This is a genomic window from Thermoleptolyngbya sp. PKUAC-SCTB121, from assembly GCF_016919485.1.
Lineage (GTDB): Bacteria > Cyanobacteriota > Cyanobacteriia > Elainellales > Elainellaceae > Thermoleptolyngbya > Thermoleptolyngbya sichuanensis.
The window spans coordinates 1725616-1783286 of sequence record NZ_CP070366.1; the positions used below are offsets into that span (position 1 = coordinate 1725616).

At 57.7% G+C, this 57671-nt stretch carries 50 protein-coding genes (2 of these 50 only partly in view); 31 read left to right on the forward strand and 19 right to left on the reverse strand.

Annotation, left to right across the window (positions count from 1 at the left end; translation table 11 throughout):
• Together JTM80_RS07245 and JTM80_RS07250 are read right to left on the reverse strand one after the other, a co-directional pair.
• Positions 1–301 carry the 5' portion of a pentapeptide repeat-containing protein gene (locus JTM80_RS07245; protein ID WP_225906843.1) on the reverse strand. 1052 nt of this gene lie to the left of the window's left edge, so 301 of the gene's 1353 nt are visible here — the first part of the coding sequence; its start codon is at positions 299–301; its stop codon lies off the left edge, out of view.
• Between the two features lie 134 nt (positions 302–435).
• Entirely contained in the window at positions 436–633 is a 198-nt protein-coding gene (locus JTM80_RS07250) for a hypothetical protein (protein ID WP_172358684.1), read from the reverse strand.
• A 414-nt stretch (positions 634–1047) separates the two neighbouring features.
• Between JTM80_RS07250 and JTM80_RS07255 the strand changes: the two genes are divergently transcribed.
• From JTM80_RS07255 to JTM80_RS07270, 4 genes are all read left to right on the forward strand, one after another.
• The gene (locus tag JTM80_RS07255) at positions 1048–3465 is read left to right on the forward strand and encodes a CapA family protein (protein ID WP_205370869.1); all 2418 of its coding nucleotides are present in this window, start codon (positions 1048–1050) and stop codon (positions 3463–3465) included.
• A 144-nt stretch (positions 3466–3609) separates the two neighbouring features.
• On the forward strand, positions 3610–5052 hold the full coding sequence (locus JTM80_RS07260) for a carotenoid oxygenase family protein (protein WP_205370871.1): 1443 nt from the start codon (positions 3610–3612) through the stop codon (positions 5050–5052).
• Between the two features lie 124 nt (positions 5053–5176).
• Complete coding sequence (locus JTM80_RS07265; RefSeq protein ID WP_172358683.1) at positions 5177–5752, forward strand: DUF3038 domain-containing protein; 576 nt, start codon at positions 5177–5179, stop codon at positions 5750–5752.
• A gap of 60 nt (positions 5753–5812) precedes the next feature.
• Positions 5813–7282 carry a DUF4335 domain-containing protein gene (locus JTM80_RS07270; protein ID WP_205370872.1) on the forward strand — a complete coding sequence of 490 codons (1470 nt, stop codon included), beginning with the start codon at positions 5813–5815 and terminating at the stop codon, positions 7280–7282.
• 92 nt (positions 7283–7374) lie between these two features.
• Here the strand turns inward: JTM80_RS07270 and JTM80_RS07275 are convergent, their stop codons facing one another.
• Positions 7375–7662 (reverse strand): YggT family protein, encoded by a 288-nt coding sequence (locus JTM80_RS07275; protein ID WP_205370874.1) that lies wholly within the window; start codon positions 7660–7662, stop codon positions 7375–7377.
• Between the two features lie 297 nt (positions 7663–7959).
• Between JTM80_RS07275 and psbX the strand changes: the two genes are divergently transcribed.
• From psbX to JTM80_RS07300, 5 genes are all read left to right on the forward strand, one after another.
• Complete coding sequence (psbX, locus tag JTM80_RS07280) at positions 7960–8079, forward strand: photosystem II reaction center protein PsbX (RefSeq protein ID WP_015188284.1); 120 nt, start codon at positions 7960–7962, stop codon at positions 8077–8079.
• Positions 8080–8420: 341 nt separating this feature from the next.
• Positions 8421–9383 (forward strand): Ycf66 family protein, encoded by a 963-nt coding sequence (locus tag JTM80_RS07285; RefSeq protein WP_225906789.1) that lies wholly within the window; start codon positions 8421–8423, stop codon positions 9381–9383.
• A gap of 160 nt (positions 9384–9543) precedes the next feature.
• A complete protein-coding gene (locus JTM80_RS22655) occupies positions 9544–10107 on the forward strand; it encodes a biopolymer transporter Tol (RefSeq protein ID WP_228721677.1) in 564 nt (187 codons plus the stop codon).
• A 131-nt stretch (positions 10108–10238) separates the two neighbouring features.
• Positions 10239–11288 carry a PD40 domain-containing protein gene (locus JTM80_RS22980; RefSeq protein WP_205370876.1) on the forward strand — a complete coding sequence of 350 codons (1050 nt, stop codon included), beginning with the start codon at positions 10239–10241 and terminating at the stop codon, positions 11286–11288.
• A gap of 237 nt (positions 11289–11525) precedes the next feature.
• Positions 11526–12974, forward strand: a complete 1449-nt coding sequence (locus JTM80_RS07300) for a trypsin-like peptidase domain-containing protein (RefSeq protein ID WP_172358679.1) — start codon at positions 11526–11528, stop codon at positions 12972–12974.
• Between the two features lie 16 nt (positions 12975–12990).
• Here JTM80_RS07300 and JTM80_RS07305 read toward each other — a convergent pair whose 3' ends face one another.
• The gene (locus JTM80_RS07305; RefSeq protein ID WP_068508548.1) at positions 12991–13179 is read right to left on the reverse strand and encodes a chlorophyll a/b-binding protein; all 189 of its coding nucleotides are present in this window, start codon (positions 13177–13179) and stop codon (positions 12991–12993) included.
• Between the two features lie 326 nt (positions 13180–13505).
• Positions 13506–14600, reverse strand: a complete 1095-nt coding sequence (locus JTM80_RS07310) for a succinate dehydrogenase/fumarate reductase iron-sulfur subunit (RefSeq protein ID WP_172358678.1) — start codon at positions 14598–14600, stop codon at positions 13506–13508.
• Between the two features lie 1617 nt (positions 14601–16217).
• Between JTM80_RS07310 and JTM80_RS07315 the strand changes: the two genes are divergently transcribed.
• The 6 genes from JTM80_RS07315 (at position 16218) to JTM80_RS07340 (ending at position 21501) form a co-directional block, all read left to right on the forward strand.
• Positions 16218–16616, forward strand: a complete 399-nt coding sequence (locus tag JTM80_RS07315; protein ID WP_172358677.1) for an AbrB family transcriptional regulator — start codon at positions 16218–16220, stop codon at positions 16614–16616.
• A gap of 8 nt (positions 16617–16624) precedes the next feature.
• Complete coding sequence (locus JTM80_RS07320) at positions 16625–17491, forward strand: CPBP family intramembrane glutamic endopeptidase (RefSeq protein WP_172358676.1); 867 nt, start codon at positions 16625–16627, stop codon at positions 17489–17491.
• A gap of 276 nt (positions 17492–17767) precedes the next feature.
• Positions 17768–19183: an ammonium transporter gene (locus JTM80_RS07325; protein WP_172358675.1), complete on the forward strand. Its 1416-nt coding sequence runs from the start codon at positions 17768–17770 to the stop codon at positions 19181–19183.
• Between the two features lie 22 nt (positions 19184–19205).
• Positions 19206–19634 carry a hypothetical protein gene (locus JTM80_RS07330; protein ID WP_172358674.1) on the forward strand — a complete coding sequence of 143 codons (429 nt, stop codon included), beginning with the start codon at positions 19206–19208 and terminating at the stop codon, positions 19632–19634.
• 172 nt (positions 19635–19806) lie between these two features.
• Positions 19807–20898: a L,D-transpeptidase gene (locus JTM80_RS07335; protein WP_225906790.1), complete on the forward strand. Its 1092-nt coding sequence runs from the start codon at positions 19807–19809 to the stop codon at positions 20896–20898.
• Positions 20899–21024: 126 nt separating this feature from the next.
• Positions 21025–21501 (forward strand): ribonuclease III domain-containing protein, encoded by a 477-nt coding sequence (locus tag JTM80_RS07340; protein WP_172358673.1) that lies wholly within the window; start codon positions 21025–21027, stop codon positions 21499–21501.
• On the opposite strand, the gene JTM80_RS07345 is transcribed toward JTM80_RS07340, so the two are convergent.
• The 3 genes from JTM80_RS07345 to JTM80_RS07355 all read right to left on the reverse strand — a co-directional run bounded on the left by JTM80_RS07345 (position 21458) and on the right by JTM80_RS07355 (position 25153).
• Positions 21458–23899, reverse strand: a complete 2442-nt coding sequence (locus JTM80_RS07345; RefSeq protein ID WP_172358672.1) for a cation-translocating P-type ATPase — start codon at positions 23897–23899, stop codon at positions 21458–21460. The two genes, JTM80_RS07340 and JTM80_RS07345, sit on opposite strands and share 44 nt — an antisense overlap.
• A 221-nt stretch (positions 23900–24120) precedes the next feature.
• Positions 24121–24303 (reverse strand): hypothetical protein, encoded by a 183-nt coding sequence (locus JTM80_RS07350; protein ID WP_172358671.1) that lies wholly within the window; start codon positions 24301–24303, stop codon positions 24121–24123.
• Between the two features lie 166 nt (positions 24304–24469).
• The gene (locus tag JTM80_RS07355) at positions 24470–25153 is read right to left on the reverse strand and encodes a hypothetical protein (protein ID WP_205370879.1); all 684 of its coding nucleotides are present in this window, start codon (positions 25151–25153) and stop codon (positions 24470–24472) included.
• Between the two features lie 384 nt (positions 25154–25537).
• On the opposite strand from JTM80_RS07355, the gene JTM80_RS07360 reads away from it, so the two are divergent.
• Positions 25538–26242, forward strand: coding sequence for a Crp/Fnr family transcriptional regulator (locus JTM80_RS07360; protein ID WP_172358670.1), 705 nt, complete (start codon positions 25538–25540; stop codon positions 26240–26242).
• Between the two features lie 188 nt (positions 26243–26430).
• Positions 26431–27348: a branched-chain amino acid transaminase gene (locus JTM80_RS07365; protein ID WP_172358669.1), complete on the forward strand. Its 918-nt coding sequence runs from the start codon at positions 26431–26433 to the stop codon at positions 27346–27348.
• Between the two features lie 30 nt (positions 27349–27378).
• Here the strand turns inward: JTM80_RS07365 and JTM80_RS07370 are convergent, their stop codons facing one another.
• Positions 27379–27801 carry a Fur family transcriptional regulator gene (locus JTM80_RS07370; protein ID WP_172358668.1) on the reverse strand — a complete coding sequence of 141 codons (423 nt, stop codon included), beginning with the start codon at positions 27799–27801 and terminating at the stop codon, positions 27379–27381.
• Between the two features lie 286 nt (positions 27802–28087).
• Here JTM80_RS07370 and purS point away from each other — a divergent pair, with 286 nt between their 5' ends.
• Together purS and purQ are read left to right on the forward strand one after the other, a co-directional pair.
• A complete protein-coding gene (gene purS / locus JTM80_RS07375; protein WP_172358667.1) occupies positions 28088–28348 on the forward strand; it encodes a phosphoribosylformylglycinamidine synthase subunit PurS in 261 nt (86 codons plus the stop codon).
• A gap of 6 nt (positions 28349–28354) precedes the next feature.
• On the forward strand, positions 28355–29053 hold the full coding sequence (purQ, locus tag JTM80_RS07380; protein ID WP_172358666.1) for a phosphoribosylformylglycinamidine synthase subunit PurQ: 699 nt from the start codon (positions 28355–28357) through the stop codon (positions 29051–29053).
• A 19-nt stretch (positions 29054–29072) separates the two neighbouring features.
• Here purQ and JTM80_RS07385 read toward each other — a convergent pair whose 3' ends face one another.
• The 6 genes from JTM80_RS07385 to JTM80_RS07410 form a co-directional block, all read right to left on the reverse strand.
• On the reverse strand, positions 29073–29852 hold the full coding sequence (locus tag JTM80_RS07385) for an ABC transporter permease (protein ID WP_172358665.1): 780 nt from the start codon (positions 29850–29852) through the stop codon (positions 29073–29075).
• Positions 29853–29948: 96 nt separating this feature from the next.
• The gene (locus JTM80_RS07390; RefSeq protein WP_172358664.1) at positions 29949–30986 is read right to left on the reverse strand and encodes a DUF5357 family protein; all 1038 of its coding nucleotides are present in this window, start codon (positions 30984–30986) and stop codon (positions 29949–29951) included.
• A gap of 421 nt (positions 30987–31407) precedes the next feature.
• Positions 31408–32160, reverse strand: coding sequence for a hypothetical protein (locus tag JTM80_RS07395; protein WP_205370880.1), 753 nt, complete (start codon positions 32158–32160; stop codon positions 31408–31410).
• 75 nt (positions 32161–32235) lie between these two features.
• On the reverse strand, positions 32236–32559 hold the full coding sequence (grxD, locus tag JTM80_RS07400) for a Grx4 family monothiol glutaredoxin (RefSeq protein WP_172358663.1): 324 nt from the start codon (positions 32557–32559) through the stop codon (positions 32236–32238).
• A gap of 167 nt (positions 32560–32726) precedes the next feature.
• A complete protein-coding gene (locus tag JTM80_RS07405) occupies positions 32727–32984 on the reverse strand; it encodes a BolA family protein (RefSeq protein ID WP_172358662.1) in 258 nt (85 codons plus the stop codon).
• Between the two features lie 146 nt (positions 32985–33130).
• Complete coding sequence (locus tag JTM80_RS07410) at positions 33131–33748, reverse strand: hypothetical protein (protein WP_172358661.1); 618 nt, start codon at positions 33746–33748, stop codon at positions 33131–33133.
• A 415-nt stretch (positions 33749–34163) separates the two neighbouring features.
• On the opposite strand from JTM80_RS07410, the gene JTM80_RS07415 reads away from it, so the two are divergent.
• The 6 genes from JTM80_RS07415 to accC all read left to right on the forward strand — a co-directional run bounded on the left by JTM80_RS07415 (position 34164) and on the right by accC (position 41109).
• A complete protein-coding gene (locus JTM80_RS07415; RefSeq protein WP_205371307.1) occupies positions 34164–36275 on the forward strand; it encodes a S8 family serine peptidase in 2112 nt (703 codons plus the stop codon).
• 210 nt (positions 36276–36485) lie between these two features.
• A complete protein-coding gene (locus JTM80_RS07420; protein WP_172358660.1) occupies positions 36486–37010 on the forward strand; it encodes a phycobiliprotein lyase in 525 nt (174 codons plus the stop codon).
• A gap of 49 nt (positions 37011–37059) precedes the next feature.
• Positions 37060–37743, forward strand: a complete 684-nt coding sequence (bchM, locus tag JTM80_RS07425) for a magnesium protoporphyrin IX methyltransferase (protein WP_205370881.1) — start codon at positions 37060–37062, stop codon at positions 37741–37743.
• Positions 37744–37850: 107 nt separating this feature from the next.
• Positions 37851–38285: a hypothetical protein gene (locus tag JTM80_RS07430; protein WP_172358658.1), complete on the forward strand. Its 435-nt coding sequence runs from the start codon at positions 37851–37853 to the stop codon at positions 38283–38285.
• A 366-nt stretch (positions 38286–38651) separates the two neighbouring features.
• Entirely contained in the window at positions 38652–39368 is a 717-nt protein-coding gene (locus JTM80_RS07435) for a heme oxygenase (biliverdin-producing) (RefSeq protein WP_172358657.1), read from the forward strand.
• Between the two features lie 394 nt (positions 39369–39762).
• Positions 39763–41109 carry an acetyl-CoA carboxylase biotin carboxylase subunit gene (gene accC / locus JTM80_RS07440; RefSeq protein WP_205370882.1) on the forward strand — a complete coding sequence of 449 codons (1347 nt, stop codon included), beginning with the start codon at positions 39763–39765 and terminating at the stop codon, positions 41107–41109.
• Positions 41110–41192: 83 nt separating this feature from the next.
• On the opposite strand, the gene JTM80_RS07445 is transcribed toward accC, so the two are convergent.
• On the reverse strand, positions 41193–42080 hold the full coding sequence (locus JTM80_RS07445) for a shikimate dehydrogenase (RefSeq protein ID WP_172359133.1): 888 nt from the start codon (positions 42078–42080) through the stop codon (positions 41193–41195).
• A 185-nt stretch (positions 42081–42265) separates the two neighbouring features.
• Here JTM80_RS07445 and JTM80_RS07450 point away from each other — a divergent pair, with 185 nt between their 5' ends.
• The 3 genes from JTM80_RS07450 to uvrC all read left to right on the forward strand — a co-directional run bounded on the left by JTM80_RS07450 (position 42266) and on the right by uvrC (position 47935).
• Positions 42266–44419 carry a CHASE2 domain-containing protein gene (locus JTM80_RS07450; RefSeq protein ID WP_172358654.1) on the forward strand — a complete coding sequence of 718 codons (2154 nt, stop codon included), beginning with the start codon at positions 42266–42268 and terminating at the stop codon, positions 44417–44419.
• Positions 44416–45738 (forward strand): ATP-dependent RecD-like DNA helicase, encoded by a 1323-nt coding sequence (locus tag JTM80_RS07455; protein ID WP_205370883.1) that lies wholly within the window; start codon positions 44416–44418, stop codon positions 45736–45738. Before JTM80_RS07450 ends, JTM80_RS07455 begins: the two co-directional genes overlap by 4 nt.
• A 286-nt stretch (positions 45739–46024) precedes the next feature.
• Positions 46025–47935, forward strand: coding sequence for an excinuclease ABC subunit UvrC (gene uvrC / locus JTM80_RS07460; RefSeq protein ID WP_205370884.1), 1911 nt, complete (start codon positions 46025–46027; stop codon positions 47933–47935).
• A gap of 7 nt (positions 47936–47942) precedes the next feature.
• Here uvrC and JTM80_RS07465 read toward each other — a convergent pair whose 3' ends face one another.
• From JTM80_RS07465 to JTM80_RS07475, 3 genes are all read right to left on the reverse strand, one after another.
• Positions 47943–48203 (reverse strand): FmdB family zinc ribbon protein, encoded by a 261-nt coding sequence (locus tag JTM80_RS07465; protein WP_172358651.1) that lies wholly within the window; start codon positions 48201–48203, stop codon positions 47943–47945.
• 130 nt (positions 48204–48333) lie between these two features.
• Positions 48334–49539: a formamidase gene (gene fmdA / locus JTM80_RS07470; protein ID WP_172358650.1), complete on the reverse strand. Its 1206-nt coding sequence runs from the start codon at positions 49537–49539 to the stop codon at positions 48334–48336.
• A 593-nt stretch (positions 49540–50132) separates the two neighbouring features.
• Entirely contained in the window at positions 50133–50837 is a 705-nt protein-coding gene (locus JTM80_RS07475; RefSeq protein WP_205370885.1) for a hypothetical protein, read from the reverse strand.
• 1097 nt (positions 50838–51934) lie between these two features.
• Between JTM80_RS07475 and JTM80_RS07480 the strand changes: the two genes are divergently transcribed.
• From JTM80_RS07480 to JTM80_RS07490, 3 genes are all read left to right on the forward strand, one after another.
• On the forward strand, positions 51935–54124 hold the full coding sequence (locus JTM80_RS07480; RefSeq protein WP_205370887.1) for a carbohydrate porin: 2190 nt from the start codon (positions 51935–51937) through the stop codon (positions 54122–54124).
• A gap of 258 nt (positions 54125–54382) precedes the next feature.
• A complete protein-coding gene (locus tag JTM80_RS07485; protein ID WP_205370888.1) occupies positions 54383–56809 on the forward strand; it encodes a tetratricopeptide repeat protein in 2427 nt (808 codons plus the stop codon).
• A gap of 531 nt (positions 56810–57340) precedes the next feature.
• Positions 57341–57671, forward strand: the beginning of a protein-coding gene (locus JTM80_RS07490; protein WP_205370890.1) for a glycosyl hydrolase family 8. The gene runs 971 nt beyond the window's last position; the window shows 331 of its 1302 coding nt (coding positions 1–331); it begins with the start codon at positions 57341–57343; the stop codon falls past the right edge of the window.

Sequence of the window (57671 nt, forward strand, 5' to 3'; positions counted from 1 at the left end):
CCACTAGCGTTACGGCGATTGCCACAGCCAGCGCGATCAGCACAGGCTTTTGCTGTCCGGCGGGCAGCGCTTCTAGCTCCTCAGCCCGCATGGGGGCATATTGATTGCCCCGGTCAACCGTGATTAGCCCGCGCTCTCTGGGACTGGCCAGCCGTGTAACCGTGCGGGGGAGCTTGGCCACCTCGTCTTCGTCGTTGCTGGCAGCAGAAGCAAGAGAAACCGTCAAATCAGGCGCAGCATCGGACGATAGAGGACGCTCTGGCAGGCGCGGCGATGAGTTGGAGTCGGGCATCGGGGACATCGGAGGCATCAGGGCGATCGCAGCTAAAACTTACCGCAGATTCTAGACGCAAACACCAAGACATGGCGTATCGCTCGCGCTAAAACCGCTCTGAAGCCAGCGCCAAGAGTCTGCCAGAACTGGATGGGCGATCGCTACAGCCCCGGCGGTGCAACAGATTCCGGCGCTTCCCGCTGCACTCGCCCCTGCTGCACGGCACTATGGAGCAGTTGTAGCGCTTTCAGGTCTACTTCGCTCTGCAACTGGCTATTCAGCAATTGGCGAATCAAGCCTTCGGATTCGACGCTCAAGCAGCCAGTCTGGAGCGCGGAGCGGACGAGCCGATCAATCATAGAACCACGATTAGCCATGACGAGTTCTTGGTAGCTGAGTAGGGGGACTTGGGCGGATACCCTGAGCGCAACCTGAGGTGCAATTTGACATGAAACTTGAAATGAGTTCAAGTTCAAATGTACTAGGGCGTAACTAGTGCGCTTCACCAAAATCTTCTAGAAACGGGAAAATCTATTCTTAAGTATCTTAATGTTAAGGACTTCAGTATTTCTTGGCTTGACGGCGATCGCTCCTAGCCCGTGATGCTAAACGCAGACTATGGGTGATATTGATCACAGACAAAATTCGTTAAGTTTCCGCTTCTTTCGATACACTGTGGGTACTCTTGTTCGATGAAACAAGCGATCTGCTAAACCGGGCTTCGGTCGGCGCGGCGGGCGGTTATTTGGTTGAACCCTCAAAGATGTTTTGAAATGGCTATGGACTTGGATACCTTATCTCAACCGTCTGTATTGCAACTGGCGCGAGCCGGAGATTTTCGGGCGATCGCCTACTGGTTGAACACCTACCTTGTGCCACAAAATATCTACGCCCGGGTTGCGCTGGATCGGCCCGGCTGGCTGCTGGTGATGGTGGAGTTTTTCCGCGAGCCAGAGCGCGATCGCCTCAATCGCTTCATTTGCAGCCGCCTCGTTCGGCTCAACTCCAACTTGATCGAAGGCGTGCGCGTGCTGGGGCGCGTCATGGGGTCTGCCGATATCCGCTGGGATCAGTCCTTTCGGCTGGCCGCTGCGCCCGCGCCAAATCCTGCCCCCCCTCTGGCAAGTGCGCCGCGCCGCAGGACTCAGCGACAACCGATGGGGCGATCGCCATACCGCACATCTTCTTCGCGCCGCCGAACCCTTGCCCCCGTGCAGCCTACCCCTGTGCAGCCTACCCCCGTGCAGCTTGCCCCTGAGCAGGTTGCCGAACGTCTGGTGGCACGGCCCGCTCGCCCGCGTCGTCCGGCAACCGTTCCCCCAAACGCGCTGGTGGTTCATCCCAGTCGCGCAGTCCGCCCGCACCGCCGCAAGGCTGCTCAGCGTCGACCGCTCCGTCCCGTCGAAGCAACGCTGCCACGGGTGGCGCTGCCCGTTGTTCATCTTCCAACCGTGCAAATTCCAGCCGTTCACATTCCAACGGTTCACATTCCGCCCATTTCGGTAGAAATGCCCCGCATAGACTGGCCGACGGTGACGCTGATCCTGCCCGACTGGCAGGCGTGGGGTCTGGCCACCGTGCAAACCTTCGATGCGGCAATGGATGCCACGGTGCAGGCGTTTAATACCACAGTCGATCGGCTGGTGGACATGGCAGAACGGGTCAGCCCGTCTCAGGTCGGCCGCATGGCAACCACAGCCGCCGCCATCTTTTTAGTGGGCTGTGGTGTAGAACTGATGCGCCGACTCGATCCGGTGTCCCTGCTGACGGGCACGCCCACGATTGCCACGTCCACCGGTCGGATTCCCGTGCTGCGGCCCGCGTCTGACCTCTCTACCGTGCCCGACCCCACCACAGTAACGCTGGCCTTTAGCAGCGAGTCGCCTTTCCGCGTGCCCTCGCTGTATGGCCCCGTGCCAGACGCGGCTCCTACGCCCTATCCCTATCCCGATGTGCTGCTGACGCGGCTCGATCCGCCTATGTTAGAAGACGTTGCGGCGGAACCGTTGCCCTTGCCCAATGCGGGGCTGACGATGGTGAACGTGGCAGCGGTGAATGCGGCGGCGGGAAATCGCGTTGCGGGAACCGGGTCGGCAGATACGCCTGCTGCTCAGATCAGGCAGGCGATTCAAACCCTGGAGCAGCAGGGGCTACGTCCGGTCGGTGCGGGGCGAAACCGCCGCGAAGCCCGCCAGCCCGAAATTGTGGAGGTGCGGGGCAAGCGTATTGCCTACCTGGGCTACAGCGATTCAGACTTGCAGGCGGCGAGCTTCTGGCGGGCGGGCACCAATCCGGCGCTGGAGGAGCAAATTGCCGAAGATATTGACGCGATTCGCAGCCAGGTCGATTGGGTGGTCGTGAACTATCACTGGGGCGAGGCGTTGGCCAGCTTTCCGAGCGATCGCCAGGTGCGGCTCTGTCGGTTTGCAATTGACCACGGTGCCGATCTCGTTGTGGGCTATCATCCCACCGTGCTGCAAGGGGCAGAAATTTACAAAGGACGGGCGATCGCCTACTCCCTGGGGGATTTTATTTTTCAGACAGAAAATCCCGACCAATCTACGAGTACTGAGCCAGCCGACTATAACACCGCCATGCTGAAGGTGTCGCTGCGGGAAGAACAGATGCGACTGGAGTTTTTGCCTGTGCAGGTGAAGCAAAACAAAGCGGCGATCGCCCCCGCAGACAAAGGCCAGGAGATCTTGCGCTATCTGGAGCAAGCCTCGGCTCTATTTGACCAGCCGCTCAAGACACCAATTATTCTGGATCGTCAGGCTCCCCTCCCGGCATCTCCTGACGCTTCGCCCTCCGACGCGCCCGCCAAGTCCTTTACCGACACGCCCGCCGATCCGGGTAACACGCCTAGCGATAGCTTTATCGACTATTCCACCGAGGAACCCCTCTCGCCCACCATCTTGCCCAGCGGAGCCGAGGCATCTCCAACCCGCAAAGCTCCTGAACCTGCCAAGGCGATTTCCGGCCCCATCGTTCAGCCAGACGTGACTCCGCCCATGACTCCGGCCCCCCCTGCTGAAGGGGCGATCGCCCCAGTCGAAGCGCCTGTTCCTGCGGCGGATGCCAACCTGAGCGAACCCGCCCCAGACGCAGCACCAGCCGCGATTGGGGATGATCCAGATGACGCGCCTGCGGACTCAGCGGACTTGGTGGAGGAACCCTGGGTTGAATACTAAAAATAATAAAGGGGAATCTCCGTAGAGGATGATCAAGGGAGGGCATCATCAAGGGCAGTAGCGGGCGATCGCCCGTTGGGCAGCCTGCCAGTCGCCCCGTATCCCACGAGTACGCTACGCTATCGCTAGCAGCCTTCAGCGATTATGCGTTCCGTTTCTCCCAGTCTCCACTCCCCAACCTCCTCACCCGCTTGGGCCGCAGCGGTTCTGCACACGGCCCAGGAATTCTTGCCCACGCCTCTGCCCGTTCTGGAGGGGCGGGTTCCTGGCGGACTGCGAGGCACGCTCTATCGCAACGGGCCAGGGCGGTTGGAGCGCGGCGGGCAGCGCATGGGGCACTGGTTCGACGGCGATGGTGCGATTCTGGCAGTGCGGTTTGCCAAGGGCGCGGCTACGGCCACCTATCGCTATGTGCAAACGGCGGGCTATCGGGCAGAGGAAGCGGCGGGACGGCTGCTGTTTGGGAATTATGGCATGACCCCGCCAGGGCCGCTGTGGACTCGATTTGGCAAGCTGCCCAAAAACGTGGCGAATACCTCCGTCTTGGCGCTGGGCGATCGCCTCTTGGCGCTGTGGGAAGCCGGACTGCCCCACGCGCTCGACCTGGAAACCCTGGAAACCCTCGGCGCGGAGAACCTCCACGGACTGGACGGGCTGCCCTTTTCGGCCCATCCCAAGCGCGACGGCCGCACGGGAGAAATTTTTAACTTTGGCGTGTCCTTTGGGCGCAGCGCCGTGCTAAATCTCTATCGCTGTGCAGCAGATGGCACGGTGAGGCAGCGGGCGGCGATTCCGCTAGAGGGCATTCCGCTGGTGCATGACTTTGTGCTGGCGGGACGATACCTCGTGTTTTTGGTGAATCCGGTGCGGATTCGGGCGCTGCCGCTGTTGCTGAATCTACAAAGCGCCAGCGATGCCTTTGCCTGGAAGCCGGAGATGGGGACACAGATTTGGATTTTTGACCGGGAACGCTTGAGCCTGATCAGCCGGGGCGAGGCGGAACCCTGGTTTCAGTGGCACTTGGGCAACGGCGCAGAAACGGCAGCGGGAGACATCCTGCTGAATCTGGTGCGCTATCCCGATTTTTCAACGAATCAGTTCCTCAAGGAAGTCGCCACAGGCTGCACCACCACCCGCACCACGGGCACCCTATGGGAACTGCGCATCGATCCACAGTCCGCCAAAGTATTGGGCATGAGCGCCGTGGTGGAGCGGGGCTGCGAGTTTCCCACCGTTGCGCCGAGAGACGTGGGGCAGCCCTGGCAGCACACCTACCTCACGGTTCACCTGCCGAAAGCGGAGGAGCAAGGAGAGCTATTTGGGGCGATCGCCCGCTATGACCACACCACCGACACGCTCACTGTCGCCGCCGCCGGGCCCCGTCGCTACGTCGTGGAGCCAATTTTTGCGCCCGATCCAGAGCATCCCACTCAGGGCTGGCTGCTGACGGTGGTCTACGATGGCGATTGCCACCAGAGCGAGGTCTGGATCTACGCGGGCGATTGCCTAGAAGCGGGCCCTGTCTGTCGGCTGGGGCTGCCCAGCGTCGTCCCCATCGGCTTCCACGGCACTTGGCGATCGGTATAGTTGCAGCCTGATCCTCCAGCCAACGCGATACGATTGGAGGGAACTCGATCGCTGATCCTGCGTGTCTGGTTTCAAGACCTGTAACCGAGTCTCCTTCGCGTTACGCCTGCCTTAGTCTAGACTTATGCCGCCGACCACCAAGCCCCGCGCCTCTGTGCAGGACGCGCTGCCCCTAGCCAACCAGCCCGACCCCGCCCAGCTAGACAGCATCAAGGCTCAGCTTGACCTAGTGCTGCTGGCGCTGGAGGCACTGGCGGGTATTGGCTCCGACGCGATGCTCCAGGCAGCAGACACGCTCGGCTTGACGGAAGCCATTGCCGATCGGGTGGCGCTGTGGCGGCTGCGACAATCCAGCCCGCTGCGGAAGGGGCAAGGGCGCAAGCGTATGGACGTGGACGAAGCGCGATCGCTCGTGCTGATCATCTGCCACCTGGCCCAGCAGCACCAGGAACTCATCCGTCGGGCTGTCACGCTGCTGGAGCAACTCACCGAGCAGGGCCGCGAACCGCACCAAACCGCGCTCCTGGGCGACTACCTCGACACCTTCCACAACACTTATCAGGAGCGGATGGACGACGATGCAGCAACCCCCGACCAGCTCACCTACCTCGCCCTCAAACTGCTGATCGACCTGCTGTTTTATGGCACCCCGCATGGGGCCCGGCGGCTGTGGATGGCGCTGATTGACCGAGCCAAGTGAACCTCAGAGCCGTCCCTGATTTTCCTGCGAACCCTTGATCCCTCACTTCCAACGCCTAACATGCCACCTGCTGTTCTCCGACGATACACCCCCCCGACCTGCACGCTAGAAGTGCGGGCCACTGGGTCGGCGCTGTCGCGCTGGACTGATCAGACGGTCATAAAAAACGTGCGGTTCAATCTGCGGTTTGACGATCCGCGTCGCCCGACGGAGCAGCAAGTAGAGGTTCAGGGCGATCGCCGTCAGCTAGAAGCGCTACACGCAACCGTCAGCGAATACGTGGCGCGTCTGCTGGGTTCCGATGCAGGGTTGGCAGATGAGGCGCTGCTGCGGCTGGCCCCAGAGCGATCGCCCCTCGTCGCAGCGGTCGCCCAAGGCCTGCCGGAGGACAAGACCCCAGCCCAGGGCCTTGAAATCGTCAATCGCGACGGGGTAGACCTGCGGGTTGGTGCAGAAGACATCCAGCTAAAGCCGCTAGGTCTGCTGGCCCATGAACTGCATCTAGGGACGCTGGCGGCGGGCGCAGCGGTAGACACGGTTCGCCTCAGCACGACGCAGTTGGTGGATCTGGCAGAGGCGCTAGATGCCTATACGGCCGAAGCGATGGCGGTGGATTTGCCCTATGCTGCGGGAACGAGGCGATCGCCCGAATGGCTGCGGGTGGCTGCGGTAGCTGTGCTGGCCGTCGGGGTAACGGGCAGCATTGCCAAGTTTGTGATGGACGTGAACGCACCGCCCAGCGCGACGGTTGCCACAGAAAACGCAGAGCCATCGGAACTGAGCGCAAACCAGCCTGCGCCAGAAGCCTACAGCACCACAACGCTCCCTGAAGCAACCGCGCAGGTTCCCAGCCCGGCCGCGCTGCCCAGCCCGCCGCCGATTCCCACCATTCCGCCAGGAGACACCCTGCCGCTGCCCACTCCGCCTGCCGGAGCCGCTCCCGGACAAGCCACCCTCCCGCAGCCCGTGCCCGCGCCCCAGGCAGCCCCAGTCCGCCCGCCAGCAATCCCAGCCGCGCCGCCCCAGGCAATTCCCCAGCCACCTGCCCAGCGTCCGGCGGCGGCTCCTGCTCCAGTGCTGCTTCCCGAAGATCCCGCTGCAATGGCGCGAACCGGGGACTCGCCTGCCCCAACCGTGATGGGGCTACCGGGAGAACATGCAGAAACCGCTGGCGGCTCCTTTGCTGCCGACTCGATCCAACCCGACGCAGCGGTGCGTTCTGCCCCGTCCCGTCTGACCACAGGCAGCATTCCCCAGGTTGGCGAAGCGCAGCAATACTTTCAGTCTCGCTGGCAGCCGCCAGAAAATCTGAACCGAGCGCTGGAATATCGCGTGATTGTCGCTGCAAACGGCGTGGTGCAGCAAGTTGTTCCTCTGGGCGAAGCAGCGGGCATTTACGTCGATCGCTCTGGAATGCCGCTGATGGGCGAAACGTTGGTGTCACCCCTGCCCACAGGCCGCCGCGCCACGCTGCGGGTGGTGCTGTATCCCGATGGGCGAGTGCAGACCTTGCTGGAAGGTATAGAGTAGGGGGCGACAGCAGGGGCAGCAAGCAACAAGAACGCGAGGGAGAAGACACACAATTCCACTCGTCGTATTTGTCCCGCTCTAAATTAGGTATCTCAATAGGTGAGCATGGTTAATAAGCCCTGCTGCCCCAGGAGCAGTTCGCGGAGCAGGCTAAAAATGCCAACCCAGATGATGGGGGAAATATCAACCCCTCCAAAGGGTTTGACGATTTTTCGGGTGGGCGCAAGGAAGGGTTCCGTTGGCAGCGCCACTAGCTTAAACGGCATTTGAGTCAGGTCGATCTGGGGATACCAGGTAAGGACGATGCGAAAAATGCAGAGGAGAATCATCAGCCCCAACCCCAGGCTCAATGCCAAAGAAGCGATCGCCACCGAAGTCATAGCTCAACCCACCCGTATTTGCTAAACGGCTAACCAGGATTTCTGAGAGACAGGCTCCCAAACCTCAAATTCCTGAGAAAAGTTCAGACAAAACTGTTACATTTAGCAACCCTCTCGCCTCTCATTTTACGTTGAGCCTGTGCCCGTTGGCCGACTGTCTTACTGTCATTTTGAGGGCGTTCGCCCTCCCGTCAGCAGCCTCACCAAAAATCCTTTCCCGCGAAACGCTTCTCAAGCGGTTAACCGACCGATAGAATTGTTTATAACAAAGTCGCCAAACTTTAAGGTTAAACACCTATGACTCCCTCTTTGATGAACTTCTTCTACAGCCTGCTGGCTGGTCTCCTGATTGTGGTTGTTCCTGCAACCGTGGGTCTCATCTTTATCAGTCAAAAAGATAAAATTCAGCGCTCCTAGGGCAATTCGGGCAACTCTATGATTTGGGAAACTCTGAGGCTATCCCTGAGACTGCCGATGGGTTCCCTGTGACAAGTTCTGCTTGTACGCTCCTAACTCAGAACAGTGCAGAATCAAAAGGCTTCTGGGCGAGCAAGTCTCGCCCAAATCTGTTTAATGGGGCTAGCATAAAAGTTAAACGTTTTAGACAAGCGTTTTAGACAAGCTGGTTAAGGCAAGCTAGGTGAGCGCCTTGAACATGGTTGCTCATGGGCGCAGTGATAGGTGCAGTGGTACTTTTCTTGACAAATCGTTAGGATGAGAGTCGCTAGGGTTAGGGCAGATTAAGGGAGAAACTATAAATGTTGGTGGATTTCGGACACGCTGCGACGGGGATGGCCAGCGCCGCCTGGATGCAGCCCCAGCCCGTTCTGGCACAGGTGGTGTTTGGCGGCAATCCGGCTGCCTTTCTGGGAATTGCTCTGGCAGTCGGTGGTGCTGGACTCTACTTCTTGCGAAACTTTCGCCCGCAGGTTGCCCGCGATCAGGATATTGCGCTGTCCGCTGTGTCGCTCTTGTGTGGAACGATCCTGATGTTCCAGGGCTGGCGACTCGACCCAATTCTGACCTTCGGCTTTTACTTGATGGCCGGTGCAGCCACGGCTTTTGCACTGGAAACGCTGCGCCTGCGGGGGGCGACGACCGAGCAAGCCAAGCGCTTTGGCGGAGGCGGGCAAATTGTGGATGATGAACGTCCGGTTAGCCGCGTCTATCGCGCTGAGCTAGACGAATTGGGCGCAGTGGATGAGCGTCCGTCCAGCCGACGCATCCGAGCCAGCCGCGACTATCGCACTGAGCCAACGGAAGATTACGGCAGCAGCAGCCGTCGCCCCGCCATTCGCGGCAGTGCCGATCGCTCCAGTGCTTCTGGCCGTCGCCGCCGCAGTCCCGGAGAGACTCGCCCACCCGTCCGCTCAGAGCGCGATGCCTGGGATGACGACTATAGCGCTTCGTCCTATGGGCGCGATCGCTCTTGGGAAGAGCCGTCTACCGATTACAGCAGCGATTACAGCGGCAATTATTCTTCTGACTACGCTTCCGGCTATTCTGCCAGCGACTACGGCAGTGACTATGCTTCGAGCCGCAGCAGTTCTCGGTCGAGCAGTCGAGACTCTGGCTCCCGCCCCCGCCGTCCTCGCTCGGTAGAGGATGTCAATGCTCGCTGGGACGATGATGAGCCTGCACGCCCCTCGGCTGATTATGTCGATTATCAGCCGGTGGATTATTCCGATGACGAGGCAGATAACACTTCTAACTTTGATTAGGGCTTGGATTAAGGCTTGGATTAAGGCTTGGACTGGGGCCTGCCGCTGGAGTTGGCACTGGGGCTGGCGCAAGTTCTGGAAGTCGCTGCGTCTTAGCTGGGCGGGGTTCATACTCCTGGAGCGGTCACTGGGCTGGAAATTTTGTCAGATCACATCCCGATTGCGGCTTTTTTATCAGGCGATCGCCCGCCGTGCTGCCGCTCGCTCCGTGCTTTCGGTTCTGGCGCTGCTTCTGCTGGGTCTGAACACAGCTTGCAGTCGGGCGATCGCTGTCCAGCCAGAGCGCTCTGAACCTCCCGTGCCACTCAATAGCCGCTATACCGACGAACAGCCCGCCCTCAGCGGCAATGGGCAGTATGTGGCCTTTGTCTCGAACCGCAAGGGCGATCGCGGCATCTTGCTCTACGACCTGAAGCGGCAGCAGTTTGTCGATTTGCCCCGGCTCAATCGCTGGGATGCCGTCGCCGAACATCCTAGCCTCAGCAACACCGCCCGCTACATTGTCTACGTTGCCAGTGGCAGCGGCCGCCCAGAGGTGGAGCTATACGATCGCGTCACCAAACAGGCTCAGGTACTAACCTCTGGCTATCGGGGCTGGGTGCGAAACCCCAGCATTAGCCCCGACGGGCGCTACGTCGCTTTTGAGCTAGGCCGCGACGGCAAATGGACGATTCAGGTGCTAGATCGGGGCCCCGGCATCGAGCCAGACTTGCCGGACGACTGACCGTGCTATGCGGACTCCTTGCCCCTGGCTGAATTCGCTCCGATGTGCGCTAGAACTGGAACAATGGAACTAGACGCAGCAGGGCAAGGCCCATTGCAGCGGCCAATGTTCGATAAGCCTGGGTTGATGTTGTGAGATACCTCCGATGGGTGCTGGCGATCGCCCTCCTGTTGCTGCTGGGCGGCTGCACCTACCCCCACCTGCTGAACCTACCGTCCGATGCCAGCGGGCAGACCCTCAACAGTCCCTTTGCCCAGCAGGAACCGCAGCTATCGGGAGATTATCTCGTCTTCGTTTCCGACCGCAACGGCAGCCAGGATGTCTATCTCTACGACCTGCCGCATCGTCGCTTGGTGGATCTGCCCGGCCTCAACGCCATCGACATGGCCGCAGAACATCCCAGCGTTTCGGCAGATGGACGGTTTATCGTGTTTGCGGCCAGTCGCCAGGGGCGACAAGATATTTATCTCTACGATCGCCAGATTCAATATCGCCGCAATCTGACAGACGGACTCAATGCCAGCGTCCGCAACCCCAGCATCAGCGCCGATGGGCAGCGCATTGCCTACGAATCCAACGCCAGCGGACACTGGGACATCGTGCTGTGCGATCGCGCTGGCAAGCCCCTCGATTTATCTGCGACTCCTCTGGATACAGCCTCACCGGATGAAAAATCGCCGGGTGAAAAATTGCCGGGTGGAAAATCGCTAAGTGGAAAATCGCCGGGTGAGAAGCTTACTAAAGCAAACCCGGAGCGTGAGGTATCGCCCGCTTTTCCGCTGCCCCTTGAGCCGCCACCCACAAATGCCCCGGCGGTTGACTCGTCCATGCCAAATTTCGCTCCATCAGCCGCAGAGCCGCAAGCGTCTGATGCCGCGCCGCAAGCGTCTGATGAGGCTGCGCCCAGTCCGGCGATCGCCCCGCCACCCCCGCTCTCTCCAAACTCTCAATCTCCACGCTCTCAAATCGACGCGCCTGTAACGTTTCCTGAAGCCGTTGAGTTAACCGGACAACAGTCTGAAGCCGCTGAAGAATGGGACAATAAAGCACCCCACAAGGGCGATCGCCCCCAGTCCGCAGGGACAACTCTGCTTCCCTCATCCCAGACATCTTCTATGCTTTTGCCGTTTCCAGATGACGAGTTCGCGGGTTGTTGTCAAAATGGGAACCATAGCCAGTAGAACCCTGGCAAGGGCGATCGCCAAATTCTGAGTCGCCAAATTCTAAGTCGCCAGATCTTGAGTCGCCAGACCCCTGTTCAGATCTGCACCATCACGCAGCGTCATCGACGCACCGCGCTGATAGCCTGGATGGTTCCTGCCATCGGTCTTCACGCCGAATGGACTTCACCACCGCTTGAAGCGGCTTAAAACACTGTCTGCTTTGTCTGCTTTTGCACTGCATTTCCTCTCCTCACCATGAGCTATTTCTTGTTGCGCCAAGTCACCTCTGGTCTGCTCGCCTTCGGCACCTTGGGTAGCGTCTTGCTGGCTGATGTAATCGTTCCTGCTCCTGCTAGATTGGGAACTCGCGGGGTTGCCCAGGCGCAAGACATCGAAGAAGTCAACGTCCGGGTCTATCGACAGGCTAGCCCTGCGGTCGTCTCCATCCAGACGCAAACTGGCACAGGCAGCGGCAGCATCATTAGCCCAGACGGATTGATTCTCACAAATGCCCATGTGGTGAGCAATGCTCGGCAGGTGCGCGTGATTTTGGCAGACGGGCGGCGGCTCGATGGCGAAGTTATTGCGTTTGCAGAGGGCGGGCTGGATTTGGCGGCGGTGCGCGTGCGGGCGCAAAATTTGCCGACGGTTCCCCTGGCCACTCCTGGCTCTGTAGAAGTCGGGCAGCGGGCCTTTGCGATTGGCACCCCCTTCGGGCAGTTTCAGGGCACCTTTACAACGGGCATCGTCAGCCGTTTGGATACCAATCGGGGACTAATTCAGACGGATGCCGCGATTAATCCTGGCAACTCTGGTGGGCCCTTGCTCAACAGCCAGGGGCAAATGATTGGAGTCAACTCGGCAATTTTTTCGCCACGAGGCACATCGGGCAATACGGGCATTGGATTCGCAATCTCGATGGATCGGGTGCAGCCGTTTTTGGTGGCCGTGCGGGAAGGCCGGGCCCCCCGCACCGCGCAGCAGGCTCCCCAACTGGGCGGCGGCCCAACTGCCCGACGGATTACGCTGAATGGCGCTCCGGTTCAGGGGGTATTGTCATCGAGCAGCGGTGTGTTGTCTTCCGACAGCAGCTTCTTCAACGCCTACACGTTTCAAGGACAGGCGGGGCAGGAAGTGACGATTGAAATGACGAGCCGCGAGGTGAATCCGTATTTGATTTTGCTGCGCCCTGATGGCAGCGACCTGGCTCAAGATAATGACAGCGGGGGCGATCGCAACGCCCGGTTAACCGCTGTCCTGCCGGAAACGGGGCTATACACCATCCTGGCGAACACCTTTGAAGCCGGGGAAACGGGTCGCTATCGCCTCAGTGCGATTACCAGCGCTGGCTCAGGCACAGCCACCACGCCCCCCAGTCCCAATACCCGTGTCCTGCTCCGGGTTGAGGGTTCCCTGGGCCCCAATTCGCTGGTTTGGGCAGAAGACAATAGCCTGTATCAGGAGTATGCGCTGGATGGACAGGCCGGACAAACCGTGACTATCACGATGGAGAGCATTGAGTTTGACACGTACCTGATCCTGCTAGATGCCAACGGCCGAGTCGTCGGGCAAAACGATGACGAATCTCCCAGCAGCACAAACTCTCGCCTGACGGTAACGCTGCCGCGCACAGGCACCTATCGCATCATTGCCAATGCTTACGATCGCAACGGGCAGGGACGCTACGTGCTGACGGTTCGCTAAGGATTTGCCCCAGGGATCAGCGCAGCCCAATCCACGTAAAAAAGTCTTGCCGAGTAAATAGCTCCAGCAGCAGCAGCGCCACAAAGCCAATCATGGCAAAGCGGCCGTTGATCTGCTCGGCATAGCGCGTCCAGCCAAACGCTGGCTCTGGCTGCGGCACTGGGTCGAGTGCGGGTGGATTGGGCTTGGGGGTTTCAGTTGTCATAGCGAATTCAAAGCACAAGAAAGCAAAAGAAATAAGTAGGTGGACATTAATAAATGGACATTAATAAATATAAAACCCAAAGACCCTGCGCTGCCCGCGCAGCGGGCGGCGCAGGGTTCAGGATCTGTTTTTTAATCTGGTCTATCTACTTAGTTCAAAAAACGGCAGGACTTACGCACTTGCGATAAGTTTTCTGGGTTTTGGACGATTTCTCCAGGTCGCAGCCCACGAGAAGCCGCCCAACTGCGTGAGTCCTAAACGGTTCAAGAATAGTTCAAGAATAGAACGAGTGGCAGGCTTGGATTCAGGCTTGGATTCAGACAGGCCTAACTCTGAGGCGAGCGACTGGGTGTAGAGGCGGATTCGATAGCCTGAACTGCTTCGATGAGCGATCGCACTTCGCCCGCACCCTCCGACGGCTCGAACCGCAGCGGCAATTTGCCCCGCACCAGCATCCGCAGCCCCAGCGGGCCAAGGCTGGCCAGCCCTTGCAGATCGCGGAACGAGTTGCCGACTACCTCCAGTCCAAAGCGTCGTTCATCAATCCAGCCGCCCTGTTTCACCAAATCCACAAGCACCTTGCGATGGCGCACCGATCGGCTGGCGCTCGCATCCTTTCGATCGAGAATTTCCTGCTTAATCTTGCTGATCTGATCCAGCGGCGCAACCTCCATCGGGCAGACGGAATTGCAGTAATAGCAGCGGGTGCAGGCCCACACGCCAGATTCGGGCTGGTTGTAGTCCTCTAGCCGGGCTTCGGTTTGGGCATCGCGAGAGTCGGCCACCATGCGATAGGCCTTGGCTAGGGCGTGGGGCCCTACAAAGTCTGGGTTGACCTCGCGGGCATTACACTCGGAATAGCACGCGCCACAGAGAATGCAATTTCCTGTTTGATTGAGGCGATCGCGCTCCTCTGGCGTTTGCAAAAACTCGCGTTCAGGAACCTGCCGTCCCGCCGTGCTGACATAGGGATCGACCGCCTCCAGCCCGTCCCAAAAGCCCCGCATATCCACAACGAGATCCTTAATCACAGGCATATTGCCCATCGGCGCAATGTGAAACGTAGGGATGTCCTCTGGCGCTGCCGTTGCCTGGTTTTCATGACCCTTTTGCTCAGCAGGGCGATTGGCGAAGCGATCCCTGTGGGAATCGCCCATAGCCGCAATTGCTTGCAGCCGAGCTATCTCGCCGCCGACACTCTCCTTGCAGGCCAGGGCCGAGCGTCCGTTGATTCGCATCGAGCAACTGCCACAGATCGTATTTCGACAGTTTTTGCGGAAGGCAAGCCCTCCATCCTGTTCCCACTTAATGCGGTTCAGGCAGTCAAGAATCGTATTGCCGGGGTCTACCTCTAGCTCGTAGGTGGCACTGTAGGGAGCCGAGTTTTCGTTTTGTCGCAGAATTTTGAATTGAACGCGCATGGGCTGTGAGTTGCGAGTAAGCGGGGAAATAGCGTCAGTCAAATCCTAGAAATTACCAGAAATTACCAAACGACATGGAGTAGCGAAGGAGTTGCGAACGAAAGGTGCCAACGGCAGCAGTTCGATACTTTCAGGCATGTAATTGCAGGGATGCAGAAGGAACCAACGGGAGCGTTTTGCCTACGGGCTATCCTGCTCAGAAATTTAGAGAACGTGTCTTAGTTCTCCTGCCACTATCCTAGTCTGGAACGAGAGATCGTGACTGAGCTAAAGCCGGACTTAAGGTCTGCCTCAGGTTTACTCCAATCCCTGCTCAATACCCACCTGCTCTATGAATGCATCTCAATCAACCGCCGAGGGCAAAGGGGGACAGCACTACACCAACGGGTCAAGAATGCAGGCAGAAAATACAGACGATCGCCTAATTTCCCCTGCTTTCAGCACTCAGGGATACCAATTATTAAACCGATCCGCTGCTAGGTTGATGAAACTTAGGGACAGGTTCAAATGCCACGTTGGGGAATCACTCTGCTGCTGAGGAGGGTAGGTAATACTTGTAGAAAAATTGCGACCTAATCCGGGCGATCGCCCAGATACTCGCCCAACCTAGTTCATATTTACTTGGTGTTTTCTTAGTCTTCATCATTTGTCAATCCTGCAAATAGGCTATCTCGTCAATGCCAGCAGTCTTTGATCAGCATAAGGACTTTCCAATATTTCTTGATTTCCAGGGATTCGACGGCATTCACAGGTGAATTCCGCATTGTTTGGGTTGATTGGGCAATGATTGAGCAATGCTAGATCACGAGATTTAGTTCACAAGGCAAGCTGCACTTTACCTCAATCCAAAATTCTAGTAAATTGAAAAACTGAGAGTTCTGCCTATATCAATCTGGTTCTAAGCTCGTAAAGCAGTCCCGGAATTTTTTATAAAACCTTGACCTTTTATTAATGCTTTAAATTGGGTAAAGCTTAAGGCTATAATTTGGGATATGTAGCTCAAGCCAAGCTCCCATTTTGTTTTGATGTTTTTCATGTTTGGTTTGGTCTGAAGCGTTGGGAGGCTAGATCGAGTGTCGTAATCCTAAATTAATGGCTCTGAGCAGATAGTTCTCAGGTAATTCTCAGGAGCTCGTTGCCCAGAGTAGTTTGATGAGATCAGCCCTTAGGATGCAGGTCAAGATAGGTTCAGTCTTCTCCAGCGATCAAGGAAATTGCTCGATCTCTATCAGGCTGAATCTTCTGGGTTCTGGATGGTACACAGGATAGCTTGTATCCTCAATGCTTTGGTGGTCAAGCTTGTGAAAATGTCGTCAAGCAAAGTGCGTCTGGCTCTAGCTACAACGCCATTGAGAGCTTTCAAGCCTGATACGGAGTCCCTTTCAATCTGTGCTTGAAAACCTCTCTACCGCCAGATCTTTCCTAGAGCGTTTTGGTTGGTTGGGGTGCGTTGGCCTGGGTTCAAAATTTCAGATCTGCGCCACTCTAAACCCACTCTAAACAAAGCGTCTCCACAAAATTTCTCAAGGGCGATCGCCCACGGCAGGTTTAAGTCCATCTCATGTGCGAGCCGTTTTTGAACATAGTCGTCTTGGAATAGAGGATGCTCTAAACGCAATGACAGAAATCGCGACATCTCCATTGACTGGAAAGGCGCTGCTTCAGAAGCTAAAAGAAATTTCGCATCTCAAGGCGCGAGAAAAAGCTATTCAGTGCGGCTATCAGACCGTCGGCAAAAATCAGCAAACTCGTGTCAACATGGCGGCTTTTTATGAGGCTCTGCTGGCAGCTCGAGGAATTTCCCTAGAAACCGGATCAGATCGAGACGGGCGCGGGCGGGAGCCGACCTATCGCGTCAGTGTCCACAAAAATGGACAGATTGTCATCGGTTCCACTTACACCGACAAAATGGGTCTGAAGCCCGGTGATGAGTTTGAAATTAAGCTGGGTTACAAGCACATTCATCTCATTCAAATCGACCGCGACAAGGACGGCGAAGACTCGGATGAAGAATAGTGCTGCTTATGTTTTTTGATCTCAAATTTGATGTCGAACTGTTGGCGCTGCTGAACTTTGGTGAGGCGGCGCTCTTTTTTGCAGTGTGGATAGGATTGGGGCTGCCGATTTTGCTGCCGATGGCGATCGCCCTCCAGTGGTGGCCCGGTAAACCGATTGCACCCGCCCAAAAAATTCCGCTGCTGCTGGGGCTATACCTGCTGGCTCCGGCAGCGCTGTGGGCCGTTGGGCAGGTAAGTCCTCGACTTTCGACCCGCAGCGGCTTCGGCATCTATGGTCTGGCCTGGAGCGAACCATTGTGGCAAGGGCTAGGACTGGGGTTATTGGTGGCGATCGCAGGAGTTGGACTATGGCTGGGGGTGCAGGTGGTGACGGGCTGGGGCTGCTGGCAAACCAAGCCGCTGAGCCGCAGCGCCAGCCGATCTCTAATTGCCGTGGCGCTGCTGGGGCTGGCCGTGGGGCTGGTGGAGGAACTGGTCTTTCGAGGATTTTTGCCGCTGGTGCTGGGCTTTGATCTGGAACCGCTGGCGGCTGTGGCGATCGCCAACCTGCTGTTTGCCCTGCTGCATCTCGTTTGGGACGGACGGGCAACCGTGCCGCAACTGCCTGGGCTGCTGGTCATGGGGCTCGTCCTCAGCGGAGCCTGCTGGGTCGCTGGAGGCAACCTGGGACTGGCGTGGGGGCTACATGCAGGCTGGATCATGGCGATCGCCAGCCTGGAGATTCTAGGCGCTCTAGAACCGACCGGACGAGTTCCTGCCTGGATCACGGGGCTGGATGGCAAACCGCTGGCCGGGGCGCTGGGACTGCTGCTGGTGCTAGGAACGGCGATCGCCCTTGCGGTCATCTTCCAGAACCCAGTTACGGATGGTTAACTGCAATACATTTGTCAAAACAGGCTGACTTTAATATTCGCTTCATATCAGGATGCTGACCCCTGTATCGTCGGCTGTGTGTCATCGTCATCAGCCCGCGCAGGTGTTTAACAAGAGCAGCCCTGAATCTTGCTGAGTCTTTTCCTGCCTCCTCACAAGCCTCCGGTTCCTCTGGCTAATCTTCACCAATTGCTGTTGCTAGTTATATTTCTTTCATTGCGAGCTATTTTCATTTTCAATAGCCTGCCGTTGACTCGTAACTCCACCTCCTAACCCATGTCACCCGAAGCACAAGAATTCCTCGGAACATTTGCCTCAGAGACGTTTTACTACTGGGCATCTGTGTTTATGCTGCTGATCCACGCCGGATTCCTCGCCTACGAGGGCGGCGCATCGCGCACCAAAAACGTCCTGGCCACGATGGTCAAAAACCTGCTGACGCTTGCCAGCGTTGGGCTTGCCTTTTTCTTCTTTGGCTGGTGGGTGTATAACGCCTTCCCATTGTTCCCCGTGACGGGCGGCATTCTCGGCCCCTGGACAAACCCTGAGCAAAGCGAAACGATCCAGTCCGCAATGGAACTGGTCGAAGCGTCCTACCCCTGGTCACCAGCCCTAGCTCCCAACACTGGAGACCATCTGACAGGGGTCTTCTTCTTTGCTTTTGCGCTATTCGCCATGACCACAGCCTCCATCTTGTCAGGAGCGCTGATCGAGCGGGTCAAGGTGGGCGCGTACCTGGTGCTGTCCGTCGTGTTGGGCGCGTTTACCTGGGTGGTCGGGGCGGCCTGGGGCTGGAACCCCTTCGGCTGGTTTGTGACCAACCTCGGCTATCACGATTTCGGCTGCTCGGCGATCGTCCACGGTATTTCGGGCTTCTTTGCTCTGGGCGTGCTGATTAACCTGGGGCCGCGGGTCGGCAAGTATGACGAAGCGGGCAACCCACGCCCCATCTTGCCCCACAACCTGCCGCTGACGATGGTCGGGCTGATGCTGATTTTTGTGGGGTTCTATGCATTTTTGGCGGCTTGCGTCATCTTTTTGCCCGGATACACAGGCGAGACGACCATCTACGGCACGCCGATGACGCTGGCCTCGATCGGCGTGAACACTACCTTGGCGCTGGCCGCAGGACTGGTGGGAGCCTACATTTCCTCTAAGAGTGAGCCTTTCTTCACGATCTCCGGCGGACTGGCAGGCATCATTACCGTGGGTGCAGGGCTGGATCTGTACCACCCGGCGCTGGTGATTGTGCTGGCTTTCGCGGGCGCATTTCTGATGCCCAAGGTAATTGTGGCAATCGAGAAGGCAGGCATCGACGATGCCGTGGGCGCAGTCGGGGTTCACGGCGTTTGCGGGCTGCTGGGAGCGGTGCTGACGGGCATCTTTGCGGCGGGCTATCCCCAAGGAGCCGACATTCCGCCCATTAATTTTGTTGGACAACTGATCGGAGCGCTGGTGTCTGTGGTGCTGCTGGGCTTTATCCCAGGCTACGGCGTAAGCTGGCTGCTGAAGCGGTTTAACCTGTTGCGGGTGTCGCGGGAAGAAGAGGTGATGGGTCTAGACATTGCCGATCTGGGCATTGAAGGCTATCCCGAATATCCCACCATGACGCTGATTTCCAACATTACTAAGGGGGTTGGGGGCAATGGCATATCCCAGGCTCCGACCTCTTCTGAGTTGGCGATGGATTAGGTTTAGACAGGAGATACACCCCATGAGCAGCCCGTTTTCTACATTTGAAGAGTTTTCCGCCGCAAAGGGCCCAATCTACACCTTTGCCAATAGTCCCGGCGTGATCACGTTTCTCATTTTGCTGAGCGCATTGATTTCGCTCTATTTTCTCTACGCCTCCTTTGGCATGAAGAATGAGTTTGCCAAGCCGACGGACGAGACGGGGGCGATCGCCCTGCTGATTGCCACGGGTGTCTCGGCCCTGCTGAGCCTCGTGCCGGGATATAGCCCCAGCCAGCGCCTTGAGGCGAATGACTTGCGCCCGACGGCTGCCAGGGCTCACGTCAGTCCAAGAGCCACGCTGCCCGGCGTGCTGATGGGACTGGTCAGCATGACAGGTCTGGCGACCGGTCGGAACAGGCAGCGCCCCAGACGGCGGCCGGCTCGGTCGATGCGTCGCCGCCAGGGTTAATCGATAGGCGGTCTCTGGGTTGAAATCCTGCCAGGTTGTGACGAACTTGGCAGGATTTTGGCTGGCGAGGCGGACTAAGATAGAAGGGCGCTTGGGCGAGTTTGAACGATTGACGGGTTTGAACGATTTAAACGAATCCTTGAACGAATAACGATTTGAACGAATAGCGGTGGTGAGGGCGAGACGCGAATCGCTGGGAACAGTGGGCACAGAGGGACAGTGGGCGATCGCCCGCAGTTTCATGATGCTGTGCTTTGCGGCGGCGGGGCTGCTGGTGTTGACCTATCAGCCGTCGCGCAGCCGCTCTCCCCGCGCTGCCCATCGCTCATCTGCCCCGCAGCCGTCTGCAACGGTTTCTCCCTTGCCGCCCGTCTCTCCTTCGGGCGACCTGCCGAGTCGTCCCGGTGGGTGGCAGCCAGGGGCGATCGCGCCGATTGTGCCCGTTGCTCCCCAGGCAGCAATGCCACCTGCTTCCCAGACAGGCTCAACCCCTTCACCCCAGCCTGCTCCCGCAGCAGTTCCTTCGCCAACGCCGCCGTCTCCCTCGTCTCGCCCTGCACCCTCTCCTTTGTCTGCGGCATCCCAATCGCCAGCTTTGGTGCGGGTGGGTTCTGCGTCTCGTTCCGGATCTCTAGCCCAGGAGCAGGCGGTTTCAGCGTCATCCAGGAATTCGAACCGATCTGCTCCTGAACGAGCGATTTCCGCAGAGATTGCTTCGCGAATCGCCGCCCTCGCCACGGGCATCCTGCCGCCCACTCCTTCGCAGGCTGCTCCTCGTGTCCAGTCCCGTCCAGCGGCGGATTCTCCCCCTCTGCAAGCCTCTGGATTTGTCCCGGTGCAGTCTGCTCACAAGGTGCTGACGACGCTCCCGCTGCACACGCCCCGGCTCGTGGTGGATCTGAGCGATCGCCAGGTGTACTTTTACCACGGCGATCAGATCAAGGCCAGCTACCCCGTTGCTATTGGACAAGACGGCTGGGAAACGCCGCAGGGCACATTTCGCGTCATCGATCGCCAGACCTATCCCCTGTGGGAGCATCCCATCACCAAGGAGCTCATTGGCAACGACCTGCGCAACCCACTGGGGACGCGGTGGATTAGCTTCTGGACAGACGGAGTTCACTCGATCGGTTTTCACGGCACCAACCGCGATGACTCGGTGGGGCAGGCAGTGTCTCACGGCTGTCTGCGGATGCGAAATGCCGATATCGAAGCGCTCTACGATTCAGTCGCCTTGGGAACACCAGTTCTGGTTCGGGAATAACGCCCTAACGTCTTATTTGTCGCTTTTTCCTCGGAGAGAAAATCAATCATCCGGCTAAAGGACTGTAACCGACGTGTTCAACAGTGTAGTCACAAGTTGTAGAGACTCTGTGATTGACCTCTAAGGATGAAACTCGAAGATATTGCGGCGATTGAGCAACAGTTATACTACACCTTTGAAACAAAGGAATTCCTGATTCGAGCGCTAACTCGCAAAGCCTTTGCTCAAGAGCAAATCCAGCAGGGTGTAGCCTGCCAAGATCAGGAGCTTGATCGAATCCTCGGTGACGCAATTCTCAAGGCGATCTTGGTTGAGATGCTGATTCAGCAGGGCTGCAAGAGCCGCGAAGCCGTCACAACTGAAAAGAGCAGGCTGGAAAGCCGGGAGAATTTAGGAAAGGTTCTCGAAGCGATGAAGATTCAGCAATTTATTCGTCTCGGAAAAGGCGAAAAAAAGCAGGGGATTGGGAATCAGTCTTCGGTCTTAGGCGAAACCTTCGAGGCACTAGTTGCGGCAATTTATCTAGACAGCAACAGTTACGAAAAAACAAAAGAACTAGTCATAGATCTTTTTTCAAGAACCGCAGCAGCAGCGAGTTTGTAATCACGCTGATGGAACTGAGCGCCATCAGCCCGCCCGCCGCCGACGGACTGAGAATCAGACCCAGCGTGGGCAGCAGCACGCCCGCCGCCACGGGAATACCCAACAGGTTATAGGCAAAGGCCCAGAACAGGTTTTGGCGAATCTTGTTGAAGGTGGCGCGGCTAAGGCGCAAGGCGGCGCTGATGTCCGTCAGGCGATCGCCCATCAGCACAATCTCCGAGGCCTCGATTGCGGCATCCGTGCCAGAGTGCAGGGAAATGCTGACATCTGCCTGGGCCAGCGCGGGCGCGTCGTTGATGCCGTCACCCACCATGCCCACCCGCCGTCCCTGGGCCTGAAGCTGGGCGATCACCGCTACTTTTTCTTGGGGCAACAGGCCCGCCTGCACGTCTTCGGGCGCAAAGCCCAACATCTGGGCGATCGCTCTAGCGGCTGCAGGCTGGTCACCCGTCAAGAGGCGCAGCCTCAGCCCAGCGTCTCGAAGTTGCTGCACTGCACGAAGGGCATCGGGCCGCAGCGGATCTTGCATCGCCATGAAGCCCACGCACTGTTGCTCTACGCCAACGTAGACAACGGTTTTGCCCGTCGTGGCGTTTGCGCTAGTGTTGCGGAGCAGTATCGCCTGCGCCTGCTCGCAAACCGCCTCTTCTAGCGAAACGTCATTCTGCCGCAGCCAGTTTGCTGTGCCCAGGTAGACTCGTGCGCCCTCCACCCGTGCAGATACGCCCAGTCCGGGCTGCGTCTGGAATTCGGCAGCGGGCAACAGGGACAACGCCTGCTGATGCGCGGCTTGGCGAATCGCCGCAGCAAGCGGGTGAGTGGTTCCGGCTTCAACCGTTGCCGCCAGTTGCAGCAGCCGCGCTGCCGTCCAGCCCGCCGCCAACGGTACGCAGTCCGTCACCACCGGGCGGCCCTGGGTCAGCGTGCCCGTCTTGTCGAAAACGAGGGTGTCCAAAGCCTGCGCCTTTTCCAGCACATCGCCACCGCGAATCAGCAGGCCCCGCTCTGCCCCCAGGCTAGAGCCAACCAGAATGGCGGTCGGCGTGGCCAGGCCCAATGCACAGGGACAGGCAATTACCAAAACGGCGATCGCCAGCTTCAGGCTCAGCAACAGCGGCGACGGCATGGCGGCGTGCATCATGGCCGAGTCGCCAGTCATCCCCGTGTGGGCGAGGTGGGCGGTGTGGGCCGTGCCCAGCCCAATTTCATGAATACCCAGCGCGGCAATGGGGTCGTGCCAGAGGGGTAGCCCCACAAAATACCAGAACAGAAACGTCAGCAGCGCCAGCGTCAGCACGCCATAGGTAAAGTAGCCTGCCACACTATCCGCCAGCCGCTGAATCGGCGCTTTGCGGGTTTGGGCCGCTTCTACCAAGGCGATGATTTGCGCCAGGGTCGTGTCTTTTCCGGTGCGCGTGGTGCGGAGGGCGATCGCCCCGGTCTGGTTCACCGTGCCCGCTGCCACCCGATCGCCCGTCTGCTTCAGCACGGGACTCGATTCGCCCGTCAGCATCGACTCATCGACCGTCGTCTGGCCGACCGTCACCTCACCATCCACCGGAATTTTTTCCCCCGGCAGCACCAGCAGCCAGTCTCCCACCCGCACCTGCTCCGTTGCCAGCGTCACCGACTCCTCGCCCGTCAGCGTGGCCGTCGCAGCAGGAATCCGGCGAGACGTGCTAGGCTGCATCGCCGCCAGGGATTGCAGGGATGCGGTCGCCTTGCTGCGGGCCTGCTGTTCTAGCGTGCGCCCTAGCAAGATAAAGCCCACTAGCATCACGGGTTCATCAAAAAAGCACTCCCAGCCCAGCGCCGGAACCAGCAGCGCCACCAGGCTAACGCTGTAGGCCGTCAGCGTGCCCAGGCTGACCAGCGTATTCATGTTGGGTGCGCCGCGCCGCAGCCCACGCCAGCCGTCGATCACCATGCTGCGGCCGGGAAACAGCAGCGCCAGCGTTGCCAGCCCTGCATGAAACCAAATGTTGCTCAACCCTTGCAGCGTCAGTCCAAAGGCGCTGAGGTGGCCCAAAAACGAGAGAGCCAGCAGCGTACAGGCGATCGCCAGTTGCCCCATCCGTTCTCGCGTCTTGTGCTGCTGGCGTTCGGCGGGCGTTTCTGTCGCCCCATTCGCCGCCGAATCACCGCGCAGTTGGGAAGGGAACCCAGCCTCCGTAAGGGCGATCGCCAGCGCTGCTCCCTCCACGCCCGGTTCTGCCTCCACCAGCGCCATCTCCGTCACCAAGTTCACCGTCGCCGCCACCACACCCGGCTGCTGCAACAGTTCCGTCTCCACGGCCTTCACACAGCCCGCACACTTCATGCCGCCTACATCCAGCGTCAGGGTTTGGCACTCAGAAGATGGCACAGCGAGGGCTTGCGGTTTGGGAATCAGTTGCATCGGCAAATTTTACAGGCGCTAAGGATACTCACTCTACAAACTTACAAAGGGCGGCTTGGAAGGACTGAGGATAAGGGAAAATTTGCAAAATCAGGACACACCCAGTCGCCTTATCCACCAGAGGCCTCAAAAGCTCACAATTCTTCCCTTTTCTCTTTTCGTTCTTCCCTCTTCGTTCTTCCCTTTTCCCTCTTCCCTCTTCAAACCTCGCTGCTCAGCACCTACCGCAGGAGCCGTCCGCTCCAATAGCGATAGGCCAGATACGCGCAAGCCCCCGCCTGAACCGGCAGGACAACCAGCAGGCTCTTGGCAACAAAAGCGCTGTCTAGCGTGGAAAGAGAGCCAAAATAGACGGCCGCTAGGGGAACTAGAGCCACCATCAGCGCCAGTTTAGAAGACTTCACGGCAGAGTTTCAGTACAGAGGTAACGGAAGAACAGCAGCGGCAAAAGAGCAGCGGCGTGAAACCGCTTTCTCTATCCTAAAACCTGCGATCGCCAACTGGATGTCAGAAATCGCCAGCGGAATCCCAGAAGCCGAATCCTGAAAGCCGAATTCTGAAAGCCGAATCCTAGAAACTATCGGTGATGCCTGCTCCTTCGTCAGCGATACCCGAGTTGGAAAGCCCCATGACCTCCTGATAGGCGATCGCCACCGCACAGGCCGACAGGGGAATCGTCACCAAAGCACCCACCCCAAATAGCAGAAATCCAACAAAGTTCAGCAAAGCCAGCACAATCAGGAAAATGAACCAGGAAAACCAGTTTCTGGAAATCACTTTGCGACTCGACTCCATCGCATCCCAAAAATCAAACTTACGATCGACAATGAACGGGGTCGTAAACATCCAGGCGACCGCCAAGTAGATGCCTGGAAGCACGAACAAGGCAAAGCCAATTAATGTCAAAATACCCGTTACCAGGCTAGCCAGAAATAGTGGCAGAAAATGGTTAAACCCCCGGAAGAAATCGCTAAAGGTGGTGGCTCTCTGCTTCATCAGCTTGAAAGCCACGATGTAGAAACCCGCACCCAGTGGCCCAGACAACACGCTGCTGGCAATGCTGCCCAAAGGCTTGATACGCTCCGGCAAGACTTGCGGAATTATCGAAACCAATAACATAATCAGCGTAAACCCGAAAAAGCCGCCTGCGTTTTTCTTAAACAGTTCCCAGCCTTCGCCCAGGTACTTGCCAATGTCAACCGAATAGCCCGTTTGAACAACATCTGGAACGCTGCGCGCGCCGTTTGTAAACATGAACTTTCTCCTACTGGTTTCAGGTGAATCTATCAGGTGAATCTGGATAGGCGATCGCCCCTCAATAAAAAATTGCTGCTAAAAAATTACCGAAAACGATGACGCAAAACCATTGCTATAAACTGCGCCCATCATAGCCTAAGGTCAGATACCAACCAGCCTTTGTTTCTCAATGTTGCAGGCTTTTCTGTAGCTTGTGTTGCGGCTTAAGCGAAAATATTTCCTGCCCCACCCTCAGAGCCGCGTCCATCGCGCTCCCAAGGTTCTGGCAACGGTTGAAAACAGACGCTCAATCCGCCTTTGGCAGACTATGATTTAATAGATCGTTACCTGTGCCCATAAAAGCGACAAAGCTTTTGATTTCAAGCATTTAGCAAGGCCTCCATGCCCGATCGACTTGGCCCCCGCGAATCTCGCGATGCCGCGCTGATTCGCAGTGCCCCGTTTTTTGAAGGATTACCCGAAGAAGCCGTGGAAAACGCCACGGTTCACGTTGTCACGCGCAGCCATCCACCCGGACAGGTTCTGCTCCTCGAAAACGACTGGGGCAGTTCGGTCTATTTCATTCTGGAAGGCTGGGTCAAGATTCGCACCTACAACCTCGACGGCAAAGAGGTGACGCTGAATATTTTGGGCAAGGGTGAGCTGTTTGGCGAAATGGCTCCACTGGATGAAGTCCCCCGCTCGACGGACGTGCTGACGCTTGTGCCCACGGTGATCGGCAACATGCCCGCCCAAGACTTTGTGAAGCTGCTGAAGACGGAGCCAGAAGCGGGCATTCGGCTGGCGCAACTGATGGCCCGGCGGCTGCGGCAGGTAAACCGACGACTGCGGCTGCGCGAGTCAGATAGCCAGTCGCGGGTCGCGGATATCATCCTGTTTTTGGCAGATGGTCAGGGCAAAAAGGCCGAGGGCGGCATCGAAATTCCCAACTTGCCGCACCGAGAGCTAAGCAGCCTCAGCGGACTGGCAAGAGAAACCGTGACGCGCGTGCTGAGCAAGCTAGAGCGTAAGGGACTGATTGCCCGCGATCGCGACACGCTGCGAATTCCCGACATCGATGCGCTAGAGCGAATGCTCATGACCTAGCTCGTCGCATGAACCCTCTGTTGCGGCGTTTCTGTTGCGGCGTTTCTGTTGCAGCGTTTGTTACAAACCGTGGCTCCAAGCCTTGCTGATCGTTACAAGACTTGATCGAACAATCGCCTTGCGCGTAGGCTATCCATTACGATGAAATCCTGCGGATCCTTCAGATTGCCGCCCCATCTTCATTAACCATGCACAATTTTCTGCCGATCGCGTATTTCCGAAACCAGTTCGTTCCGTTTGCCGAGGCCAACGTTTCGATTGCGACCCACGCACTCCACTACGGAACGGGCGCTTTTGGGGGAATGCGCGGGCTTCCCGATCCGCAGAATCCTGGGCAGATCCTGCTGTTTCGGCTGGATCGCCACAGCCAGCGCCTTAGCCAGAGCGCCCGCTTCATGCACTACGACCTGCCCCCCGACAAAATCCAGCAGGTGATCATCGACTTTGTAAAAAAGAATAGCCCCACGACCTCTTTCTATATCCGTCCTTTTGTCTACACGTCCGATCTGGGGATTTCGCCCCGGCTCCACAGCGTTGAAAAGGATTTCTTTGTCTACGGGCTGGAACTGGGCGACTACCTTTCGCCCGAAGGCGTGAGCTGCCGTATTAGCTCCTGGCACCGCCAAGAAGACCGCAGCCTGCCCCTGCGTGGCAAGATTAGCGGAGCCTATATCACCTCATCGCTAGCCAAGACAGAGGCCGTGGAGTCGGGCTTCGACGAGGCGATTTTGCTCAATTCTCAGGGCAAAGTCAGCGAAGCATCGGGCATGAATATTTTCATCGTGCGGAATGGCAAGCTGATCACGCCGGGGTTTGACCAAGACATTCTGGAAGGCATTACCCGCGACAGCGTCATCACCGTTGCCCGGTCGCTGGGGATTGAGGTGATCGAGCGTCCGGTGGACAAGTCGGAACTGTTCATCGCTGATGAAGTGTTTCTCAGCGGCACGGCGGCCCGCGTCACGCCCGTTCGTCGCGTCGAAAACTACGAGTATTCTCCTCAGCGCCCCGTGACCGACCAACTGCGGGACAAGCTGACCGCCATCACCGAAAACCGCGATCCGGAGTTCCGCGACTGGGTGTTTGCAATTCCGCTGAATGCGTGATGGGTGGGTCGGAGGGTACGGAGAGTGCGCTCATCCCACGGCCCCCTGATCCTGCTGTGTTGGGCTGGCGATCGCCTCCTGGCACTGAGTACACAGCCCATAAAACTCCAGCATGTGGTAGTAAATCTTGAACCGGTAGGACTGATTGAGCTGCTCCTCTAGCTCATGCACCGGGCACTCGTCGATGGGGAGAGAGCTACCGCAGCGCAGGCAGGTCAGGTGGTGGCGATCTTCTTGCGTGGAACTGTAGAGCGCTTCACCTGTGCTGATTTGGCGGCTTTGCACCACGCCCTCTAGCTTCAGCGCTTCCAGCGACCGATAGACCGTCGCCAGCCCGATATTATGCCCCTCCTTTCGCAGTTCCAGAAAAATTTCCTGCGCTGAAACGGCCCGATTCAAGGTCTTGAGCAGGGTGAGAATTCGCTCTTGGTTGCGGGTGCGGCGCGTTCTCATGGTGGTTTCAGGGGGGATTGGGCAGTGCGGCAGCGTAAATGCGTAAATGATCGAGTTGAAGGATCGAGTTGAAGGATCGAGTTGCGATTCCGTCGGATCGTGCGTCCCGTTCTGTCTCATCATAATCGCGATCGCCCGTCCACTTGTGGAGAAACCTGCGGGGCGATCGCGCTCTAGGCGGCACCAGCGCTACAAAGCGCGATAAGCGCTATAAAATGAGGTGCGGGTTTGGCACGCTTCTGGGCTGAATCCCCGCCACTCTGCCGCATTGCATCCGCCCCCTCCCATGAGTCAGACCTACCAGGCTAAGGTATACGTCACCCTGCGTCCCTCCGTTCTCGATCCGGCTGGAACCGCTGTGCAGTCGGGACTCCAGCACCTTGGGTATGACAATGTGGGTCCGGTTCGCATTGGCAAGTATGTAGAGCTGACCCTCACCGCCGCCGACGAAAGCGATGCCCGCACCCAGCTTGACCGGATGTGCGACCAGCTTTTGGCCAATCCGGTGATTGAGAATTATCGGTTTGAGCTAACCCCTAACCCCTAAACCCCCATGAAAACTGGTGTCATCGTCTTCCCTGGCTCCAATTGCGATCGCGACGCGGCAATGGTGACCCGCGATTTGCTGGGGCTGCCGACGCGGATGGTGTGGCATGAGGAGAGTGACCTATCGGGGCTGGATCTGGTGATTGTGCCCGGTGGGTTCAGCTATGGCGACTATTTGCGCTGTGGGGCGATCGCTCGATTTTCGCCCGCCATGCAGGCCGTGGTGCAGCACGCCGAGCGGGGCGGTTTGGTGCTGGGCATTTGCAATGGCTTTCAGGTGTTGACAGAGGCAGGGCTGCTGCCGGGGGCGCTGGTGCGAAATCGGGATTTGCACTTTATTTGCGATCGCGTTTCGCTGCGCGTCGAGCGGGTCGATTTGCCCTGGACCCAGCGCTATGCCCCCCAGCAGGTGATTACGCTGCCGATTGCTCACGGCGAAGGCTGCTACTATGCCGATGCAGACACGCTGGCGGCTCTGGAAGACCATCAGCAAATTCTGTTCCGCTATTGCGCGGCAGACGGTTCCCTAACGGAAGCCAGCAACCCCAACGGATCTCTGGGCCACATTGCAGGCATCTGCAACCGCCGGGGCAATGTGCTGGGCATGATGCCCCACCCAGAACGAGCCGCCGACCCCGCCCTGGGCAACACCGACGGGCTGAAGCTCTTTGAAGGGGTGCTGGCGGCGCTGAGTGTAGGGGTGTAGGAGAGATCGCGGGACGCGGTTAAAACTGGCGGCGAGAAAAGATGACCGTGGCGATCGCCAGCAGCAGCGCCGTATACAGCACCCCGTAGGCTGCGTTGGCCCACAGTTCTGATGCAGGAGGCAGAGCCGCCAAGCCATACACTGCCTGGTTTTTCAAATTGAGCCGAGCCAGGTCAGGTAGCAGCAGGTAGAGTCCCTGCGTTATCCGCTCCATCACCGGATTCTGGCTGAGATTGCCCAGGCTGACCAGATCACGGCTAAAGTGACCCATGAGGTAAATGCCCACCGTAAGGGCGATCGCCAGCAGGGAACTGGTGAACACGCCAAACAAAATCGCCACCGCCACCATCAGCGAGAGTTCCAAAAACTGGAACAGCGCCGCAATCAAGATGCTCGCCAGCGGAAAGGGCGCTCGATAAAAGCTCACCACTGCCACGAAAATCAGCGTCATGGCGGTCACCAGCACAGCCAGCACGGCTGATAGACCCAAATGCTTGCCCAGAATGAATTCTGCCTTGCTAACGGGTTTGGCAATCAGCACATAAACCGTGCGCTTCTCGATTTCTTTGTTCACCAGGCCCGTGCCGACGAAAATGGCAATCACCAGCCCTGTCAGACCGATAGCCGCCAGCCCCACGTCTAGCAAAATCTTTAGCTCCGTGCCCGCCGCCACTTCGGGCAGCAGCGCGGCGATCGACACCAGCGCGATCGCAAACACGCCCAGCAAATACAGAATGCGATCGCGAATCACCTCACGAAACACATTCACGGCAATCACCCACACGCGACCGAGATTCACCGTCTCCTTACTCCCTTACGTCCCAAGCCCACTCGCCTGTCGTCTGCAAGCGTATCACCCATCAACCCCACCGGCAGTTCGCGCCGCATTCCGATTTTACGGCGGTTGCGCCAGCGAAATGCGCCGAAAGGGATTGCATTCCACCCGCGTCAGCGGCGCACCCGCTACCACTTCGCCTGCACCTAGCGGCGGCGTAACCTGAGAAATCAGGCAAGCCTTTTCATAGACATAGGGAAAATTGGTGCTGGTCGGGCCCGTCCAGAGCATCCGCAGCCGCAGGGTATATTCCGGCTCGCCCGGAGGCACCACCGCGCTAAATCGCCAGAGCGCATCCTCCGGCAATCCCCTGGTTGCGGATGGGTTTGCCCATGCAAAGACCTGCCTTTGCAGTTCTGGAATTTGCTGATCCAGCGCAATTAGCCAGCGCTCGGTGTCGCTCCAGGGAATTCCTTCCAGCGATCCCCTGATATAGCCCTCCACCAGATTCATCAGTAGTTCCGCACGGGGTACGCTGCGGCTGGGGTCGTGCTGCTCCTCGTCCAACCGCACCACAAAGGCACTCCGCCGAAAATCGTCCGACAACAGGGTCGGATAGTCGCGCAGCCAATCCTGCACCACAAAATGAAACTGAATCCAGCAGCTCATGGTGCCCGCCAGCACTGCCCGCAAGATCAGGTCTTGCCGCACCTTGGGGTCGGGGATGCTGAAGGTAAACCGGGGAAAAAAGTGGGGCACTGCCGCTGAAATTGCCGAAAAGATTGGCCAACTGACCCACGCCACGCGCCCCAAATCGCCCACCCATCCCGCAAACAGCACCACACAAGCCAGCGCCCCCGTGATCCACGGGCCAGTTTGGATTTCCAGTCCCAGGATATTCAGCTTGTTGCCCGACAGCGCCCAGCCAACCCCGACCGTCAGAAACAGCCAGCCAAACCGCGACAGCAAATCCTTGAGAATCAGCGTTTCAACCAGAATAGACAGCGCCCAGGAAAACAGGCTCAGTAGCACCAGCGTTTGCCAGGAAAACGTCCGGGGCGGTCGCAACTGATTCCAGAGTTCGTCGAGCAGTTCTTTCACAGAGAAACGGCCGTTGCCAATGGGTAAAATCGGTAGCTCTGGCACGGTGAGAGACAAACGGTGAGAAACAAAGGGTGAGAAACAATGTGCCAAGCCCTTCTATGCTACTGAGTTTCCATCCACAGCAGACACTTTTGCAGTTGTTTGGCCATCGTCGAGCGATCGCCCTGAGAGCTAATTTATGAAGCAAATCTTAAGAAGCCTGAAACTCTTGGCATGTGTGGCTTTGAGGTCATGTTTGCCCAGGAAAAGCGGTTTCTCGGAAATCCTTGATTAACAAGGCTTTCAGGCTCCTTTACAAATTAGCTCTGATAGCGGCGAGCAGGGGCTAGATCAAAAACTAAGTAGGTGGACATCAATAAATATAAAACCCAAAATATAAAACCCAAAGACCCTGCGCCGCCCGCGCAGCGGGCGGCGCAGGGTTCAGGATCTGTTTTTTAATCTGGTCTATCTACTTAGAGCGAATTAGAGGGTGTTAAGAGTTGGGGCGATCGCCCTTTGCCAGCTTGTTCTCGTAGAAGCGAACTGCGGCGTATCCCAATCCGTAGAGGAGTGAGGCATTGCTCCCAATGCTGACGGCTGGCCCGGCAAAGGGAATGGCTTCCACCAGGCTGACTCCCGCCTTCACCACGCCAGAACTGCTGCTCGACACGCCCCACAGTGTCATCACCTCGCCCCGCCGCGCCGGATCTTCTAGCTCAAAGCCATAGACAGCGGCGATTCGGTAAATCATACCTGCCTGGAGGGCGCTGATCGCCGCAATCTCTATGCCTAAAAGACCCAACGCAATTGGGGGTGCGATGTTGGTCGCCAAACCAATGCCCGCTGCTTTCATGGCCGTATCGGAGATGATGCGTCGCGCCAACTGTCGGGGCGTTTCGGCAGGATACTGCTGCTGGAGGGCGGCAACATCCGTCCGCACTTCCGTCAGGCTAACCTGCCCCAAGGATGCCAGCAGCCACTTTAGCCCCGGCACTTGGGTCGCGCCCTTAATCAGCGGATTTTCCGCAATCGGCGTGGCAATGCGGCCAACCGTTTCCGTACCCCGTTCAACCCAGTTGTGGGCATCAGGCACAACCGTTCTCACGGCCGCTTCCGCCGTGCTGACTGCGGTATCAGCAACGGTAGCAGCGACGGTACTGGCTGAAGAGACTGCGCTGGCGATCGCCTCGCTCACATTGTGAACCACATCTTGAACACAAAACCGGGAGTTCCCTGGCTCGGTCATACTTTTCCCTGGAGATTTTTCTCTTGAGAGCTATACTCTCAAGCTTAGGGGCGATCGCTCAATGCAGCATCCATCCTAAGACGCGAGCGCCACCTCGACTTTTTGCTGAAGTTCGCCCTGCTGGTATAGCTCGATCATCACGTCCGAGCCGCCAATAAATTCCCCATTGATATATACCTGGGGAATCGTCGGCCAGCTCGAATATTCCTTGATGCCCTGCCGAATCTCATAGTCTTCCAGCACATCTACCGTTTCGTAGGGCACACCGAGGGAATTCAAAATTTGCACAACGTTGTTAGAAAAGCCGCACTGGGGCATCAGCTTATTGCCCTTCATGAAAACCAGAATCTTGTTTTGGGCAATCAGGTCGTCAATTTTTGCTTTGAGTTCTGGAGTCATGGTCTTGTGTAGAAAAAGTTTTGAAGAGTTGGGAAGGATACAGAGTTCAAATGCGTGGCTTTCTCAAGTTCCGCATCCTGCTAACCACCCTGCTAGCTAACCATCCTGCTAACAGTGTAGCGGGGAGGCTCAACTCTGCGAACCTCCCCGCGCTCATTTCGGCTGGGTTATGAAGCCTGCCCTGCGGCCCAGGATTCGGGCGTATAGGTCTTCAGCGAGAGAGCGTGAATGGCTTCCGATGCCATCGCCGGGCCAACCGCACGATACACCAACTGGTGCTGCTGAATCAGGCTCTTACCCTCAAATGCTGAAGACACCACAATCGCTTGATAGTGGTCGCCACCGCCCGTCAAGTCTTGAATCTGCACCTGCGCGTCGGGCATCGCTTCCTTAATCATTGCCTCTACTTGGCTGGGACTAATCATCTCCGCGCTCCTTACTGTGCTGTCTAAAGCATTGTGCTGCCTTAAAGCATTGTGCGTCCTAAAGCCAAGCGACCCCATAGGCAGTCTCAAACGCTGCCTCAAGAGCCGCTCCAAGAAACTGCTGATCCTGCCTTCCAACCACCTTCCTACTGACGAGGCGCAGTGGAGGTCGAAGCCGGATCTTGGCTGCGCGGGAAGGGCGAATCAACAAAGCCCAGTTCATAAAGCTGGCGATAGGCCCGCTGCCCCAAATCGCGAGTGGGATTTTGGCTACGAACGATTTGCACCAGCAGCGGCACGGCCAGGTCAGGCTTGTTTTGGGCGCGGTGAACCAGGGCAAGCTGATAGGTGGCTTCATCCCGCAGTTGAGCTGTTTCCAGAGCGCTGCGGCGCTGGCTGTCAGCGATGCGGTTATCAATCGCTGTAAAGCTGCTATGTAGCTCTTGGTAGAAGTTAGACAGTTGGTTAAAGACCTGACGGGCTTCTTGCAGTCGCCGCACGGCCAGATCATAGTTTTGCACGGCTACCGCAGCGCGGGCTTCTTCCATCATCCGTTGGCCCGCCCGCACGCTCAACAGGCTGCCATCCTGAGCCAGCGGGCGCAGGTCATCGGGGTTTCTAGGCGTAACATTGGGAGCCGGAAGGCTGGGGTTTGCAGGGGTAACCGGCTCAAGCTGCTGCAAGCCCGCATCGGGGTCAGCAGGGCTGGGCGTTTGGGCGACACCGACGCTTGGAACGAGCGCAGTCGCAACTGCGGCGGGCATCGCCAAAAGCCAGGTCAAAGAGCGTGGACAAAGGGCGTTGAAAGATACCATGGGCCTCTGCGTAGACTTGAGAAGTTTGAAGAGAATAGACGTGAGCCTGACCAAATGCACCTGCGAATGCACAGAGTAAATACTACCACTCGGATGCTTTGTCTATTTATTTTTGCTTAAACTTCGTGACCAAAAAGCACCGAAGTCACCCAGTTGTGCTATGTACTGGAGGTTCGCTGTTATCTTGCGCTGCCTTAATTAAATCTGCCGTAAATCTGCCGTTTAAGTTCCGTTTAAGTTTGCCGTTGTTGTTGAAGTTAGGTAAACCCCTATGACTGGATTTGTGCCACCCGATCGCCCGTCTTCCGGTTTATCGCCGAGGGGTGGGGCCGATTTTCAGGCAGAAGGCAATCCGGTAGACGCGATGCCGCCTGCCTCTGGCGTGTTGGCAGAGCAGGAGGGCATGATTTTGCAGCGGGGCGGCGAGGAACTGCGCCTGCAAAAGCTGGGCGATCGCTTTACGTTTCGCCCGACCGCAGACGCACCCGCCGAGATCACCCTGGAGGACTGGGTTCAGCAACTAGACGTAGAATCCCTGCGTCCGGTTCCCGGGGTGGACTTGATCGAGGTGAAAACGGCAGCGGGGCAGGCAGATGCCGGGATCGACCGGGCCAGGGCGCATCGGTACGTTGCCTTTGCCAGCCATGTCTATCAACTGGCGCAAAATCCCCAAACGCGGGTCTATCTGACCGATGAGCTAACGGTGCAGTTTGCTAATAGCGTGACGACGGAAGCTATGGGGGCGATCGCCCTCGAATTGGGCCTCAAGCCCGCCCAGCCCGTCGTCGGCATTCCCCAGACCTACGTGTTTGAGGTAACCCCGCAAGCCAGGGCAAACCCGATCAAGCTGGCCAACCAACTCATGCGCCGCCCGGATGTGCTGCTGGCGGAACCCAACATCGTCATCCGCGCCCAGCAGCTTTATCGCCCCCAGGAGCCAGAATATCCCCGCCAGTGGTATCTGCAAACCCAGGGCAGCTCCCAGATTGCGCCGACGGCCCACATTTCCGTCGAACCTGCCTGGGACGTGACGCGGGGCAGTCGGGCCGTCGTCGTGGCTGTCACCGACGACGGGTTTGATCTGAACCATCCCGACTTTCAGGGGCCAGGAAAAATCGTGCAGCCGCGAGACTTTAAGCTGCAAACCAATCTGCCGCTGCCAGAAGCATCCCACGAAAACCACGGCACGGCCTGCGCGGGCGTGGCGATCGCCGAAGAAAACCAGTTTGGCATCGTTGGCGTTGCCCCTGGATGCAGCCTGATGCCCCTCCGCACCACAGGGTTTCTAGACGACCAGGCGATCGAGTCGCTGTTTGACTGGGCCCTGCAAAAAGGGGCCGCAGTGGTTTCCTGTAGCTGGGGGGCCAGCGCGGCCTACTTTCCCCTGTCGCTGCGGCAGCGGGCGGCGATCAACCGGGCGGCGACCCAAGGGCGCGGCGGCAAGGGCTGCGTCGTCGTCTTTGCAGCAGGCAACGCCAACCGCCCCATCAGCGGCACCGTCAACGAGCAGGGCTGGGTGAACAACGTCCTGCGGGGCAACACCCAGTGGCTCAACGGATTTGCAGTGCATCCCGACGTAATCGCCGTGGCAGCTAGCACCAGCCTCGACAAAAAAGCCGCCTATAGCAACTGGGGCGACGCGATTTCCGTGACAGCCCCCAGCAACAACGCACCCCCAGGGATGTGGCTGCCCCAAACGGGCTATACCTACACGGGCCCACAAATTCGGGCGGCCCTGCCGGGGGTAGGCGTGTTCACCACCGATCGCCTGGGGGCAGCGGGCTACGATCCGGGCAGCTTTACCAACACCTTTGGCGGCACGTCGAGCGCCTGCCCGGTGGTGGCGGGGGTGGCGGCGCTGGTGCTGTCGGTCAATCCAGACCTGACGGCGCGAGAGGTGAAGCAGATTTTGCAGGAAACCGCCGACAAAATCGTGGACCCCGATCCCGACCCTCAACTGGGATTGCGCTTTGGCACCTATGATGCCAGCGGCCATTCCAAGTGGTTTGGCTATGGCAAGGTAAATGCGGCGCGGGCAGTGGAGGCGGCGCGGCGTAGGCTGTCAGCGGCGATCGCCCCCAGCGAATGGCAGTCACTTTCCAACACCACGCCCGTCGCCATCCCCGACGACACCCCCCGCGGCGCAACCAGCATTTTGCAAGTGCAGGGCGATTCCCGTGGGGAGCGCGCGGATCGCCCCCTGCGCGACCTGCGGATCACGGTAGACGTGGAACACAGCTATCTGGGCGACCTAGAAATTATGCTGCTGCCGCCCCAGGGCGACCCCATTCTGCTGCAAAGCCGCACCCTCGGCCGCCGCACCCGCCTGCAAACCACCTACACACTGCAAACCACGCCACTCCTGCGGACAGTGCTAAACCGCTCGGCCCGGGGCGTGTGGCAACTGCGGCTGGTGGACTGTGCGCCGCAGCACGTTGGGCGGCTGCTGAGCTGGCAGTTAAATTTGGGCTTTTAGGCACATTTAGGTACATTTAGGCACATTTAGGCACATTTAGGCACATTGCTAAACAGCCGTCGCTTTCGGCGATTTCCAGAGACGGTGCAAATTGCGGGGGGCGATCGCTATAAGATAAGGAATGTTGCAGGACATCGCGCTCTGTGAAGCCGCTGCCCGCCCAGGTTTCGTTTTTACTAGAACTCAGATTTTCATCCTCACAAAACAACAATGGATATCGTCGAATTTTTTGAACAGAGCAGCGGCAAATGGTTCTCTCAGCGCACTAGCCATCACCTGGCGTTCAAGCAAACCGAGAGCGGCAAGTCCGACATCGTCATCGACTTGCTGAGCAAGGATGACCCGGCTGTCATTGCGCTGTGCCAGCAATACGAAATCGACCCGGCCTTGGCGCTGTGTGGGGCCCGCGTCACCTGGGACGGCACGATGGAATGGGACAAAGAAAAGCATGAAGGCTCCACCGTGATTGTGCCTGTCGCTGATGCCGAGCAGCCCAACGAAGGCAAAATGCTGCGCGAACAGGGATACGCCGAAAAGGCCCCCGTGGCCGGCCGCTACGTCATGGGCGACGACAACTCCCTAACGCTCATCACCGAATACGAAACCATGTATTCCGAAGAGCGCCTCTGGTTTGCGAGCCCCAACCTGCGCCTGCGAACTAGCATCCTCAAGCGCTTCGGCGGCTTTAGCATGGCCACCTTCTGCTCCGAAATTCGCATGGGCGGCGCAAAATAGCCTGCCTGAATTCCCGTCTTTAATCTCTAAACCTGACCCCTAACCCCGAATGACCAACGCACTCGACGACAAAACCATCGTCCGGGACTATTTCAACGCGACCGGATTTGACCGCTGGCGACGCATCTACGGCGACGGTGAGGTCAACAAAGTCCAGCTTGATATCCGCAAAGGCCACCAGCAAACCGTAGATACCGTACTGGGCTGGATCAGAGAAGACGACAACGCCAGCGCCCTGACGATCTGCGATGCTGGCTGCGGCGTGGGCAGCCTCAGCATTCCTCTGGCGCAGATGGGCGCAACGGTCTTCTCTAGCGACATTTCTGAAAAGATGGTGGGCGAAGCAAAGCAGCGAGCCGAGGCGCTGGGGCTGTCGGGCAATCCCACCTTTGCCGTGCAAGATCTGGAGTCGCTCAGCGGCAAGTATCATACGGTGGTTTGCCTGGACGTGCTGATCCACTATCCTCAGGAAGACGCAGCGCGCATGATTGCCCACCTGGGTTCCCTAGCAGAGTCGCGGCTGATGCTCAGCTTTGCGCCCAAGACGCTGGCCTACAGTCTGCTCAAGAAAATTGGCGACTTTTTCCCCGGCCCCAGTAAGGCCACCCGCGCCTACCTGCACCGCGAGGCGGATGTGGTTGCCGTGCTGGAAAGCCAGGGTTGGATCGTGAAGCGCAACGCCATGACCAAAACGCAGTTCTATTTTTCGCGGCTGCTGGAGGCCGTTCGCTAAGCGCTGGCCAGCGCTTTTGCCTTGCCACGGGGTTTCCTAAGCGGCTGATTCAGGGCATTCTACGGGTGCATTGCTCATCTATATCGTTTGCGATATTCACCCGGCCTATGAAACTTCTTCGTCAAATAGCCTCTGGTGTGCTGCTCAGCCTGAGTCTGCTGTTTCTGATGGTGGCGGCGCTTGCGCCATTTGATGAAAGCGAACCCCCTGAAGAACGACGAGACATGGTGCTGGGTGGGCTGATGCTGGGGGTGCCGATGATGCTTGGGGGTGGCTGGCTGCTGTGGGGGTTGCACCGAGATTGGCGAGAGGAGGAGAGCGATCGCCTCCGCAGTCTTTTCTTTGAAACGGCGCGGGCCTATAACGGCTGCTTCAGTGTGATGCAGTTTGCCATGGCCGCCAACATATCGGGCAACATGGCCAAGCAATACCTGGACGAGCGGGCAAAGGAGTTTGAGGCCAACTTTGAAGTAGATGAGCAAGGCGGGGTGTTTTATCGCTTTCCGCTGCGTCAGTTCGAGCCGCCCCAAGACCTGTCTTGACTACCTGTCTTGACTATAGGTTCAGCCGACAGAGCGTAAGAATTTTTAACAAAAACTCTCATCAAATCAGACTACTGTAACAATTTAGGTGCTCTTTGCAACGGTTTAGTGCCGATTCGAGAGGAAACACGCCATTACCCGATGCAGTCCTTCAGCGCTGGCGTGTTGGGTTTATGTTGGGCGCAAGTCGGGCGTAAGGATCGGGAAACCAGAGCAAAAGTCTGGGTTTCCTGCCCCGGAGCGTCGAGTTGTGTCGATTAAGCTGGTTAAGAAAGCTGTCAAAATGCGCTGGAAAAGGCACCTAAACCGCTAGTGGATTTTCGCTAGTAGACGCATTTAGTTGGGATATTTAGCAGGACATTTAGCATGAGCAGCAATTTAGCATCCAAACTCCGCGAGGGAACCAAAAAGTCTCACTCTATGGCGGAGAATACGGGCTTTGTCGCCTGTTTTCTGAAGGGCACGGTAGAACCCACCTCCTATCGCAAGCTGGTGGCGAATCTCTATTTTGTCTATTCTGCGATGGAAGAAGAAATGCAGCGCCACCGTGAGCATCCGCTGCTCTCTCATCTCTATTTTCCAGAGCTAAACCGCAAAGCCAGCCTAGAAAAGGACCTGACCTATTACTTCGGTTCCAATTGGAGGGATCAGGTTGCGCCCTCGACCGCCGCGCAAGACTATGTGGCTCGCATTCGGGAGGTGTCGAACGAGTCTCCCGAACTGCTGATCTCCCATCTCTACACCCGCTATCTGGGCGACCTCTCTGGGGGGCAAATTCTCAAGAAAATTGCTCAGAACGCGATGAATCTGTCGGAGGGTCAGGGCACTAACTTCTACGAGTTTGAGCAGATTCCCGACGAGAAGGCGTTTAAGGTGATGTACCGCGATCGCCTCGACAGCCTGCCCGTGGATGAAGCCACCGCCGACCGCATCGTGGACGAAGCCAACGCTGCCTTTGGCATGAATATGTCCATGTTCAAAGAGCTAGAAGGCAACCTGATCAAGGCGATCGGCATTCAGCTCTTTAATCTGCTCACTCGCCGCACCCGTCGCGGCAGCACCGAACTGGCAACGGCAGAGTAGGGATCAGAGGATCAGAGATTCAAATTTAGGGATTGCAACTTGGGGACTCATTTGGGGTTCTCATGCGGCATTCCGACAAATCGGGTGAGTCTTTTGGGTTGGAGCGTTCGCGTTGAAGCCGAGCGTTTTGGACAAAAGGATTGACCCGATTGTTTTTTACAACATGGTTTTTGCACAGCCAGGACTTGTACAGCCAGGACTTGTACAGCTAGGACTTGTGCAGCCAGGAGTTACGCTGTTTTTTGCCGATGTAGGGCGATCGCCCGACCTCACCCTAATTCCTGTAACCGACCCTGAACCGCATCCCTAAACCCTGGGCCCCGATTCGGCGTAAAATTCAAAACACTGGCTAGTCAATCCCTGGCCGTTGATTCCTTGCGCCGGGCCTTACGAGATGCGTTTTGAAAAGATTCTGATTGCCAACCGTGGTGAGATTGCCCTCCGCATTTTGCGGACTTGCGAAGAGATGGGCATTGCCACTGTGGCAGTGCATTCTACTATTGACCGCAATGCGCTGCATGTGCAGCTTGCGGATGAGGCGGTGTGTATTGGCGAGCCGCCCAGCAGCAAGAGCTATTTGAACATTCCCAATATCATCGCGGCAGCGCTCACCCGCAACGTCAGCGCGATTCATCCCGGCTACGGTTTTTTGGCAGAAAATGCCCGCTTCGCGGAGATCTGCGCCGATCACCAAATTGCCTTTATCGGGCCCTCTCCGTCTGCGATGCGGGCGATGGGCGACAAGTCTACGGCCAAGGAAACGATGCAGCGAATCGGCGTGCCCACTGTGCCGGGGAGCGATGGGCTGTTGACCGATGAGAAAGAAGCACTGGCGATCGCCCGCAAAATTGGCTATCCCGTCATCATCAAAGCCACAGCGGGCGGCGGCGGCCGAGGAATGCGGCTGGTTCGCAGCGAAGCGGATTTGGTCAAGTCTTTTCTGGCGGCCCAGGGCGAGGCCGAAGCAGCCTTTGGCAATCCCGGTGTGTATCTAGAGAAATTTATCGAGCGGCCCCGCCACATCGAGTTTCAGATTCTCGCCGACGGCTATGGCAACGTGATTCACTTGGGCGAACGCGACTGCTCGATTCAGCGCCGCCACCAAAAGCTGCTCGAAGAAGCGCCCAGCCCCGCCCTCACGCCGGAACTGCGGGAAAAAATGGGGTCAGCGGCGGTGCGCGTGGCCCAGGCGATCAACTACCTCGGCGCGGGCACGATCGAGTTTCTGCTGGATGCCTCCGGTCAGTTCTATTTCATGGAAATGAACACGCGCATCCAGGTCGAGCATCCCGTTACGGAGATGATTACTGGCATGGACTTGATCGCGGAGCAGATTCGCGTGGCCCAGGGCGATCGCCTCCGACTCACTCAAGAGCAGGTGCAGTTGCGCGGCCACGCCATCGAATGCCGGATCAATGCCGAAGACCCAGATCAGAACTTTCGCCCTGCCCCCGGACGCATCAGCGGCTATCTGCCCCCCGGCGGCAACGGCGTTCGCATTGATTCCCACGTCTACACGGACTATGAAATTCCGCCCTACTACGACTCGCTGATCGGCAAGCTGATCGTTTGGGGGAGCGATCGCCCCACGGCTATTCGCCGCATGAAGCGGGCCCTGCGCGAGTTCGCCATCACGGGGCTGCCCACCACCATCGGCTTCCACCAGCGGATTCTGGAAACGCAGGATTTTGCAGACGGGCGTGTTTACACCAATTTTGTGGAGCAGATCATGCAACGGTAGGCGCGGGTTGATCAAAAGCCTGGGGGATGGAAGCCTCATCCCCAACCTCATACCAAACCTCATCCCCAATTTCACACCCAACCTCATACACCACCTCCTCCCCTCAACCGCTCAATCAACGCCTGCCGCATGACCTCGACCGGAACCTCCTGCCCCAGCCACAAACGCAGGGCAGCGGCTCCCTGCTGCACCAGCATTTCCAGACCGCTGATGGGCATTGCGCCGAGGGCAGTGGCCTGCTGCAAAAAGCGGGTGGGGTTGGGGGTATAGATCAGGTCGTAGGCGATCGCCCCTGGTTTCATCGTCAGCCCTGGCTCTGCACCCAGCGGCGAAGCCTGAGTATGGGGTTGCATCCCGATGGGCGTGGTGTTGACCAGCAGAGTTGCCCCAGGGAGGAGATTCGGCAAATCCTCCCACGGATGCACCGAGAGCGTGGCAATCGGCGAGTTTCGCCAGCTTTGCTGAAAGGCTTTGAGCTTGTTTAGGTCGCGCCCGACGACGTGGATTTGCGCCAGTCCCAGTTGGGAACAGCCAGCGACGACGGCCCGCGCCGCGCCGCCGTTTCCCAAAATCACTGCCGTACTCTGGCTCCAGTCGGGCGATCGCTCTGGGGGCAGGGTCAACAGCGGCGACAGAAATCCCTCCACATCAGTATTGGTGCCGGCCCAGCCCGTTTCTGTTCGCCAGATTGTGTTGACCGCGCCCACCGATTGGGCAATCTCTGAAATATGATTCAGAAACGGTATCACAGCCTGCTTGTGGGGAATCGTGACGTTGAAGCCGCGCAGACCGATGGCGGCAAACCCGGCGATCGCCTGGGGCAGGTCTTCCGGCGCAACGGGCAGCGGCAGGTATACATAATCCACACCGAGATGGGCGATCGCGGCGTTGTGCATCACAGGCGAGAGCGAGTGGGAAACGGGATGCCCAATCACGCCCAAAAGTTTCGTAGTGCCAGTAATCCCGGTCATCATAGGTGCTTCAGCGGTGCAAATGGGATGCAAATGGGATGCATTAATGATGCATTAGTGCAAATTGAGGGAGCAGGTTGAGGGAGTGGGTTGAGGGAGCGGGTCGGGGTCAGGAATCGAACCTTTGTATCAGGGATGTGTGTCAGAATCATTACATCTATTGAGCACTGAGCAACGAATTGTCCATGCTGGGGACTGTGCTTGGCGGGCGTTATCGCATTATTACTATTTTGGGGGCAGGTGGCTTTGGACAAACCTACCTGGCCGAAGATGAGCAGCAGCCGCGTCGATGCGTGGTCAAGCAGTTCAAGCCCGTCAGCCAAGATTTGCACCTGCTGGTGGTGGCGCGTCGTCTGTTCGACACCGAGGTAGAAACGCTGCGTCGCCTGGGACAGCACGACCAGATTCCCGAACTCTACGACTCGTTTCAGGAGGGCGAAGAGTTTTATCTGGTTCAGGAATTTATCGAAGGGCACGCGCTGAGCGAAGAGTTTGCGGGCGGACGGCAGTTTTCGGAACCTGAGGCGATCGCCCTCTTGCACGACGTTCTCAACGTGCTGAGCTTCGTCCACCAAAATCAGGTCATCCACCGCGACATCAAACCCGCCAACCTGATCCGCCGAAAATCCGACGGCAAGCTGGTGCTGATTGACTTTGGCGCAGTGAAAGAAATTCAGACGCGGCTGACGGGCATTTCTGGACAGACGGAAGTGACCGTGGGCATTGGCACCCAGGGCTATACACCCAGCGAACAACTGATGGGGCGGCCCCGCTATTGCAGCGACCTCTACGCGCTGGGCATGACGGTGGTGCAGGCGGTGACGGGCTGCCCGCCGTCGCAACTGCCAGAAGACCCAGAAACCCTGGATGTCCTCTGGCAGCATCAGGCGGAGCTTAGCCCCGGTCTGATGCTGATTCTCGACTATCTGGTGCGCTATGACTTTAGCCAGCGCTATCAGTCGGTGGCAGAGGTGCAGCACGCCCTAGCGCAACTGGCAGACCTGCCCACCGATCTCCCAGACACGCCCACGTCGCTGCTGCCGCCTGCGGTGGCCCATCGCGCACAGCCCTTGCCGCCACTCTCCTGGCGCGATCGCCTGCGGATGGGCTGGCGGGGACTGGCGATCGCCACGGCCACCGCCGCCGCCCTGTCCCTGGGGCTAAAACACCTCGGCTGGACGGAACCCCTGGAGCGTCTCGCCTACGATCAGATGACCCGGCTGCAACCCGCCCTGCCGCCAGACGATCGCCTGCTGATTGTGGGCATTTCTGAGGCAGATTTGCAAGCGCTGGGTCGGGCGACCCCCTCAGATGCCGATGTGGCCAAGGTGCTGCGAATCCTGCAACAGGCAGAGCCACGGGTCATCGGGCTGGGGCTGTGGCGCGATTTGCCTCAGGAACCGGGCCGGGCGGCGCTGCTGGAAGAACTGCGATCGCCCAAGGTCATCACCTTCATGCAGTTGGGCAGCGTCACCACGCCCCAAATTCCGCCGCCGCCTGGGGTTCCGCCTGTGCAGGTGGGCTTTAGCGATTTGCTGGTGGATGCCGATCGGGTCGTGCGGCGGGGGCTGATTTTTGGCGGTGAGTTTCATTCCTTTGCCGTGCGGCTGGCGCAAAAGTATCTGGCGAGTGAAAACGTAGGACTCCGCACCAGTTCCACCAATCCTGGCATCACTGAACTAGGCGACATTCCGCTGCCCCCGCTCGAATCGACTGCGGGCGGCTATCAGCGGCTCGATGCAGGCGGCTATCAGCTTTTGCTGCGCTATCGATCGCCCGACGCGCCTGCGCCCGTGGTGGCGTTTGCCGATGTGCTGAACGGGCGCGTGGCGGCGGATCAGGTGCGCGATCGCATTGTGCTAATTGGCACCACTGCCCCCAGCGGCAAAGACCTGTACTACACGCCCTTCAGCGCCGGCCAGCAGACCGAACACCAGATGCCCGGCGTGGTCATTCATGCCCAAATCACCAGCCAGTTGTTGAGCCTGGTGCAAGACGGGCGGCGGCTGATGGGCTATTGGCCCGATTGGGCAGAGGGGCTGTGGATCGTCGGCTGGGTCGCAGTGGGCAGCGGGCTGGGCTGGTTTTTGCGACATCCGGCCAGGCTGGGCGCGGGCAGCGTGGCGGCAATCGGCATTCTCATCGGCAGCAGCATTTGGCTATTTGGGCAGCAGGTGTGGATTCCGGTGGCCACGCCGGCGATCGCCCTCACGCTGGCCACGGTAGGAACTGCGGCCCACCGCATTTATCGGGAGTCGAAGCTGGACACCGACCTCACCCAAATAGTATGGGACAAAACGCTGATCACCGATCTCGGCCGTCGGGGGCATTCGCCATGACCCCTGCTCCTTCTTCCAAGGACAAGGACATCGCCAACCCGCTGCCTGGAATCCGGCTCAACCGTCAGCAGCGCAAAGCATTGCGCGAACTGGAGAAGTTTACCCGCAGCAGCGAAAAACTCTATCTGCTGACGGGCTACGCGGGCACAGGCAAAACCACGCTGCTGCAAGCCCTGATCTGCCGCCTGCGCGACAAGGGCGATTGCCGCCGCATCGTCCTCACTGCTTTTAGCAACAAAGCGACCAAGGTGCTAGAGCGCATGGCCGACGAGTGGCGGCTAGAGATCGACTGCATGACCTGCTGCAAACTGCTGGGGCTGCGGCCGGAAATTGATTCGGTTTCAGGCACGCAGGTCTTTAAGCCCGACCGCGACAGCGAAAACCACTTCGACCGCTATCATCTCGTCGTGGTAGATGAAGCCTCGATGATCAACGCGGAAATGTGGGGACTGCTCACCAACGCCGTCAATAGCCTCCTCAGCCAGACGCAGATTCTATTCGTCGGCGACATTGCCCAACTGCCGCCCATCGGCGAGCCAGAATCGCTGGTGTTCAGCCAGATTCACCACCGTTCCGACCTGACCGAAGTGGTGCGCTATGGGGGGGCGATCGCCCTCCTGGCCGAATCCATCCGCAACAACCTCACCCGCCCCGACCTGCCCAACTTTGAGACGGATGCCAATGGCGATCGCACCGAAGGCGTAATCGTCACCCGCCGCATGGACTGGGAACGCCTGCTGACCCGCGCCTTCCAGAGCGAGTCCTATCAAGCAGACCCCGATTACGTCCGCGCCCTCGCCTACACCAACCAGCGCGTCCGGGAGCTAAACCACAAGATCCGCCGCGCCATCCACGGCGACAAAACGCCGCGCTTTGTGGAGGGCGATCGCCTCGTTGCCAACACGCCCTACATCGTCGGCGATGCCGTGATTCTGCAAACCTCCAGCGAGTGCGAAGTCCTGTCCGTCGAAACCACCACCGAGGGCGACTGGCATATCTGGCGGCTCCACGTCCTCACCGACGACGGCAAAAACCGCAGCCTCAGCGTCCTCCATGAACTCAGCCAGGGACAATACGCCCACCTGCTGGATGCCTACGCCAAAGACAAGCGCTGGAGCGAGTTCTGGCAGCTCAAAAGCGCCTTTGCCGATGTCCACTACGCCTACTGCCTGACCATTCACAAGTCCCAGGGGTCAACCTTCCAAAACGTGTTTGTAGATGTGCCCAACGCCCTAATCAACCGCAACATCCGAGAGTGCAACCAGCTCCTCTACGTCGCCGTCACCCGCGCCGCTCAGCGCCTCTTCCTATTTCAATAACTGCGATCGCTCCGCCGACTGTACAGCCGCCTAGAATAGTAGTACACATAGCAGTACATATGGCAGTACATATGGCAGTACACACAGCTTAGTCCCGACGCTCTGGGTCTCGACGCTCAACGTCTGACCTCTCCCCCCGGATCATATGGAATAGCTGGAAATGGAATAGCTGGAAAGCTGACCGTGTATCAGATTAATGCATCAGATTGGCAATCCAAAATCGTCAATCTAAAATCCAAAATCAACCCGCCCCATCTCTATCCCCCCCTTGTCCTGCGTGCCCTCATTGCCTCCTCTCACGCCCCTACTTAAAGACCCCGAACGCCTAGAAGCGCGGCTCAAGGAAATTCCCCAGGAGCCAGGGGTCTACTTTATGCGCGATGCTGCCGACAACATTGTTTACATCGGCAAATCCAAGAGCTTGCGGAGCCGCGTGCGGTCCTACTTTCGGGAAGACCCGTACCGGGAATATCGGATCGCCTGCATGACCAAGCAGGTAGCAGAAATCGAGTTCATCGTTACGGATACCGAAGCTGAAGCGCTGGCGCTGGAAGCCAATCTGATTAAGCAGCACCAGCCCCATTTCAACGTGCTGCTGAAGGACGACAAGAAATATCCGTTTCTCTGCATCACCTGGAGCGAGGAGTATCCGCGCATCTTCATCACCCGCAAGCGCAAGCTCAACAGCAAGGATCGCTACTACGGCCCCTACGTCGATGTAGGGCTGCTGCGACGGACGCTGAACTTGGTCAAGCGCGTGTTTCCCCTGCGCCAGCGGCCGCAGCCGCTCTTCAAAGATCGCCCTTGCCTGAACTACGACATTGGGCGCTGTCCGGGTGTATGTCAGCGGCTGATTAGCCCGGAGGACTATCGCAAGACGCTGCAAAAGGTGGCGATGATCTTCCAAGGACGCACCCAGGAGCTAGAGGCCATCCTGACGACGGCAATGGAAAAGGCGGCCGAAGATCTGAACTTTGAGTATGCGGCACGGCTGCGGGATCAGATTCGCGGGATTCAGTCGCTGGGGGCAGACCAGAAGGTGCAATCGCCAGACGATACCGTGTCACGAGATGCGATCGCCCTGGCAGCCGACGAACACCACGCCTGTATCCAGCTTTTTCAAATTCGAGCGGGGCGGCTGGTGGGGCGGCTGGGCTTTGTGGCGGATGCTCAGTCGGGCACGCCGGGAGCCATCTTGCAGCGAGTGCTGGAGGAGCATTATCAAACCGTAGAGGCGATCGAGATTCCGTCGGAAATCCTGGTGCAGCACGAGTTGCCCGATGGCGACATTCTGGCGGAGTTTCTCACCCAGCGGCGCGGCCGCAAGGTACACATCTTTTTGCCACAGCGCCAGACCAAAGCCGACCTGATCGACATGGTAGAGCGCAACGCAGGTTATGAACTGGCTCGCACCCAGCGCTTTGCCGATCGCAACAACCAGGCCATGCTCGACCTGGCAGAAATCCTCGACCTGCCCGACCTGCCCCACCGCATCGAGGGCTACGACATTTCCCATATTCAGGGGTCGGATGCCGTCGCGTCCCAGGTCGTATTTATCGACGGAATGCCCGCCAAGCAGCACTATCGCCGCTACAAAATCAAAAATCCCACCGTGAAGTCGGGGCATTCTGATGACTTTGCCAGCATGGCGGAGGTGATTCAGCGTCGCTTTCGTCGCTATGCCCAAGACCCAAACCTCCAGCGAGTGGGCAATCCTGATTTTCCTGACCTAGTGATGATCGATGGCGGCAAGGGGCAGCTTTCGGCGGTGGTAGCCGTGCTGCGGGAGATGAATCTGCTAGAAGACGTGAAGGTGGTTAGCCTGGCCAAGCAGCGCGAAGAGATTTTTCTGCCGGGGGAGTCTCTGCCGCTGACAACGGAGGCCGAGCAGCCGGGGGTGCAGCTTTTGAGGCGACTGCGCGACGAGGCGCACCGCTTTGCCGTCAGCTTTCACCGACAGCAGCGGAGCGATCGCATGAGGCGCTCTCGCCTAGAAGATATTCCGGGTCTGGGGCATCACCGTCAAAAGCAGCTCCTTGCCCACTTCCGCTCGATCGACTATCTGCGCGAAGCCACTCCCCAGCAAATCACCGAAGTCCCCGGCATCGGCCCCAAAATGGCGCAGCAGATTTACGACTACTTTCATCCGCAGCAGGATCGGGAAGATGAACTGCAAGCGGAATCAGCATCATCCTAATGGCTAATTAATGGCTAATCATCCACGGGCGACCCCCAGTGTGATTTTTGACCCTTGGGGGCGATCGCTCTTCTGTGCGCTGAATCAGTTTGGGTTCCTTCGCTTCCTGCTTGAGGCGGAGCGAGCCTGATAGGATGGCCGGCGGCGAGAAAATGCGCTGGGCTGGCTGCTGACAGGTGGGACATTCAGCAGGGAGGTTGCGCTCATCGAGCGATCGCCACTGATCAAAAACGCCACACTCCGGACAGCGAAATTCGTACAACGGCATAGTTGTTCTGCGTCCTGCAATTTTGGTTCATACTTTTAGTTCTTACCCTTAGCTCCTTCTCTGCGATACCTAAAAAAGGTAGCGGGGCAAAAAGGTAGCGGGGCGAGGCAGTAGGACAAAAGGGCGATCGCTAAACAGGTAAGATATTTTGATCAAAAATTTCTGTCGGAATCGCCAGCGTCGCGCAGGCATTTGGAATGTCTACAATGCCACTCACCCGCCCTTCCACCGGGGCACAACTGAGCAATAGATAAGCCTGTTCGCCCGTATAGCCAAATTTCTTCAAATACTCAATCGCATTCAAACAGGCCCGCCGATACGCAATGTGGACATCCATGTAATATTGCTTGCCCGTGAATTCATCGACCGAAATTCCCTCAAAAACCAGGTATTCCGAATATCTAGGTTCAACAGGGCCCGGCTTAAAGATAGGATTCACCATGCCATACTTCTCCATGCCGCCCTTGATGATGTCCACATGCAGATCGATATAGCCCGACATTTCGATCGCACCGCAGAACGAAATTTCTCCATCCCCTTGGGAGAAGTGAATATCCCCCATCGAAAGCTTTGCGCCTTCGACGTAAACCGGAAAGTAAATGCGCGTGCCCTTCGAGAGGTTCTTAATGTCGCAGTTGCCTCCATGTTCTCGCGGTGGCACGGTTCGCGCCGCTTCGGCCGCAACTCGCCCATACTCAGAAGCCGGAAGCGTACCCAGAATAGCGTTCGTCGGGTTCGGCAAGGCCGCCAAGACGGGTGCATCGCCCGAAAGCCCCGCTCCGTAGGTTCGCAAATCGGGCGCAGTCTGCACGAGTTCTGCTTCGCGCTGGTTCCAGGTTGCGAGCAATTCATGGGATGGAGCGCAGCCGATCAGTCCAGGGTGAATAATGCCTGCAAACCGCACTCCTGGAATGTGCCTTGAAGTGGTGTAAATACCTTGAAAATCCCAAATTGCCTTCGCAGAATCTGGGAAATGATCGGTTAAAAAGCCGCCCCCATTTTTCTTATCAAAAATCCCCGTAAAGCCCCATTCATCCCCCTGCAATGCCCCAATATCGAGCAGATCCACCACCAGAATATCTCCCGGCTGGGCCCCATTGACCCAGATTGGCCCGCTGAGGACATGCACCACGGTCAAATCCACATCGCGGATATCGTCAGGACTGTCGTTGTTCTTGATTTGCCCATCAGTCCAGTCCTTACATTCAATCCGAAAGATGTCCCCCGGATTGACAGATACGACGGCAGGAATTTCTGGATGCCAGCGATTGTGCCCAGGCAATTCCTGCTCGTTCATTGGTTTGGTCAAATCTACCTTAAATAGTGTTTTTGGCATAGGAAGTCTCCCCAATTGTTTGGGATTGATGAATCATTTCTTGCTTGAGTTATTTCGTTTTTATAGAATTGCAAATCGGCAGCGTTGCATAACCCAGGAGCGCAGGTAAAAGCCTGTATAGCCCTTCCGGTATTGACTCTTTGATTGACTCTTTGATTGACTCTTTGATTGACTCTTTATATGCCTCAACATATATGCCTCAACATTTGAAATCAGGTTAAAAGCTGTTTAGCAAGTTCGTATCGTATGCTCAGGCACTCATATAAACTGTCAAATCGACTACTGAAAGACGTGGCTTCCCTGCTGCAAAAAGGCAAATTCAGGGCGATCGCCCTACCCCAAAAGTTTCATCATTTGCAATCTTTTTTATAACTTCATTTAACGCAACACAAAAACAAAAATTAAAACCATCTCCCCAGGAATCCTGAAGCGCTTTAATCCTCCCGCTTCAATCATCTGGAAAGATGGTTTCTGTCGTGTAATTCCTTTCTCGCAAGCCCCTTCTAGGAAAGGCTTAAGAAAACTATCGAGAGCCGAATTCAAACCCCAGCTTGCCTAACTGGCCTAATCAGAACAACTTACAGGCAAGCAATCTATCGCAGCATTTCGTCCGGCTTCAGCGGTGCAGTTGTTTTACGCCAGGAGGTCGATTCTTGAGTCGCGTTAGCCTGACTGGTTCGCGATGCGGCTGTGCGCTTGCTGCGACGAACTCCACCTGCGAGTCGAGAGGTTTGGGGCGGGGTGGTTTGTCCTGTGGGCAAGGCGATCGCCATCATCCGACTCGCTTGCAGATACAGTTCCCCATCGGGCGTAAAGCGTGCCAGAGCAGCCTGGAGCGACGTATCTAGCTTTTCTACTTCTGCCTTAAAGTTTTCAGGTTGATTGACCGGATCAAAGGTTGCCAAAAACGTCACATTGGTATCCGGATTGAAAATCACATTCGCATCTTGCTGGCTCAATTGCCAGGCTTCCTGAAACTTTCCATCTGGCGCAATCTGCCACAGGTTTAGCTCCGCCTGCCAGTTTCCTTGTCCGACTTCAGCAATCTGACGATCCAGAATGGCGTAGGGAATATCGGTTTCGCTATTGGTTTCAGGGTTTGCGCCTTCGACCAAATATCGAACCGCAGAAACCGTGATTTTGGTCTTGCTGGGCAGGGAGGTCGTGCCCGAAACCGTATACGTACCACCGCCTTCGTCCTGGATTTCGCGAATAGATAAGTTAAGTGGGGTGCCGGAGTTGGTCAGACCACGCAAGTTCGTAGGGGCAGACGAGCAGCTCAGAGAACCAACTGCCATAACCGAAATCAGCCCTAAGAGAACCAGTCTTTTGAAGATCAAATTAGTCGTTTGACGAGTTGTGTTGGACAGGGTTCGGGACATAGTGCTGAAGGCTATTTTTCGAGCTTGGTTTTGCGCTTGAATGAGGGCGATTTGGCTAGCTTGGCGTAGGAACGACAACATGAGAACCGATAAGGGGGGTGAGTAATGTTTAGGAATGGACAATTTTCAGAATCTGAACCGGATCTACCGATGGGGACAATGTACAGTGGACGGGATGGGTTAATCGATGAACCAGATTTTGATTGACGATCGGTACAAGTCGAGTCTAAACATGAGTTGGGCGATCGCACGAAATCCACAAAGTTTGAACGTAAATCCGCCTCAAACTTCATCTAACCTACATAAGGTTGCCCCCAACCCTTAAAACCTTCATCATGATGCGGAAGTGATTCATGGCTTGGATATTAACCAGTTTGCTCAAGAGTATCTCGCTCAATAGCCGATCCACCTCCAGTTCTGCGCTGGTCTGGCTAGGATTGGGACTCGTGCTTGCCAACACTGCCACAGGATCTGCCTCTGCTAATGTGCCGGCTCAGCCCCCTTCCGATTCCAATTTCCTGTCACAGAGCGCGACTCCAGAGATTCCGACAAACTCAGCCAGCGGGGGGGGTGCCCATGAACCAGTAGCGGTGAGCAAAAATTTATCTGAGGCTCTGCGTCCGGCGATCGCCCAACATAATCCACCTGCCGCGCCAATTGCTTCCGACCCGACTACTTCCGACCCGACTGCTTCCAACATAAGTAGTGCAGACCCTAATAGTGCAAACCCCGAAATGACCCGTGCGATCGCAGCGGCCGAGTCCGCAGCGGCAAATGCAGCAGGGGTCTCAATCAACCCAAACAGTTTTATCAGGATCGGGGTGGCTGTTGAACCTGCCCCCCCGGCATCAGCCTCAACCATCCCTACGGCTGCACCTTCAACCCTATCTTCAGAACTTCCAGGGTCGATCGCGGGTTCCTCTACTCCCTTCACGTTTTACCCCGTCACCCCGGGCGCTCCAGTCGGCGGTACGGCTGCTATCCCTCCAATGCCCGTCCAGATGACTGGGCAAATGCCTGGACTGCTTCCCGGAACCCCAAGCTCTCCCCTCCCAACCGCCTACGGCACACCACAGTCTGGAATGGCTGGTGCATTGCCACAGGGCCCAAGCCCCAGTTCCTCGGCTCCCTTCGTATTCTATATGCCAGCTCAGCCAGGTTATCCAGTCCAGCCTGTGCCCAGCGCTGGTAACGGTTTTAGTAATGGACTGAGCAACAATGGACAGGGCAACATTGCAGGCGGCCCAGCCACTTATCCAGCCACCGTCATCGGCTATCTGCCCAACGGCACGCCTGTCCCCGTCGTCGTGCAGATGCCCGTAGCAGGCTATGGCTACCCCAGCGGATCGGCCATCGGCTATGCCAATCCCTACGCACCCGTCTCGGCTCCCGGACAAGCCTTTCCCGGACAAGCCTTGAATCCGAATGCAAGCTTTGTCTTTCAACCACCCATGCCCCAGGGCGTGGCTCTATCGATACCCGGTGGAATGCCAGGATATGGCTACGGCAGTCAGCCACTGGCCAGCCCGATGGGCCTCACACCTGGTGGGGTTCCCAGCATTCCTGGCTACGGTATGGCTCCGGGCTATGCCACACCCTACAGCGCTCCAGGTAGCGTTGCTACAGGGCGGCCAAACTATGGCTCAAACTATGGCTACATGGGACAGCCCAGCATAGGACAGCCCAGCTATGGCCATGGCGAATATGGCCATGGCTATGCAACCCAAAGTGGCATGAGCGCCAGCGCTCCGATCCTACCGATGGGCATGTCTGGGAGTGCGATGCAGTCCCAAACTCCGGGGTGGCCGATGCCGACCTGGCAAGGGCCCGCCGCAGTCCCCACAGTTCCACCGCTGGAGTTTGCGCCGCTGAGCGTCCCTGCTGCGCCTTCTAGAACCGGCAACCCCTCTACGCCGCTGCCGCCGCCGCCTTACCAAAGCCAGACCGTTCCTACTGGGGGTGCAGCGTCAATGGGCCCTGTGCTAGCACAGACTCTACCACCGACCTTTGTGCCAAACACCCAGCCTATCCAGCCTGCGCCGCTGCCGACGCAAAATCCAGGCTTTGGCTTGCAGCAACCGGGATTTCAGCAGCCAGGGATTCAAACGATTCCCGTTGCGCCACCGGGTACGGCAAACCAGCTTGCGCCCGTTCCCAGTGCGCCCGTGTTGGGTCAGCCCTTTCCCGCAACCACGGGGCAGGAGACTCTGCCAGGACGACGCGAAGCCCTGACTCAACCCGTCCTGCAATTTCAAGCAGGGGCAATTTACCAAGCCGACGAATTTTCGGCACGAGGACGGCTGAGCGGCATCTATCCGTTCTCTCCCAATTTCCTAGTGGGAGGCTCACTGGATTTGGCAACAGGTGAGGCGTTTACGGACGATGACGGTCTGAACCTAAATGAGCTTTACATCGCGGCATCTCTGCCTGATATCCCCAGTCTGCGTCTGGTGGCGGGGCAGATGGATTTGACATCTTATTTTGACCGCAATAGCTTTGCCAAAGACTCGCTGACGCACTTTTTCAATCCTGTGTTTCAGACCAACCCGGCACTGGCAGCAGCGGCGATTGGTTCTCGTCCTGGTATTTTGCTGAACTGGAGCATTACTGACAACTTAGAAGCAAAGGTTGCGACCTTCTCTTCGGGTCGGAGTATTGATGACTTTGCGCTGAATGCGTTTGCGGGCGAAATCGGGTTCCGAGTCGGCAACCTGATCCTGCGAGGGACGTATACGTCGTCGATCGACGGCGGCAAAAATGACGGCTTCCGCGAGTCGGGTAGCGCCCCACGGGGAGACGGGACGTTTGGGATTGATTCGGATGATCGGGAAAGCGCTTATGGCGTGAATGCTGAACTGTTCATTCCTGAACTCAATTTGGGTTTGTTTGGGCGCTACGGTCAGTATTACAACCGGGATCTGGATGAGTCGGGCGATACCTATGGCTTTGGATTCAACTTGTTTGACCTGTTCCGGGATGGCGATCGCCTCGGTTTGGGCTACGGTCAGGCACTTTCCAACGCGGGTCTACGTCAAAGTGCCGGGGCCCGCCGTCCCGATGTGCTAGAGGTCTTCTATGACCTGCCTGTGGCTCGCAATATCCGCATGGGCTTTACGTTCCAGCAGCTCAATGAATTTTCGGAATCCATTGCTGGGGTTCGCCTGAGGGCTGATTTCGATGTCCTGCCGCGCGGCAGTTTCTAAGTCGCTGTCGCGTCGCCCCCCGTTCAGTCCCCCCTGTTTGGTTCCTCCCCTGTTTGGTCACGCGGCTGGAGTTGAGTATTCAACGGGCGTGGTTCATCTGCGCCCACCAGATGACTAGAGGATGACTAAAGTTAGGTCACCTCGATTAATTGCCTTACTGAGAATTTTAGGAGCCTGAAACCCTAGTTTTTTCGTAGCCATTCTCAAGAGGATCTGAATTTTTCGAGGTGCCCGTTAGCAACCCAGAATCATTCCAGCTTGGAACGGTTTTGGGCAGCGCGTAATTTTGATGAGATGCCGCCCGTTGAGGCAATCCATAGGGGCGATCGCCTAGGGCGGAAACCCCATTATGACAACCCCATTTTGAGGCAGATTGGCAGACTGATGAAACAGTTGCAAACACAAATCGGTTGTTTGGCTGGGCTGGCGCTGTTGAGCAGTTCTCTGCTGGGAACGCTGACACTAACCGCGCCACCTGCCCTAGCCCAAGCGGTTCCGTCGGAAGTGCGTCGGGGCTATACGCTGCTCAACCAAGGGCTGGTGGATCAGGCGATTCGCGTTTTTCAACAAGTACTCCGCTCTAATTCGCAATCGCTGGAGGCGCAGTTGGGTTTGGCGATCGCCCTTCGTCGGGCTGGGCGCGATGCCGATGCGTTCAATGCCTATCGCCGCGTGCTGGAGTTAGACCCCAACAATCGGCTGGCGCTGTTGACGGTGGGCGTGCTGGGCGGATTTCGTCCCGAATGGCAGGCGCAAGGGATCGAAGCGCTAAACCGATTGCTCACGATTAACCCCAACGACAACGAAGCGCGGGCCCAGCGGGCGCTGTTGCTGGGCTATCAGGGGCGCTTTGCCGAGTCGCTGGCAGACTATGCCATTGTGCTGCAAAACAACCCAACCCCCGAAGCGGTGCTGGGTGCGGCAGAAATCCACGCCTACGCCGGAGAATATCAGCGCAGTCTGGACTTGTTTAACCGCTATCGGGCGACGGGCCGACCCATTCGGGATGGACAGGCGATTGCCTATGCCCTGGCTCTGCGAGAAACGGGGAGTGCGGGCCAGGCGGTAGAAGTGCTGGAGGCAGAACTGCGGCGATCGCGCACCCTCGACAGCATCACGATTCAAATCCGCTCGGCGCTGGCATCGGCCTATGCCGCCAATGGCCAGGTCAACCAGGCGGCTTCGGTGATCACGCCGCTGCGAGGTCGCCAGGATTCTCGCCTGGCCCTGGCGCGGGCGCTGAACGATATTGCCCGCTACAGCAGCAGTCCCGCCTATGCTCAGGAGGCGATCGCCCTGTATCGAGAGGTGCTTCAGTCGCCCCAGCTCACGGTGGGCATGGCGCGAGAGGTGGCAGACGTGCTGAGCGGCTATCCGTCGGAGCAGGGCCTTGCGCTGGAAGTCTATCGCCAACTGTCCCAGCAGCAGCCGACCGACGTGGGCTTGCAGGTGCAGGTGGCCGTTCTAGAACGCCAGGTCGGGCTGATTACAAACCAAACATTCCAGCAGCGGCTCCAGACCTATTTTCAGCCGCTCCCTCCCGATCCGGCACAACTCAGGGCGATTGCCCAGGCCCTCATCCGACTTGATTCCCCCAGCATTGAGCTACTGCCCTACTACCAGGCCTTGGTAAATTCTGGGGTGAACGAGCCATTTCTGAACTTCCGCATCGCCCAAATCCACATTCGACGAGGAGATTTAGCCTCTGCCCGCAGTGCGCTGGTGGCCTATTCCGCCACCTCAGCAGGTCAGCAAGACCCCTTCGCAATTCAACTGCTGCTGGCAGAAATCGACCGCCGCGAGGGCAATCCCGAAGCCGCCGCCCAGCGCTACCAGTCCATCCTGGTCAGCAATCCGGGCGATCGCGGCGTGGTGATTGGAGCGCTGCAAGGGCTGGCAGGCATCCGCCAATCCCAGGGGCGCACGGCCGAAGCGCTGACGATCTACGACCAGATTGTCGCCCTCGACCCAACGGACTACGCCAAGGTACTGGGGCGCACCAGCCTCGCCTATCAGGCAGGGTTCCTAGGCGTTGGGGAAGCCGAAGCCGTGCTGAATGCGTGGCTGGCCAGCCGCCCGCTGACCGACACCCCGCCAGAACTGTACAGCCTGGCCGGGGCCTTGCCCGCCAACCCCCAGCGAGAGCCGTTGTACAATGCACTGCTCCAGGCAGATCCGGAGAATATTCCGGTGCGGATTCGCCAACTCCAGGTTGTGTCGGTTCGCAATCCCCAGCTTGCCCAGGCGCAGATCCGCCAGATTATCGCCCGCGACCCAGACAACCTCGGCGCTTATTTTGTACAGGCGCAGTTGGCTCAGGAGCAGGGCAATTTGGGACTATCGGCCCAAGCCTATGAGGAAATTTTGCGGCGATCGCCCGGCAATATCGATGCCCTATCAGCTCTGGGCGGCGTGCGATTCCAGCAGCGTCGCTATAACTCAGCATCGATGATCTACAGCGAGGTGCTAGCTATTCAGCCGAACAACCCAGCGGCACAGAGTGCGCTCTTGGGATTAACCGCTGCCCAGGGCAACAAGCTCGAAGCGCTGGCGCAAATTGCAGCCATGCAGTCTCAAGCGGCGCAGATGGGCGGCATGAATCAGGTTCTTGTCCGCCAGGCCCAGCAAATCGAAGAAAGCTTTTTGCAACAGCGCGGATTTCAGCCCTATTGGGAGCGTTTCTGAGGCTGGGAGCCTGTCTAAAAAGTCACCCAATTCTCGACTTTCATAGCCTCAACACCGACCGTCTAGCAGACTATTTTCAATGCTGAACGGTCGGTGTTATTTTTGCGGATTCAGTCTTCCTACTGAAGCATTTTTACTAATTTATACCCGTCTCGAATCACTCTATTTGGACTGTTGGGGTCGGGGCTAAGGCCCCCCGTGGTCAAAGGCTTTAAGGGTAGCAGGCACAAGATCTTTCAGGCATTTCTATAGTATTTCCATAGTATTTCCACAGCATTTCCAGGTGTTTTATTGCGGTGACTAGATTAGGGAAATGGCGATCGCCCAGTAGATTTACAGCCTGAATATAAATCTTTAGTCAAATGTGAATCTTCCGTAAGGCGCAGCGTTTTTCGTTGGATGTGCGGATGATTTTGGATTGTCATGGATGAAGGAATCGTTCTAGTTTTTCTTGCCTTCTTTATCTCGCTGAGAGTTTTTTGAGATTCCTGCTGAGACTTCCTGAAAAGAGCGCACTTTGAACGCTGGTCTATGCAACTTTTTCAACTCGCCGCCTCCAGCCTGAGACCGTTGGCGATCGCCCTGGCGCTAGTGTTTGGCTCAACCCTGGCGGGCTGCAACGACTCCGGGCTATCCCAGGGGACACCCCCCGATACAACCGTCGTGTCCCAAACAGGCGCCCCCCCTGAGCCAATCCCAGGGGCGATCGTCTCCAAGCAACTCCTCCTCGCCGAAAGCTGGAGTGCCTACCGAGAAAGATTTATCCAGCAAGACGGCCGCGTCATCGACTGGGAAGCCGACGAACGAACTACCTCCGAAGGGCAGGCCTACGCCATGCTCCGCGCCGTCTTTATGGACGACC

What these genes read in the sequence shown, in the direction of transcription:
- JTM80_RS07250 (WP_172358684.1), bottom strand. Translation starts at nt 633, where the DNA reads ATGATTGATCGGCTCGTCCGCTCCGCGCTCCAGACTGGCTGCTTGAGC.
- JTM80_RS07255 (WP_205370869.1), top strand. Translation starts at nt 1,048, where the DNA reads ATGGCTATGGACTTGGATACCTTATCTCAACCGTCTGTATTGCAACTG.
- JTM80_RS07260 (WP_205370871.1), top strand. Translation starts at nt 3,610, where the DNA reads ATGCGTTCCGTTTCTCCCAGTCTCCACTCCCCAACCTCCTCACCCGCT.
- JTM80_RS07265 (WP_172358683.1), top strand. Translation starts at nt 5,177, where the DNA reads ATGCCGCCGACCACCAAGCCCCGCGCCTCTGTGCAGGACGCGCTGCCC.
- JTM80_RS07270 (WP_205370872.1), top strand. Translation starts at nt 5,813, where the DNA reads ATGCCACCTGCTGTTCTCCGACGATACACCCCCCCGACCTGCACGCTA.
- JTM80_RS07275 (WP_205370874.1), bottom strand. Translation starts at nt 7,662, where the DNA reads ATGACTTCGGTGGCGATCGCTTCTTTGGCATTGAGCCTGGGGTTGGGG.
- psbX (WP_015188284.1), top strand. Translation starts at nt 7,960, where the DNA reads ATGACTCCCTCTTTGATGAACTTCTTCTACAGCCTGCTGGCTGGTCTC.
- JTM80_RS07285 (WP_225906789.1), top strand. Translation starts at nt 8,421, where the DNA reads ATGTTGGTGGATTTCGGACACGCTGCGACGGGGATGGCCAGCGCCGCC.
- JTM80_RS07300 (WP_172358679.1), top strand. Translation starts at nt 11,526, where the DNA reads ATGAGCTATTTCTTGTTGCGCCAAGTCACCTCTGGTCTGCTCGCCTTC.
- JTM80_RS07305 (WP_068508548.1), bottom strand. Translation starts at nt 13,179, where the DNA reads ATGACAACTGAAACCCCCAAGCCCAATCCACCCGCACTCGACCCAGTG.
- JTM80_RS07310 (WP_172358678.1), bottom strand. Translation starts at nt 14,600, where the DNA reads ATGCGCGTTCAATTCAAAATTCTGCGACAAAACGAAAACTCGGCTCCC.
- JTM80_RS07315 (WP_172358677.1), top strand. Translation starts at nt 16,218, where the DNA reads ATGACAGAAATCGCGACATCTCCATTGACTGGAAAGGCGCTGCTTCAG.
- JTM80_RS07320 (WP_172358676.1), top strand. Translation starts at nt 16,625, where the DNA reads ATGTTTTTTGATCTCAAATTTGATGTCGAACTGTTGGCGCTGCTGAAC.
- JTM80_RS07325 (WP_172358675.1), top strand. Translation starts at nt 17,768, where the DNA reads ATGTCACCCGAAGCACAAGAATTCCTCGGAACATTTGCCTCAGAGACG.
- JTM80_RS07330 (WP_172358674.1), top strand. Translation starts at nt 19,206, where the DNA reads ATGAGCAGCCCGTTTTCTACATTTGAAGAGTTTTCCGCCGCAAAGGGC.
- JTM80_RS07340 (WP_172358673.1), top strand. Translation starts at nt 21,025, where the DNA reads ATGAAACTCGAAGATATTGCGGCGATTGAGCAACAGTTATACTACACC.
- JTM80_RS07345 (WP_172358672.1), bottom strand. Translation starts at nt 23,899, where the DNA reads ATGCAACTGATTCCCAAACCGCAAGCCCTCGCTGTGCCATCTTCTGAG.
- JTM80_RS07355 (WP_205370879.1), bottom strand. Translation starts at nt 25,153, where the DNA reads ATGTTTACAAACGGCGCGCGCAGCGTTCCAGATGTTGTTCAAACGGGC.
- JTM80_RS07360 (WP_172358670.1), top strand. Translation starts at nt 25,538, where the DNA reads ATGCCCGATCGACTTGGCCCCCGCGAATCTCGCGATGCCGCGCTGATT.
- JTM80_RS07365 (WP_172358669.1), top strand. Translation starts at nt 26,431, where the DNA reads ATGCACAATTTTCTGCCGATCGCGTATTTCCGAAACCAGTTCGTTCCG.
- JTM80_RS07370 (WP_172358668.1), bottom strand. Translation starts at nt 27,801, where the DNA reads ATGAGAACGCGCCGCACCCGCAACCAAGAGCGAATTCTCACCCTGCTC.
- purS (WP_172358667.1), top strand. Translation starts at nt 28,088, where the DNA reads ATGAGTCAGACCTACCAGGCTAAGGTATACGTCACCCTGCGTCCCTCC.
- purQ (WP_172358666.1), top strand. Translation starts at nt 28,355, where the DNA reads ATGAAAACTGGTGTCATCGTCTTCCCTGGCTCCAATTGCGATCGCGAC.
- JTM80_RS07395 (WP_205370880.1), bottom strand. Translation starts at nt 32,160, where the DNA reads ATGACCGAGCCAGGGAACTCCCGGTTTTGTGTTCAAGATGTGGTTCAC.
- grxD (WP_172358663.1), bottom strand. Translation starts at nt 32,559, where the DNA reads ATGACTCCAGAACTCAAAGCAAAAATTGACGACCTGATTGCCCAAAAC.
- JTM80_RS07405 (WP_172358662.1), bottom strand. Translation starts at nt 32,984, where the DNA reads ATGATTAGTCCCAGCCAAGTAGAGGCAATGATTAAGGAAGCGATGCCC.
- JTM80_RS07410 (WP_172358661.1), bottom strand. Translation starts at nt 33,748, where the DNA reads ATGCCCGCCGCAGTTGCGACTGCGCTCGTTCCAAGCGTCGGTGTCGCC.
- JTM80_RS07415 (WP_205371307.1), top strand. Translation starts at nt 34,164, where the DNA reads ATGCCGCCTGCCTCTGGCGTGTTGGCAGAGCAGGAGGGCATGATTTTG.
- JTM80_RS07420 (WP_172358660.1), top strand. Translation starts at nt 36,486, where the DNA reads ATGGATATCGTCGAATTTTTTGAACAGAGCAGCGGCAAATGGTTCTCT.
- bchM (WP_205370881.1), top strand. Translation starts at nt 37,060, where the DNA reads ATGACCAACGCACTCGACGACAAAACCATCGTCCGGGACTATTTCAAC.
- JTM80_RS07430 (WP_172358658.1), top strand. Translation starts at nt 37,851, where the DNA reads ATGAAACTTCTTCGTCAAATAGCCTCTGGTGTGCTGCTCAGCCTGAGT.
- JTM80_RS07435 (WP_172358657.1), top strand. Translation starts at nt 38,652, where the DNA reads ATGAGCAGCAATTTAGCATCCAAACTCCGCGAGGGAACCAAAAAGTCT.
- accC (WP_205370882.1), top strand. Translation starts at nt 39,763, where the DNA reads ATGCGTTTTGAAAAGATTCTGATTGCCAACCGTGGTGAGATTGCCCTC.
- JTM80_RS07445 (WP_172359133.1), bottom strand. Translation starts at nt 42,080, where the DNA reads ATGACCGGGATTACTGGCACTACGAAACTTTTGGGCGTGATTGGGCAT.
- JTM80_RS07450 (WP_172358654.1), top strand. Translation starts at nt 42,266, where the DNA reads ATGCTGGGGACTGTGCTTGGCGGGCGTTATCGCATTATTACTATTTTG.
- JTM80_RS07455 (WP_205370883.1), top strand. Translation starts at nt 44,416, where the DNA reads ATGACCCCTGCTCCTTCTTCCAAGGACAAGGACATCGCCAACCCGCTG.
- JTM80_RS07465 (WP_172358651.1), bottom strand. Translation starts at nt 48,203, where the DNA reads ATGCCGTTGTACGAATTTCGCTGTCCGGAGTGTGGCGTTTTTGATCAG.
- fmdA (WP_172358650.1), bottom strand. Translation starts at nt 49,539, where the DNA reads ATGCCAAAAACACTATTTAAGGTAGATTTGACCAAACCAATGAACGAG.
- JTM80_RS07475 (WP_205370885.1), bottom strand. Translation starts at nt 50,837, where the DNA reads ATGGCAGTTGGTTCTCTGAGCTGCTCGTCTGCCCCTACGAACTTGCGT.
- JTM80_RS07480 (WP_205370887.1), top strand. Translation starts at nt 51,935, where the DNA reads ATGCCTGGACTGCTTCCCGGAACCCCAAGCTCTCCCCTCCCAACCGCC.